Here is a 54,439-nt window from a genome sequence, read left to right as displayed (position 1 = left end):
CCGAGGGCCTCACCGACCGGAGGCGGGGATGCATGGCCGATCTGTCGGTATCGCTTTGTCTTCCCGCCCGCGAATGCCCAATCGTCGGGGAAGGACTGCAGGACGGCCGTCTGCGGCACGGTGAGCTTCTTCAGAGGGGACCCGGAGCTGTCCGATTCCTGGATGCCGTTCGGTCCGGGCACCTCGTCACTCAGAGCCCCGCCGTTGATTCCCATACGGGCCCAGGCCCTCTTGGTGCCTGTCAGTCCGAGGTCCGCGCCCCCGCGATTGTCCGAGCCGCCCACAAGGGTCGGCGCGACGTGGTCTGCCTGTGCCGCCCATGCGTCGGCCCCCGTCCAGCCGCGCTGCGACATGGAGGCATGCAGGGCCTCGCCTGCCGTGATGTGTCGGGAAACGGTCGGTGTCGGTTGGTTGAAGGCGTCGAAGAAACGGTCCTTCATGGCGACGAGCACGCCTTGTTTCCGGTCCTGGGGAACGCCGAAATCAGCTGCATTGAGGATGAACCAATGGAATCGATAACCGAGGTGCTCGAGTTCCTTCCGGATGAAGTCTCGTACCCCTGCGAATTCTGGTCCGTCCACGAGCCCGGGAACATTCTCGATGAGCAGGGCTCGTGGACGCACGGCATGGGCCAGGAGAACTGTGGCTTCGAGGAGCCGCAGCTCGAGGCCTGTTTCCAATCTGTTCGCGGTTGCTGAGGACGTCACCCGAGGCAGTCCTGCGGAGAGCAGGTCCACGTCGTAGCTTTCCTGGTGTTCTACCGGATCGAAGTCCAGGAGATCCATCTCGAGGACGTTCCATGTCGGTCTGTTGTGACGCAAGGTCTCGCAGGCGACGGCTTTGTTGTCCAGCAGCAGTACCGGGTCGAACCCGGCGCGCTCCAGGCCCAGTGCCAGACCGCCCGCGCCCGAGCACACGTCGACCGACCTCAATCTCCCCATGGGAGCCCCCTGCCGCATCAAGATCAATAAATGGTGACGACGACGATAGGTGGGCCGGTCACGCATGTCGATGAAGAGTGGAACACCCGGACGATCCTGTTACGTCGTTTCTCTCCCGGGCCGATGCTGAAGAACGGTGTCCATGACATCGGCTGCCACTTCTCGCGTCCCCTCGTGCTCCCAGTAGCGCAGGACCGTCCACCCCCGCTCTTCGAGGTGTTTCGTCGTTTCCCGGTCTCGGGCCATGTTCTTGTCGAGTTTGGTCCGCCACCATTCGGCGTTGGACTTCGGCTGCGTCGCGTGCTGCGGGCAGCCGTGCCAGAAGCAGCCGTCCAGGAAGACCGCGATCTTGGCCGGCCCGAAGGCGATGTCGATCGTTCGGCGGGGCATCCCGGGGACGGGGACGTTCACGCGGTAGCGCAGGCCGGCGGCGTGGAGGAGTTTGCGTACGGCGATCTCGGCGGCTGTGTCGCGGGAGCCCTGGCGGCTCATGCGGGCCGAAACGGCGGCGGAGGAAGGGATGGGATCGGGCACCCGCGCATTGTGCCGGCGGACCTGTGGCGGGTGGGTTTCCCGGCTCTCGCGACGGGGGCCGCGGCCCCCGTCGCCTTGGTGCGGATGCCTCGTATGCCCAGGAGGCGCAGGCCCCTCGGGCCGTGCAGCGCGGAGCGGGTCGTGATGATGCCGTACGCGAGCCATCGGTAATAGGGAGGATCAGGGGAGGTCGGGGGTGCCGTGGCAGTCGCGGTAGGGGGTGTCCGAGCCGCACCAGCACGGGGCGTTGCGGGCCGGGGGCCAGGAGGTTGCCCGGCCGCGGGCCGCCAGGGTCGTGGCGTACTGGGGGAGGAGGGACGCGTCTTCGGGGGATGCTGACTCCGACGCGGCGAACGCCTCGTAGGAGGGGACCGTTCCGCGCACGATGCCCAGGTTCTGGGTGCCAGTCGAGGACAGGTCGCGCAGGGACGCCTCGACCGCGGACAGGTGGGCGGCGTGGGTGGGGTAGTCCGCCGTCAGGGCCGGGTACGCCGCCAGGAGTTCGCGCAGCTCCTCCTCGGGCCAGTGCAGCATCGCCACCGGGAACGGGCGGGACAGCGCGGTGCGGTACGTGCCCAGCTCGGCACGCAGGCGGGCGATCTCGGCCCGGAGCTCCGCCGGGTTGTCCGAGCCCAGCGACCACAGCCGGTTCGGGTCGTGCAGCTCGTCCAGGGCGATGGGGCCGGCGTTGACGGTGTCCGCCCGCGCGTCCCACTCGTCGTGCGGCAGGCCCAGCATGCGGCGTACGCGGTGGCGGCCGGTGAGGAGCGGCCCGGCCGCGTACGGGATCTCCTCCGACGGGTCGACGAGGAGGGTCACGGCGGCGGTGAAGGCGTCGTGGGAGGCGTGGAGTTCGTCGTGGGATTCGAGGGCCTCCGCGATGATCACCCACGGCGCCGCCTCGCGCGGGGCCGCGGCGCGGATGCCGTCGATGATCGCGCGGGCCTCCGCCTCGTGGCCGTACTCCCACAGGTTGGCCGCCTTGAGGGCCTTCACGAGGGGCGGGTTGTCCGGGTCCTTCGCCAGGAGCTGGTCGTACAGCGTGGCCGCGCGGGCGCGGTCGCCGGAGAGCTCCAGGTGGGCCGCGGCCTGGAGGTACAGCGGTTCCTGGTCCTCGGGATACTGCGTCGCGGTGCGCAGCAGGCGCTCGGCTTCGGCGGTGTGATCGGCGTGATCGGCAGGCGTGTCGGGGCGCATGGTCCATACCGTACTGCTGTGCGGCCGGTCGGCGAGAGAGCTCGGAGGGGTGGAGACCGGAAGCGGTCCGGGGCGGGGCCGCCGGCGCCGTGCCCGGCCCGGAGAGCCGCTCGTACTCACCCGACCGCAACGGTGGACGCGGGGATCGTGGCGCTCGTGGGGAACCTGGTGGCCGCGTTGTGCGTCAGTCAGTACGGGCCGTGTGAGGCGAGGCGCCCGGCAGGGTCCGTTGTCGGTGCCGGGCATTAGCATCGTCGATGAGCCAGTGAAGTGGGAGGAGGGGGAACGTGATCAGTTGTTCGGCGCGGTTGGCGCGCACGGTCGGCCTTGTCCTCTTCCTCCTCATCGAAGTCCTCCTCGTCGAGAACGGCAGCTTCTCCGCCGCCGTCGCGGTCGCCGCCACCGCCGCGGCCGGTTCCGCGCTCATCGCCTGCGCTCTCGTCGCGGCGCGCTCCGTTCCCGCGGTGCCACGCACCCGGGTGCGTACGGCGATACGGGACCGGGAGCAGCGCACCGCGTTCCTGCCCCAGCGTGATCCCGACGCGCGCGGGCGGACCAGGCCCCGGGCGCCGGGTCGTCGTCCTTCGACGACCACCGCGTAGGGACGCGAGCCGCCCCACCTCTCCTCCTGCCTCTCGCCTCGCGTGCTCCGCGTGGGCCGTCGATGCCGATCTGTCTCTCTTCCGGCACGACGAGACCCTTCGGAGGGCTCACCATGTCCGTCTTCATGTCCGCTTTCGCCAGTCTGGTCGCACGCCTCGCGGATCTGCTCGAACCGTTCTTCCACGCCTCCGCCGCAGCCGCCGCGATCATCCTGTTCACCGCCTGCGTACGACTCGCCGTCCACCCCCTGTCACGGGCGGCGGCCCGCGGCCAGAAGGCCCGCACCAGGCTCGCGCCGCAGATCGCCGAGTTGCGCAGGAGGCACGGCAGGAACCCGGAGCGCCTCCAGGAGGCGATCATGGAACTGCACGCCAGGGAGAAGGTCTCGCCGCTGTCGGGCTGCCTGCCCAGCCTCTTCCAGCTGCCGGCGTTCTTCCTGATGTACCACCTCTTCTCGAACCGGAAGATCGCCGGCGAGCCGAACGAACTCCTCGGCCACGCCCTCTTTGCCAGCCCGCTCGGCGACCGCTGGACCGACGCGCTGGCGGACGGCGGGCTCTTCGGGGCGCAGGGGCTGCTGTACGTCGTGCTGTTCGCGGTCGTCGCGGCGGTGGCGACGTTCAATTACCGGAGTACCAAGCGGCAGATGGCGGCCGCACCGGGCATGGGTGTGCCGGGGGCGCAGGACGGGCCGCAGCTGCCGGGCGCCGGGGCGATGAGCGCGATGACCAAGGTGATGCCGCTGATGTCCTTCGCGACGCTCTTCACCGTGGCCGTGGTGCCGCTGGCCGCCGCGCTGTACCTCGTCACCAGCATGACCTGGAGCGCGGTCGAGCGGGCCTGTCTCCACCGGGATGTTCCCGCTGGTGGAGGCGCGGTCGCTACTGCCGCGTAACAGTCCAGTACGTGAACGGGGTCTTGCAGAGCGGACTCCGACCTTGGAGGATCGACCAATCCTCCGATGGCCGCATCCATCGGCCGGGGCCGGGCGCGACACTCGACCAAGGAGACTGACCATGAAGCTGCTGCGTGTGGGAACGCCGGGAGCCGAACGTCCGGCGCTGCTCGACCAGGACGGGACGCTCCGGGATCTGTCGGGTCTCGTCCCGGACATCGACGGTGACCTGCTCGCCGACGAGGCGGCGCTGGGCCGGATCCGCGCGGCCGCGGCCGGCGGTGAACTGCCGGTGGTCGACGGCGCGGCCGGGACGCGGGTCGGCCCGCCGCTCGCCCGTATCGGCAAGATCGTGTGCATCGGGCTGAACTACCACGACCACGCGGCCGAGACGGGCGCGGCGATACCCGCCGAGCCGATCATCTTCTTCAAGGCCCCGGACACGGTCGTCGGCCCCGACGACACCGTTCTCGTACCGCGCGGCAGCACGAAGACCGACTGGGAGGTCGAGCTGGCCGTCGTCATCGGCCGCACCGCCCGCTACCTGGACTCGGCCGAGGCCGGACTCGCGCACGTCGCGGGGTACGCGGTCGCGCACGACGTCTCCGAGCGCGAGTTCCAGATCGAGCGCGGCGGGACCTGGGACAAGGGGAAGAACTGCGAGACGTTCAACCCGCTGGGCCCGTGGCTGGTGACGGCGGACGAGGTGCCGGACCCGCAGGCGCTGGACCTGAAGCTGTGGGTGAACGGCGAGCTGAAGCAGGACGGCACGACGGCCGAGCAGATCTTCCCGGTGGGCGAAGTGGTGCGGTACGTGAGCCAGTTCATGACGCTGTACCCGGGTGACGTGATCAACACGGGTACGCCGGCGGGCGTGGCGATGGGACAGCCCGAGCCGAAGCCGTACCTGCGGTCGGGGGACGTGGTGGAGCTCGAGGTGTCGGGGCTGGGGCGCCAGCGGCAGGAGCTCAAAGAGGCGTAACCGCCTCCCGGCGAAGGGCCCGGCGCAGGGCCCGGCGAAGGGGCGGCGAAGGGCCCGGCGAAGGACTGGCGAGGGGCCGAGGAAGGGCCGTCGAGGCGGTGGCCGCAGCGCGCCGGGGCCGTTGCGCCGCGGGGATGCCGGGGTGCCGGGGTGAGTTCCCGGCGCCCCGGCACCCTGGCACCCCGGGCGCCTTGTGATCGGGAAGCGGGACCGGGACTCAGCCCTTGAAGCGGGTCAGAGCCTCCACCACCATCGCGTGGTCCTCCGCCTGCGGGAGGCCGGAGACCGTGACCGTGCCGATCACGCCCGCGCCCTCCACCGCGACCGGAAACGCGCCGCCATGTGCGGCGTACACGTCCGGGTCCAGGCGCGAGGAGTCCTCGAAGGTCGTGCCCTTCGCGCGAAAGCGCGTGCCGACCAGGTACGAGCTCTCCGCGTACCGCTCCACGACGCGTCGCTTGCGGTCGATCCACGCGTCGTTGTCCGCGCTCGACCCCGGCAGCGCGCAGTGGAAGAGCTGCTGCGCGCCGCGCCGGATGTCGATCGCCACCGGGGCGTCGCGCTCGCGGGCCAACTCGACCAGGAGGCCGCCGAGCGCCCAGGCGTCCTCGTGGGTGAAGCGGGGGAGGACCAGGCGGCGTTCCTGGGCGGTCAGTTCGGCGATCAGCTCGGTGGCCCGTTCGGCGGCCGTGGGGCTTGTGGGGCTCGCGGGGTTGTTCGTCGTGCTCATGCGGGGATCTCCACGGTCACGCCCTCGCGGGCCGAGCGGCGCGCCGCCTCCAGTACGTCGAGTGCCGCGGCCGCCTGCGCCGCGGTGACCGGGGGCGCGGTCCGCGCGCGCACGGCGGTGGCGACGGCCGCGTAGTACGCCGGATAGTCGCCCGGCCGCGTCGGGACCGGGCTGCCGCCGCCCGTCGCCGGGGACTCGCCGGCGCCGATGCGGCCCCAGGCCGCCTCCGGCTCCTCGCCCCAGTTGCCGTCCGCCGCAGGCCGCCTGCCCTCGCGCAGTGCGGTCTCCTGCGGGTCCAGGCCGTACTTCACATAGCCCGCGCGCGAGCCGAGCACGCGAAAGCGCGGGCCGAGCTGGGCGGTGGTGGCGCTCACGTAGAGGTGCGAGCGGACGCCGTTCGCGTGCGTGATCGCGATGAACGTGTCGTCGTCGGCCTCGGCGCCGGGGCGGCGTACGTCGGACTCGGCGTACACCCGGACCGCCGGGCCGAAGAGCACCAGCGCCTGGTCGACGACGTGGCTGCCCAGGTCGTACAGCAGCCCGCCGATCTCCGCCGGGTCGCCCGACTCGCGCCAGCCGCCCTTGAGCTGCGGGCGCCACCGCTCGAAGCGGGACTCGAAGCGCTGTACGTCGCCGAGCTCGCCGGAGGCGATCAGCTGCTGGAGGGTGAGGAAGTCGTTGTCCCAGCGGCGGTTCTGGAAGACGGAGAGCAGCAGGCCGCGTTCCTCGGCGAGAGCGGCCAGTTCGCGCGCCTCGGCGGCGGTGCCGGCGACCGGCTTGTCCACGACGACCGGCAGGCCCGCCTTGAGGGCGGCGGTCGCGAGCGGGACGTGGGTCTTGTTGGGGGACGCGACCACGATCAGGTCGAGCTTGTCCGCGCGCGTCCACAGTTCGTCCGACGAGGCCGCGACGCGGACGTCGGGGAACTCGGCGCGGGCCTGTTCCCGCCGCTCCGGGTTGGAGGTGACGACCGTGTCGAGGACGAGGTCGTCGGTGGCGGCGATGAGCGGGGCGTGGAAGACGGAACCCGCGAGGCCGTAGCCCACGAGTCCGACGCGCAGGGGCGCGTGGGTGTCGGTACCGGTGCCAGTCATGGCATCCACTTAAACAACGCTGTTGCCAAAGTGCAAGCGCGGTGGACAATGGGCTCGTGAACAGGAGCAATACGGGCGCGAACCTGCCGGCGCTGCGCAGCCACAACGCGGCGCTGATCCTCGATCTGCTGCGCACGGCGGGCGAGGCGGGCATCAGCCGCCTGGAGCTCGCCGAGCGCACCGGGCTCACGCCGCAGGCCGTCAGCAAGATCACCGCGCGGCTGCGGGCGGAGGGGCTCGCGGCGGAGGCCGGCCGGCGCGCGTCGACGGGCGGCAAGCCGCGGACGGTGCTGCGGCTGGTACCGGACGCGGGGTACGCGGTCGGGCTGCACCTCGACCGCGACGAGCTGACGGCGGTCCTGGTGGACCTGGCGGGTGCGACGGTCTCGGTGCGGAGAGCGCCGCTGGACTTCGGGGCGGGGGCGCAGGCGGTGATCGAGGCGGCGTCCCGCGAGATCGACGCCCTGGTCCTTCCCCCGCCCCGGGCGCTCCCTCTCGCCCCCCGGGGGCTGCTCGGGGTCGGGGTCGCCGTGCCGGGGCCGCTCGATCACGGCCGGGGGGTGCTGCACCGCGTCACCGGGTTTCCGCAGTGGGACGGCTTCGCCCTGCGGGACGTGCTGGGCGAGCGGCTCGGGCTGCCTGTCGTGGTGGACAAGGACACCAACGCCGCCGCTCTCGGTCTCGCCCTCCGGGCCCGGCCCGCCGGCGGGTCCTTCGCGTACCTCCACCTCGGTACGGGGCTCGGCGCCGGGCTGGTGCTCGGCGGGGCGCTCTACCGCGGGGCGCGCACCGGAGCGGGCGAGTTCGGGCACCAGACGCTCCAGCTGGACGGCGTCCGCTGCTCCTGCGGCGGTCGCGGCTGCATCGAAGCGCTCTGCCTCGCCGCCGTCGCCCGCGGCGACCTCGCGGAGGCCGCACGGGTCCTGGGGACCGGTGCGGCCAACCTCGTCGGGCTGCTCGACATCGACCGGGTGCTGCTCGGGGGGCGGGTCGTCGCCGCGCAGGAGGACGTGTTCGTACGGGGCGTGGGGGCGGTGCTCGCCGGACTCGCCCGGCGCGAGGGCAGCGGACCCGCCGTGCCGGTCGCCGCGGCGGTGGGCGACGGGCGCGCCGTCGCCGACGGGGCCGCGCAGCTCGTTCTCGCCCCGGTCTTCGGTCATGCGAACGTCGCGTTCCCGGGCGCCGGGGGCGCGGGGGAGTAACAGGGAGGGAGCGCGGCGAGCGGCCGGCGGCTGGCCCGTCGGAGGGATTTCATTCAGTCGTACAAGCGCACCGGGGTGTGGCGTCCGAGGCCCGCCGCGCACGCATGGCAGGGTCACGGACCATGACCGGGCGATCCCGACCTGCGAAGGCTTGGCTTCTCATCCTCATGCGACTGCGCGGTGTTCTCGCCCTCGGAGCCGCAGTAGCCGCGGCAGCCACTGTGGCTTCTCCCGCGGCCGTCACCGCCCATGCCGACGACGACGCGGCGGACGACGCCGCGCCCCTGGGCGCCGTCGCGGGCCGGCAGCCCTCCTGCGGTGACCCCGTCTCCCCCGACTTCCCCCTCACCACCCGCCTGCGCGGCGGCCCCGGCACCTACAGGGCGGGCGGCGCGGCGGGCGAGTGGCTCCTGGAGCTCACCAACACCACCGGGCGGAGCTGCCGCAACATCCACCCGGTCGTCGTCCTCACCGACAGGGACCGGAAGCTCGACGCCGGGCAAGTGGAGCTGGAGTTCGACGACGGCGCGGGGCGGTGGATCGACGTCCCCTTCGACACCACCGACGAGGACGAGCACATCGGCGTCTTCGACGGCGGCTTCCCGGGCTTCACCGTCGCCGCCGACCGTACCGTCGCCGTGAAGGTGCGGCTCGCCTTCGACTCCGGCACGGCTCCCACCGAAGCCGTCGCCAGCGCCGCCGTCGTCCAGCGGCAGCCCGACGACGGCGAGTGGGTCGGCGAGTCGAACGACTACCGCTTCGCCATTGTCGAGGCGAAGGCGAAGTCGAAGGCGGATGCGGATACGGATGCCGACACGGATACGGACACGGATGCCGACACGGATACGGACACGGATACGGACACGGGCACGGACTCGGATCCGGAAACCGGCACCCCCGTCGCCCCGGAGCCGGACGCCCCCACCAGCGCCCCCGACGGCGATCGCCTCGGCGACCACCCGAGGGGCGGTCTCCGCGAACCTCCCGCCCTCGCCCGGACCGGCCAGGACCACCTGCCCGCGCTCGGGGCCGCCGCCGGCGCCTGCGTCCTCGGCGGCGCGGTTCTCGTGGTGGTGGCCCGGCGCCTCCGCGCGCCCCGGCGCTGAACCGGCCGTCCCCGCCACCGCCGCTGCCGCTGCCGCGCCCACCCTCCCCAACGGCACCAGCCCCGACAAGGTGCTCGTCATCGGCATGGACGGCCTGCGCCACGACCGGATCGACGCCGCCAGGGCCCCGCACCTCAAGTCCCTGATGGCGAACGGCACGTACGGCACGTCGCTCCTGTACGCCGGCCCGATGGCCGCCACCTCCTCGGGCCCCGGCATCGCGGCCGGCGCGCGGCGCGTCGACACCCGTCTCGTCGACGTCGCCGCCACCGTCTTCAAGCAGCTCGGCATCATCGCCGACCCCTCCTGGGGCCCGGACGGCAAGCCGGTCCAGGAGCGTTCGGCCGACCCCTTCGACGCCCTGCGCCCCTCGCTCTCCGGACGGGTCGACGAGACCGGCATCCCGGCCGGAGTCCTCGGTTTCACGCACACCGCGCCCAGCGGCTGGTCCGTCATCAACAACACGATGGGCACGGGCGGTGTGACGGAGTGGCGCGGCTGGTCCTTCGCCACCGACGAGTTCCGGAGCCGCACCCAGCGCGACCAGTCCCGCGAGCTCAACGTCCGCGCGCGGGGCGTCTTCGCGGTCGCCGACTCCGACGAGCGGGCGGACGAGACCAGGCCACCGTGAAGCTGGACTTCACCACCTTCTACCGCCAGGAGGGCGGCCAGAGCGCCCGGATCCTCGCCTCCTGGAACGGCGCGAACCCGGTCCCGGTCACCTCGTACACGGCGGACGTCGTCTCGCAGCCCCGGTCGCTGACCCTGAACGTCCCGTCCGGGGCCACCAGCGTCAGCTTCCGCTTCCACCGCACCGGCAGCAAGAACTGGTACTGGATGATCGACGGGGTCAAGATCACGGCTGTCTGATTAGGCTGGGGGCGCCCGGACGGTGTGGTCCGGGCGCCCCCAGCGTTTATTGCGTACGGCAGGAGTCCGGCACATGGCAGAGCGCAAGCCGATCGAATCATGGCTCACCGACATGGACGGCGTTCTCATCCACGAGGGCACGCCCATCCCCGGCGCGGATGCCTTCATCAAGCGGCTGCGCGAATCGGGCAGGCCGTTCCTGGTGCTCACGAACAACTCGATCTACACCGCCCGCGACCTGCACGCGCGCCTCTTCCGCATGGGCCTGGACGTGCCCGTGGAGAACATCTGGACCTCGGCGCTCGCCACCGCCCGCTTCCTCGACGACCAGCGGCCCGGCGGCACGGCGTACGTCATCGGCGAGGCGGGACTGACCACCGCGCTGCACGACATCGGTTACGTCCTGACCGACCACGACCCGGACTACGTCGTCCTGGGCGAGACCCGTACGTACAGTTTCGAGGCACTCACCAAGGCGATCCGGCTGATCAACGCCGGTGCGCGCTTCATCTGCACCAACCCCGACGAGACCGGCCCGAGCCGCGAGGGTCCGCTGCCCGCCACCGGAGCCGTCGCCGCGCTGATCACCAAGGCGACCGGCAAGGACCCGTACTTCGCGGGCAAGCCCAACCCGCTGATGATGCGGACCGGACTCAACGCGATCGGCGCGCACTCCGAGACCAGCGCGATGATCGGCGACCGGATGGACACGGACGTCCTGGCGGGGCTGGAAGCGGGCATGGAGACGTTTCTCGTACTGACCGGTCTGACGGGACCGGCGGACATCGACCGCTACCCGTTCCGGCCGTCGACGATCGTCGATTCGATCGCGGACCTCGTCGACCGCGTCTGACCCGGCCGGACGGCGTCTGACCCGGCCGCCCGCCCGGCCCGGCCGCCCCGCGGCGCGCTCCAGGGGCCCGTACGGCGCACTGGCGCGCCCCTGGAGATGCGGAAACGGCCCGTACCGGTGAATCTTCGTAATACCAGGAGGTTCACTATGCGCTCATTGCAGATTGCTCTGTGTGCCGGCGTGGCGGCCGCGGTGGTCGTCACGCCGGCGGCGACAGCCCACGCCGGCGACGGGGCCGAGGGCCGGATCGCCGTCACGCCGTCCACCATCACGCCGGGCGGGGAGGTGGATCTGCAGGTCGACGTGTGCAAGGGCGGGCAGGCCACCGGCACGTCCGACGCCTTCTCGACGGCCGTCCACTTCAGCCCGGCCGCGGACCGCGGTGCCCTCTTCACCGAGGCCCACATCCGGTCGGACGCCCAGCCCAAGGACTACGAGATCCGGGTGAAGTGCAAGGACGGCGGCCAGGCCACCGGGACCGTCACCGTCGTCCCTCAGGACAAACCCGACCGCCGCCCGGACCGCCGCCCGGACCAGGGTTCCGAGCAGCGTCCCGATCAGTACGCGGACCAGGGTTCCGAGCAGCGTCCCGACCGCCGTCCGGACCAGGGTTCCGAGCAGCGCCCGGATCAGTACGCGGACCAGGGTTCCGAGCAGCGCCCCGATCAGTACGCGGACCAGGGTTCCGAGCAGCGTCCCGATCACCGTCCGGACCAGGATTCCGGCCAGCGTCCCGACCACCGTCCGGACCAGGGCTCCGATCACCGTCCGGACCAGCGTCCCGACCACCGCCCGGACCATCACCCGACTCCTCACGCCCCCGTGCACGCGGGCGGCGGCGGTACGGCGCAGCTCGCCGCGGCCGAGGAGGACGGGCCCGGGACGCCGCACACCGTGATCGGCCTCGTGCTGGCGGGTGTGGCGGCCGTGGCCGTGGCGTACCGGAGTGCGCGCCGCCGTCGTACGGACACGGACTGACATGTCCGGCGAGGACAGGCCGTCCGGCGGCGGACGGCTGCTGACCGGTATCGCCTGGGCGGTGCTGCTGCTCGGACTGTCGCTGTGGGGCCGCCAGACGACCGACGGCCCCGGCGGCAGCTCGGCACCGACCACCGGAGACGTGGCCGCGGTCGGCCGTCCGCTGGGGGCGGTGCTGCCTCCGCCGCATCCCCCCGTCGAGGGCGTGGCGCCGCAGCGCGTCGAGGTGCCGTCCACAGGCGTCGCGGCACCCGTCGTGCCGCGCGGGCTCGACACGACGGGCGCCGTCGATCCGCCGCCGTACGACCAGCCGTCGAAGGTCGGCTGGTACGGGGACGGGACCAGGCCGGGCGAGGCGGGGGCCGCCCTGCTCGTCGGCCATGTCGACACCGAGAGCAGACCGGCCGTCTTCTACCACCTGAGCGCGACCCGCCCCGGCGCTGAGGTCCGGGTGACGGGGGCCGGCGGCGAGAGCCTGGAGTTCACCGTCGACGACGTCCAGGTCTTCACCCGCGAACGCTTCGACCCGCAGAAGGTGTACGGCCCCCGCCAGAGCGGCCGGGCGGAACTGCGCCTGATCACCTGCGGGGGCACGTACGACAAGAAGGCCCGCACCTACACGGCGAACGTCGTGGTGTCGGCCTACCTGACGGGCGCCTCCAGACCGTCCGGCGTCTGAGGAGCGGGACCCGGGGCCAAGCCCCGCGCGCGCCCCGCGGCCCGCAGTCCGAGCCCGCCGAACACCGCCGCGAACACCGCCCACAGCAGCGCGTGCGAGGCCAGCGACAGCATCCGGAAGTCCCACAGCAGCGTCGCCGCCACCGGCACCTCGTCCGGGTTGCCCGGCAGCGCGAAGAGCACCGCCAGCGTCGCCACCGCCGTCGCGGCCACCGCGACCTGGCGGACCGGGACCGGCCGGCCGGCGAGGCGTACGTACACCTGCCACGCCAGGACCATGCCGAGGACGCCGATCACGACGGCGGCCAGCCACAGGGCCTGGCGGTCGGCCACGGTGCCGGAGTCCCCGACACCCGGCGGGCTGGCGGGGTAGCGGAGCCCCGGCAGCAGCGAGACGGCCAGGAACGCGGCCGCGCCGAAGGCCAGGGCGCGGGGCCACGGCCGTTCACCGATCCCCGTACGGCGGTGCACCAGGGCGTACGCGAGGGCGGACAGGACGCCCAGCGCGAGACCCGCGACGACCGCCGTGACGACCAGGCCGGCGTGCTGGGTGGAGCGGGAGAAGAGTTCCTCGTGGTGCTGGACGGCCGTGGCGGCCGCCCCGTGCGCATGCTCCGCGGCGGCGGAACGTGCCTCTTCGAGGCGGATCGCGCGGTCCATCAGGGGCTCGGCGAGGAGCAGCGAGAAGAGGCCGGCGGCAAGGCCGGCCACCCCGCCCGCCGCCAGCCCGCGCCCGAGCAGGGGCAGTACGGGTGTGACAGGTGCGGACATGGTGCGTACGGCCCCGATCAGTGGCAGGGGGCACCGAAGAGGTGCCGGCCGTCGTGCGAGAACTCGTGCAGGTAGTCGCCGGTCGCGGAGACGACCGTGCCGTTGTCCATGAAGACCGCGTAGAGCGCGATCAGTGCGACGATCGCCGCGGCGGCCATGATCAGCCAGTCGCGGGTGCTGGTCGCGGCGGACGCGACCGCCGCGGTGTCGGTGTGCTGCGCGGTGTGCAGTGACATACCGGTGAGCCTCCTTCTGGGGTTTCCACGCCCCATGGCAGGAGAACGACGGGTCAGTTCCTGACTTCCGTACGAGGGCGCCCCGGCCGGGGCGCCCGGGCTCTCGTACGGTCACAGTGGCGGGACCGCCCCGGAATCGCACCGGGTTCCTGTCCACCGTCGTCTCGATGTGTGCAGTTGTCCCCCGGAGGGTTCCAGCCTGTCTGGACACTGTCAACAGGCCGCCGCGCGCGCCCGCCCCGCGCGCGCCCGCCCCGCCCCTGTCTCCCATGTCCCGTCACGGACCCGTGTGTCAGGATGGTTTCGACCGGATGTGTCCGGGAGGGGCCGGGGGGCTCTCATCTATGTCGGTGCGGTCAAGGGGGAGTGGATGTACGGCAGTTACAGCGGCCGTAGGCGCAGGGGTGTCCGGGTGGCCGGGGTGGGGGTCGTGGGGGCCGCGCTGCTGCTGACGGGCTGTTCCTCGTCCGACGGCGACGGGGGCGACGAGACGAAGCAGCCGTCGGTGAAGCAGCAGCCGAAGGGCAGCGACCCGTACTGGGTCAATCCGGAAGGGAAGGCCGCCCGGCAGGTCGCGGAGTACGCCGAGAAGGGCGACGACGAGAAGGCCGGGCTGATCAGGAGGATCGCCGAGCAGCCGGCCGCCGAGTGGATCCTCCCGGAGAACGCCGAGGCGCAGGCCAAGGGCTTCACCGAGGCGGCCGAGAAGGCCGACCGTGACGCGCTGCTCGTCCTCTACAACATCCCGCACCGCGACTGCGGACAGTTCTCGAAGGGCGGCGCGGCCGACGGTGACGCCTACCGCGCGTGGGTCGACGGGATCGCCAAGGGCATCGGCGAGCGCCCGGCCACTGTGATCCTGGAGCCGGACGCGCTGCTGCACCTGGTCGACGGCTGTACGCCGGAGGAGTTCCACGAGGAGCGGTACGACCTCCTCGAGGGCGCCGTCACGCGGCTCAAGCGGCAGCCGAAGGCCAAGGTGTACCTGGACGCGGGCAACGCGGGCTGGAAGTCGCCCGACGCGCTGTTCGAGCCGCTCCAGCGGGCGGGTATCGCGGAAGCCGACGGCTTCTCGGTGAACGTCTCCAACTTCCAGACCACCGAGGTGAGCAAGGACTTCGGCAAGAGGCTCTCGGCGAAGGTCGGCAACAAGCCCTTCGTGATCGACACCAGCCGCAACGGCAACGGCCCGTACACCGGGGGCGACCCCGCGGAGAACTGGTGCAACCCGCCGGGCCGCGCGCTCGGTGAGAAGCCGACCACCAAGACCGGCGACGACCTGGTCGACGCCTACCTGTGGATCAAGCGCCCCGGCGAGTCGGACGGCGACTGCAAGGGCGGCCCGAAGGCGGGCGAGTGGTACGAGGAGTACGCGCTCGAACTGGCCCGCAACGCGAAGACGTAACCACGGCTCACGCGCGGAGGGGGCCGCCCCGACGAGGCGGCCCCCTCCGCGCCGTTGCCACCTGCGCGCGCTCACGCCCGCGCCCAGCTACGGGACCTCGACCCAGACGCCCTCCGAGGGAGTGCCCTGGCCGTCCGTCACGAACAGCATGTAGTAGCCGGACGGGACCAGCGCCCGGTTCTTCGGCACGGTGACGGAGATGCCGTCCGCCGTCTTCTCCGTCTTCAGTGCGACCGTGCGCTGGTCGACGTCGGTGACATGGGTGACGGCGCTGGGCCGCATCAGCTTCGCGTCCCTGACGGACGCGGCGTGCGCCGACCTGAAGGCCGCCGTGGCGCCCCGCGCGATCTTCTTCGGTCCGCCGGTGAGCTTCGGCCGCGTGTCCCTGAAGAGGTACGGCGGCGTGTAGATCTCGATGCGCTGCTCGAAGGTGCCGGGCCTGGTGTTGGCCTTGTCGGCGTAGAGCGAGTCGGACCCGAAGATCATGACGCGTCCGTCGGGGAGCAGCAGCGACCCCGAGTGGTAGTTGCGGCCCACGGCCGGGTCGGCCACCCGGCGGTACGTGCCGGTCTCGGCGTCGTACAGCCGCGCCTGGAGGATGTCCGAGCCGCCGCGCCCGCGGTAGTCGTGGGAACCGCCGGTGATCAGGACGGTGTCGTCGGGCAACAGGGACGCGCTGGGGTAGCGGGTGCCCTGGTCGAGCGAGGCGCCGTCCCTGAAGCGGGGATTGGACTCCTTGAGGTCGACGAGGCGCGACTTCTCGCTGGACTTCTCCGACTCGCCGACGCCGCCGCCGCCGATGACCAGGTACTTCTCGTCCTGGGCGGGAGGCAGCCGCACGGTCGCGGAGGTCTCCATCAGGTGCGGGTCGCTCAGGCCGGGGATCTTCTTGAACGTGTTGGTCTCCAGATCCCAGATGCCGGGATCGCGGCCCTCGTCGGCGGGCCCGTACCCGGCGTTGGAGCCCGAGTAGAAGAGCCTGCCGTTGTTCGTCAGGAAGACCGCCGGGTACGTCGGGAACTTCCGGACGACTCCGGTGTACTTCCACTTCTTCGTGACCGGGTCGTAGATCTCGTCCTTGCCGGGGACGATCTGGCCGATCTCGTCCAGGCCGGACAGGGACAGGACCTTCCCGTCCTCCAGCGTGGTCAGCGTCGGGTACCAGCGGGCCTCGTTCATCGGGTCGACGGTGATGTACCTCTCCGCCACCGGATCGAACTCGTAGGCATCCTTGATGCCCTGGAAGTCCTTCTTGTCGAGGGCGAGTTTCTGCGCGATGCCGTACACGTTCCTGGTGTCGGTGCCCGACAGGCCGTGGATCCGGTAGTTGTCCTCCGTGCCGGACTCGTACTTCTTGCCGGACGCCTCGGCCTCGACGTAGATCCGGCCGAGCCCCGCCTCGGTGCGCAGGAACCGGCCGGTCTTCTTGTCGAAGACCTTCTTGGCCTTCTCCACGAGGACGGGGTCCTTGGAGACGTACGTCCTGCCGTTCTTCTTACCGGTGAAGATCGTGCCCGCGGGCAGCGTCTTGGGGGCGTCCGGGTCCTCGTTGTGGACGATCATCAGGCCGCCGGCCCTGGTGACGTCACCTTCGAGCTTCTCGTACCGCTTGGTGCCGCCCGCCACGAGCAGCTTCCCGTCGGGCAGCTGGGTGTGCCCGGCGCAGAACATGTCCTTGGGCGTGGGGATCATCCTGTACGTGCCGGCCTTCGGGTCCCACAGCACCGACTCGAACTTCTCGGCGTCGAAGTTCTTCTGGCTGTTGCCCGAGCCCGCGATCAGCAGCACCTTGCCGGTGTGCAGCAGGGCGGCGTGGATCGTGTTGATCCGGAACTCGGACGGGACGTCCAGGAAGTCCCAGTGGCCGTTGGCGGCCTTGTACTCGGGCCGGTTGATCTTGTAGTCGTGGTACTGCTCCGAGCCGAAGCGGTAGAGCGCGGGCCCGTTCATCCCCGCCAGAGCCAGCACCGCCGCACCCGTTATCGCCAGACGGCGGGTGCGGCGGCTCGGACGGTAGCTCATTTCTTACGTCCCCCCAGAGCGGTCTGCATGGTCTGGTCGGCCGGGGCCCAGGTGGGCTTGGGCCGCGGCGCGTGGGTCTCGGCCGGGGGACCGGCCGGCGGTCCGGTCCGGTCCGGCGGCGCCCCGCGCCCGTTCCTCTTCTCCTGGCGCACGGTCCAGCGCCAGGCGAGGACCGGCGCCGCCGTGATCAGCAGGGCGAGTGCGGCCCAGGTGATCATCGCGGGGTGGTCGTGGCCGAAGAAGAAGGAGGAGACGAGGGAGCCGCCGAAGACCAGGAGGAAGAACAGGTGGATGCGGAAGGTGCCGAAGAGCGTGTCGGGGCTGGAGGAGTCGCCCTTGGGCGTCACCACGAAGCCGGACTTGCGGCGCAGCACGGCGTCCATCAGCGAGCGCGCGTAGATCGGCGCCGAGAGCGCGGACATCACCATGCCGGCCAGGCCGCCGGAGCCCTCGGGCTCGTGCGGCGAGACGTTGTGGCGGCGGTTCCAGATGTAGAGGCCGATCTGGAGCGCGGAGGCGTTGCCGTACAGCATCATCCAGATCGCCGGGTCGATCTGCACACCCGATGCGCCCATGCCCAGGAAGAGCGCGCAGCTGAGCGCCGCGAGGATCCAGTTCATGGCGGACATCGGGTAGAAGATGATCATCATCGTGTAGTTGAAGAGCTTGCCCGCGGGCAGTGTGCCGAAGCCCCGCCAGTACTGCTTGAGGATCGTCTCGTAGGTCCCGCGCGACCAGCGCAGCTGCTGCGTGAAGAAGTCGGTCCAGGCGGTCGGGCCCTCGCCGACGGCCAGCACGTCGGGCGTGTAGACGGACCGCCACTTCCTGCCGGTGGCCGGGTTCGTGGCGCGGTGGATCTCGAAACCGGTGGCCATGTCCTCGGTGATCGAGTCGTACAGGCCGCCGATCTGCTTCAGCGCCCCGATGCGCACGGCGTTGGAGGTGCCGACGAACATCGGGGCGCCGTAGCGGTTGCCCGCGCGCTGGATCAGGGCGTGGAACAGGAACTGCTGGGACTCCGCGGCCTTGGTGACGAAGGTGTCGTAATTGCCGTACACCTGCGGGCCGATGACGAAGCCGATGTCCGGGTCGCGGAAGTAGCCGAGCATCCGCTCCAGGTAGTTGGGGAGCGGGACGTGGTCGGTGTCGACGGAGGCGAAGAAGTCGTAGGCGTCGCCGTGCGCGTCGAGCCAGGCGTTGTAGTTGCCGTGCTTGGTCTTGGCGCGGTGCGGGCCCTTGGCCTGGTTCCACTTCGCGACGCCCTTGCGGGAGAAGTGGCGCACGCCGAGGCGCTCGCACACCTCCTTGACCGCCGGGTCGTCGCCCTCGTCCAGCAGCCAGACGTGCATCAGGCCGCGGTGGCGGATCCTGACCGCGGCCTCCAGCGTCTTCGTCACCATCTCCAGCGGCTCCTTGCCGGGCACGAAGGAGGTGAGGAAGGCGACCCGGGTGCCGGTCTCGGGCACCACGGGGACGGGGTCGCGGGCGACCAGCGTCGCGTGCGCGTTCGACAGGACGTTCATCGTGCGGAAGAGCTCGATCAGTCCGATCGAGACCAGCATGACGATGTCGAGGACCAGCAGCGTGTCGTTCTCGAGGTTCGGGTCGCGCTCGGTCCAGTGCGCCGGCTGCATCAGCCAGACGAACAGGCCCAGCGACAGCAGCGGCGCGGCGCACAGCAGCAGGGCGGCCCGCACGCGGTGCGTCTCCTGCGAGAGCAGCGAGCGGTACCGCACGGTGTACGGCCTGGCCGGGTCGGGCTGGGTCAGCGGCCCGGCGAGCCGGCTGTAGTGCTCGTAGTCGTATCGCGGCAGCGGTTTCCCGGTCCGCGGGCGGGACCCGCCGGGCCGCAGCTGCGGGGGTAACCGAAGCTGCGCCGTCCGGGAAGGGTCGTTGTTGTGCCGGGCGCCGGTCGGCGTCGACGTCATGAGTCATCCCCCCGCACGCATACTGGCTGCGTGTTTCGTCGGTCTCTTCGCCCGGAGCCGGTCCCCCGCCGGCCATCGCGCCGGACGCGCGAACGGTCTGCTGTCGTCCCTTCAGACAGGGGACGACGACTTCCCGGTTTCCTGATGGGCGCTCCGTAATGTGTTCGGAAACGGGCCCCCGCCCGTGTGCTCCGTCAGCTCCCCCCGGATGGCCGACTCCGCCCCAACTCGCCGGACGACCCGCCCCCTTGGGGCCGTCGGCTCCAGACAGAGTCCACGACCCCCTGTCTTGATCGCAAGGGTGTAAACGAGGCGTTTACCGGTCATACGCGGGCTTTGGGGGCCGCTCGGGACACGGGTTCGGCAAGGGAGAGATGTCCGGAAACCAACGAAGCCCCCTCACGGTGAGTGAGGGGGCTTCGACGTTGCGTGCGCCGCCAGGGACTCGAACCCCGGACCCGCTGATTAAGAGTCAGCTGCTCTAACCAACTGAGCTAGCGGCGCCTGCTGACTCGGAGAACTTTACCCGACCGGTGCGGATGCTCGGAACCGGCCACGCCAAGCGATGTCCGATTAGTAATAATTTGCACCGTCAATATGTATGATGTCCAGGTATTTGAAGCACTGTCATCTGTGTACACGCGTCACAGGAACCCACGGGAGGGGAACCGCATGACGATGCCGGTGTTCGAGGAGTACGAACCCGCGGCCGACTGCGGCTGCCCGGGCTGTGCCCGGCGGCGCCGGGCCGCCGCCCTCGGTCTGACGGTCGCGGCCGGCGGCCACCCGGCCGCCCACGGAGCCCGCCGCGCGCTGGTCCTCGCCACCGCGGCGGGCGTGGTGCTCGGCGGGGGGACCGGTGCGGCGGACGTCGCGGCCTCCGGGCACGCGCCCGCCAGGACGGGCGCCGACAGCGACCCCGAGTCCCCGCAGGGCGGGAGCGGCCCGTTGCACGGCGAGCGGCCGGGCGGGGCGCCCGGCCGGCCCGGACGTCCCGCGCAGGCCGTGAGCGCGTCCCCGGTCCAGGCCGTCGCGCCCGCCCCGCGCCGCACCACCAGGGCCGAGATCCTCGAACGCGCCCGGCGCTGGGTGGACGCCAAGGTCCCGTACAGCATGGAGAAGTACTGGTCGGACGGGTACCGGCAGGACTGCTCGGGCTACGTCTCGATGGCCTGGAACCTCGGCGGCAACGAATGGACGGGGAGCCTCGCCGAGTACGGCACGCGGATCACGCGGGAGCAGCTCGAACCCGGCGACATCCTGCTCTTCCACAATCCGGCCGATCCCGCCAAGGGCTCGCACGTCACGATCTTCGGCGGCTGGACCGAGGACTCCCGCACCCGCTACATGGCCTACGAGCTGGCCCGCCCGCACGCCCGCCACAAGGCCACCCCGTACGCCTACTGGAACAACTCGTCGCGCTACATCCCCTACCGCTACAAGGGCGTCACCGGCGGCGACAGCGGTGACGCTCCCACCGGGACGGCCTACCCCGGCGGGGAACTCTTCGGGCGCGGCGCGGACAACGCGTACGTCACCCAGCTGGGGCGGATGCTCGTCGGCCGGGGCGGCGGGCGGTTCTACAGCGAGGGCCCCGGGCCGCGCTGGAGCGAGGCCGACCGGCGCGCCACCCAGGCGTTCCAGCGGGCCCAGGGCTGGCGCGGGGCGGAGGCCGACGGGCTGCCGGGCCCGCACACCTGGCGGCTGCTGGTCCAGAACGCGGGCAAGGACATCCCGGGTGCGGGCAGCGGCGACGGGACGGGCGCCACGGCGTTCCCCGGACGGGAGTACTTCAGGCCCGGCCAGTCGAACGAGTACGTCGAGAAGCTCGGCCGGCAGCTGGTGGGCAAGGGCTACGGCAAGCACTACGCGTGGGGGCCGGGGCCGCGCTGGAGCGAGGCGGACCGGCGCAACGTCGAGGCGTTCCAGCGGGCCCAGGGCTGGCGCGGCGCGGCGGCCGACGGCTACCCCGGCCCGCGGACCTGGCGGCGGCTCTTCGCATGACGGAGGCAACGATGAGCACCACGGTTTCAGAGACATCAGGGACACCGGAGGCGTTCGAGCCGTCCGGGGCGGCCGGGAACTCCGGGGCGTCCGAGCCGTCCGGGATCTTCGGGGCCTCCGGGGCCTCCGGGGCCTCCGGGCCGGACGGCTTCGCACCGGCCGCTCCGAGGCGGCCGGACGCACCGGCCGCCCGGCGGGCCCCGGTCGTCAGGAACGAGTCCACCGCCGAGATCCCGGTGCACCTGCTGTTCCGCGACGACACCGGACCGGCCGCGCTGACGCTGCCGCCCGGCGCCACGGTGATCAGACGCAGGAGGGGCGCCGCGGAACGGCCGCGCGCCGAACGCCGGGCCGCGGCCCCGCGGCCGCCCGCGACCGCATCGCCCGCCTCCGCGCCGGTGCCCGGGCGGGTGCGGTCCCTCCGGCCCGCCACGCCCGCCGACCCCGGTCTGTCGGAGCGGCCCGGTCCCTCGCTGTCCGGCTGGAGCGCGGTCGTCGTGGGGACGGGCGCGCTCGCGGCGGGCGCGGCGGCGCTGTGGTGGAGGGGGGTGGTGCCCGTGCGGGCCGCCGAACTGCTCGGGCTGCCCCTTCGCCCGTACCACGGCATCGGGCTCGGGACCTGGGCGGCGCTGGCCGTGCTGGTGCTGGTCGTGCTGTTCGCGTTCGGCGGTCTGGGGCGCGGGCGGACCGGATACGCGTGGGTGCTCTCGCTGTTCGGCGACTACCGGGGGACGGTGCGGCGCAGCGGCCTGGTGTGGGTGAGCCCGCTGCTGCTGCGCCGCCGCATCGACGTACGGCTGCGGCACTGGCGCAGCGAGCCGATGGGCGCCGTGGACGCGAACGGGGTGGCGCTGCGGGTCGTGGTGCTCGTGGTGTGGCAGATCAGGGACACGGCGCGGGCGATGCTCGCGGCCGAGGACCACACGCGGTACCTGCGCGAGCAGGTCGAGGCGGCGATGGCGCGGGTGCTGTCCCAGCTGCCGGCCGACGCCTTCCACGACACCGCGCCGACGCTGCGCGACGCGGAGGCGGTCGGTGACGCGCTGACCCGGATGCTGGCGGCGGAGGCGGCGCCGGTGGGCATCGACGTCTTCTCGGCGCAGCCGACGCGGATCGAGTACGCGCCCGAGATCGCGGCGGTGATGCGGCGCAGGCAGGTCGCCGCGCTCGACGCGCGGCAACGGGACAGTGTGCTGTCGTCGGTGGTGGACGCGGTGGACGACACGGTGACGCGGCTGACCGCGCGCGGCCTCGTGGAGCTGGACGACTACGAGCGCAAGGCGCTCGTGAAGGATCTGACGGTGGCCTTCTGCACGGGGCGTGGGGAGGGTCTGTGAACGCGTTCGTTATTGGTCTGGACATGTTCATGACCCGTCAATACATTGGGACTTGGTCTAGACCGCACAACATGCGCGCGCGGCACAGCTCACAGAACTGCCCCCACGTTCAGGAGCCAGCATGCGAAACAAGATAGGTGCGGCCGTGGTCGGCCTCGCGGTAGCCGGTGTGTCCTTCCTCGCCACCGGCAGCGCGAGCAGTCACGGCTACACCGACTCACCCATCAGCCGGCAGAAACTCTGTGCCAACGGCACGGTGACCGGCTGCGGAAACATCCAGTGGGAACCGCAGAGCGTCGAAGGGCCGAAGGGATTCCCCGCCTCCGGCCCGGCCGACGGCAAGATCTGTTCCGGCGGCAACAGCCAGTTCGCCCAGCTCGACGACCCCCGTGGAGGAGCCTGGCCCGCCACCAAGCTGACCGCCGGTCAGGGCTACGGCTTCCGCTGGCAGTTCACCGCCCGGCACGCGACCAGCGACTTCAGGTACTACATCACCAAGAACGGCTGGGACTCCAGCAAGCCCCTCACCCGGGCGGCCCTCGAATCGCAGCCGTTCATGACGGTCCCGTACGGCGGTCAGCAGCCGCCCGCGACCCTGACCCACCAGGGCACGGTCCCGACCCAGAAGACCGGGCGGCACATCATCCTGGCCGTCTGGAACGTCGCGGACACGACCAACGCCTTCTACGCCTGCTCCGACGTCCAGTTCTGACCGTCGGTTCTGAAAGCAGGTTCTGACGGCCAGTTCTGACGGCCGGTCGTGAGGGGCGGGGCCCGCCCCGCCCCTCACGCACCCCGGGCCCGGACGGCGGCCGCCCGGACGCCTCCGCATACCGTTGCCGCCATGACGCGCGCCCGCACCCTCCGGCAAGCCCTGACCAGGGCCGACTACCTCCGCACCGGCTGGCCCTGGCGTGCGGTCGCGTACCTGGTGAGCGGCGCGCTCACCGGGGTGCCCGCCCTGCTCGCGCTGCTGCTTCTCGTGGTGTTCTCGTTCGGCCTGGTGGGACTGCCGCTGCTGCTGCTGGCCGGGGTGCCGCTCGCGGCCGCCGAGCGCCGCCGGCTCGCCCTCGTCGACACGGAGGCCGCCGACAACCCGCACCGCGCGCCCGCCGAACCCGGACTCGCGGCCTGGGCCAAGCTGCGCCTCACGGAGCAGGCGACCTGGCGCGAGCTGGCGTACGCCGTGCTCCACGCCTTCGTCCTGTGGCCGCTCGACCTGCTGGCCGTGACGGTCGGCGTCGGCCTGCCGGCGGGGCTGATGGCCGCCCCCGTGCAGCTCGCCGTCGACGGGGAGGAGGCACGGGTGGTCAAGGGGCCCCTGATCACCACCTATCCGGAGGCATTCGCGTCGGCGCTCCTCGGGCTCGTACTCCTCGCCGTACTCCTCTATCCCCTCGGGGCGGTCGCCGGCGCGCGCGCCCTGCTGACCCGGCTGGTGCTCGCGCCCCGCGAAGGCGAACTGCGCGACCGGCTGGTCGAGGTGACCCGCTCGCGGGCCCGGCTCGTCGACGCCTTCGAAGCCGAACGGCGGCGTATCGAAAGGGATCTGCACGACGGCGCCCAGCAGCGGCTCGTCGCCCTGGCCATGGCGCTCGGCCTGGCCCGGCTCGACGCACCGCCGGGCCCTCTCGCCGACCGGCTCGCCCGCGCCCACGAGGAGGCGGGCAACGTCCTCACCGAGCTGCGCGCGCTCATCCACGGCATCCACCCGCAGGTGCTCGCCGACTACGGCCTCGGGGAGGCCCTGGCCGACGCCGCCGACCGGTCGGTCGTTCCCGTGGACACCGACGTCGACCTGCCCCGGCTGCCCGCGTCCGTCGAGGCGGCCGGGTACTTCGCGGTCTGCGAGGGCCTCGCCAATGTCGCCAAGCACAGCGGCGCGGCCCGCGCGTCGGTCGTCGCCCGGCACGAGGGCGGTCTGCTCCGGATAGAGGTACGGGACGACGGCGCGGGCGGCGCGGACGCGTCCGCCGGCACCGGGCTGACCGGACTGGCCGACCGGATCGCCGTGTTCGACGGCACGCTGGCGGTCAGCAGTCCGCCGGGCGGGCCGACCGTGCTGCGGGTGCGGATCCCGTGCGAACCGGCCGCCGGCCGCAGGGAGCCCTGACCTCTCCACGCCCCGGTCTCTCCACACCCTGGCCCCGCACGTCCCGCTCCCCGGCCGGCGCGCCTTCGGGCGCGCCCTGCGCCGCGACGGCTGACGCCGAGGCGGCGGGACACGAAAAGACCCCCGCTTTCGCGAGGGTCTTTTCCGTCTGTGCGCCGCCAGGGACTCGAACCCCGGACCCGCTGATTAAGAGTCAGCTGCTCTAACCAACTGAGCTAGCGGCGCTTGACTCGTAAATAGTACCTGGTCCGCAGGGGTGCCGCGAACCACCCGGGACCGCCCCGGCCCGGGGTGGCCCCGGTCACAGCGCCAGCGACAGCACCACCGGCGCGGCCCTGCGGTTCAGGGTGTCCGCCGCCGAGCGCAGGCGGTGGGCGTGCTCCAGCGGCAGGGACAGGGCCAGGCAGCCCACCGAGGAGCCGGCCGTGAGCGGCACGGCCGCGCAGACCGTGCCCACCGCGTACTCCTGGAGGTCCAGGACCGGCACCGTGGGCGGCTGGCTGTCCAGCTGCGAGAAGAGGACCCGCTCACTGGTGATCGTCCTGGAGGTGAGCCGGGCGGTCTTGTGGCGGGAGACGTGGTCCCGGCGCCCGTTCTGGTCGAGCTGGGTCAGCAGGCACTTGCCGATCGCGCTCGCGTGGGCCGCGGACCTGAAGTCGAACCACTCGTTGACCTTGGGGGTGCGCGGCCCCTCGGCGACCTGCACGATCTTGATCTCGCCGTCGATGTAGCGGCTTATGTAGATCGCCGCGCCCACCGAGTCGCGCAGCTGGTCGAGGTGGTGCCGCAGCTTGGCCTGGAGCGCCTCGCGCCGGGTGGTCCCGGATCCGAGGAGCACGAGCGAGTCGCCGACGGCATAGGCGCCGTCCGCCACCTGTTCGACGTACCCCTCGCGGCGCAGCATCAGCAGCAGGGAGGCCAGGTGGGCGGTCGGAAGCCCGGTCTCGCGGGCGATCTGCACATCGGTCACACCGCTCCCGTGCCTGGAGATCGTCTCCAGTACACGCAGGGCGTACTGCACCGAGTGGAACGGTGCGGTCGGCTCCGGCTTCAGCGCCACGGTTTCCCCCTACCAGGTTGTGACCGCTTGCATCCGTTCCACGATAGCCGTCAAGAACCGTTTGCGGGGGAGGGGTTGACAAGACGGGTGGCGCGCACCAGGCCCGTAAGCTGGGACGCGCCACCATGGCATATGCCGGAGTCAAGGTTTTCGGACGGACCGCGAGGTCAGAGCACCGCGCCGAGGAATTCGCGCGTACGTTCGTGCTCCGGATCGCTGAAGATCTTCTCCGGGGGACCGGACTCGATCACCCGGCCCGCGTCGAACATCAGGACGTCGTCGGAGATGTCCCGCGCGAAGTTCATCTCGTGCGTGACGCAGAGCATGGTGATGTCGGTCGTACGGGCGATGTCGCGCAGTACGTCGAGCACGCCCGCCACCAGCTCCGGGTCGAGCGCCGACGTCACCTCGTCCAGCAGCAGCACCTGCGGGCGCATGGCGAGGGCGCGCGCGATGGCGACCCGCTGCTGCTGGCCGCCGGAGAGCTGGGCCGGCTTGGCGTCCTGCTTGTCACCGAGCCCGACCAGGTCGAGCAGGCCCTTGGCGCGCTCGGCGGCCTCGTCCTTCGACATGCCCAGGACCCGGACGGGGGCCTCGGTGACATTGCGCAGGACGTTCATGTTGGGGAAGAGGTTGAACTGCTGGAAGACCATGCCGATGTTCTTGCGCACCTCCCGGACCTCCTTCTCGCCCGCCGGGAAGAGCTGCCCGCCGTTCACCCGGATCACGCCCTCGTCGGGCTTCACCAGGGTCATCAGCAGCCGCAGGATCGTGGTCTTGCCGGAGCCGGAGGGGCCGATCAGGGTCACGTGCTTTCCGGACTGCACCGAGAAGCAGAGGTTGTCCAGGACGGTGTTGTCGCCGAACCGCTTGGTGACGTTGTCGAAGCGGATCAGCTCGTTGGGGATCGGGTCAGCGGACAAGACGGCGCTCCAGGGCTCGCATGAGAAGAGAAGCCGGGTAGGCGATGAGGATGAAGGCGACGCCGACGACGGTCAGCGGCTCGGCGTACTGGAAGGTCTGCGCGCCGGCCAGCCGCCACTGCTGGAGCATCTCCATGACGCCGATGGCGGCGAGCAGCGGGGTGTCCTTCAGCATGGAGATCACGTAGTTGCCGAGCGCGGGCACGATCCGGCGGATCGCCTGCGGCAGGATCACCGCGAACCAGGTGCGGGAGACCGGCAGACTCAGTGCCGTGGCCGCCTCCCACTGCCCGGCCGGTACGGCGTCGATGCCGGCCCGGTAGACCTGCGCGGTGTACGTCGAGTAGTGCAGCCCGATCGCGAGCGTGCCGGTGACCAGCGCCGAGGCCTGCACGCCCCACTCCGGCAGGACGAAGAAGAAAAAGAAGAGCTGCACCAGCAGCGGGGTGTTGCGGATGAACTCGGTGACGGTGTTCACCGGCCAGCGGACCCAGCGCGGCCCCCGGTAGCCGATCGCCCAGACCAGGCCGAGCGTGAACGAGATCAGCGAGCCGAACGCCAGGACCTGGAGCGTGACGAGCACGCCGTCCCGGAACGCCGGCATGAAGTCCGCGACCGCGGACCAGTCCCAGGTGTTCATCGCGCACCTCCGGCGGGGGCGGTGATGCCGATGCCGGCCTTGGCCCTGCGCTCCAGCACGCGCATGCCCCGGGTGAGGGCGAAGGCGAGCACGAAGTAGATCACCAGGGTCACCGAGTAGATCTCGGCGCTCTCCTGGGTGGCCAGGCGCACCAGATAGGCGGAGAACGACGTGTCGGCCACACCGAGCAGCGACACCAGCGCCGTGCCCTTGAGCAGCTCGATCAGCAGGTTGTTGAAGGGCGGGATCATCTCGGGCACCGCCTGCGGCAGCATGATCAGCCGCATCCGCTGCCAGGGGGTGAAGCTGAGCGCGATCCCCGCCTCGCGCTGGGCCGGGGTCACCGAGTTCAGCGCGCCGCGCACGACCTCGGCGCCGTACGCCCCGTACGAGAGTCCCAGCGCCAGGACGGCCGACCACATCGGGACGAGCGCCCAGCCGAAGAGGATCGGCATCACGAAGAACAGCCAGAACATCAGCACCAGCGCGGACGTGCCGCGGAAGACCTCGGTGTAGAAGCCCGCCAGGAAGCGGACGAAGCGCGAGTGGTGGGTGCGGGCCATGCCGATGCCGAACGCCACGACGGCGGCCAGGGCGGCGCTGTACACCGTGAGCTGGAGGGTGATCCAGATGCCAGGGATGACCCAGTTGGTCCACAGTCCGGCTGTCATGCGCACAGCTCCTCTGCGGTCATCGTGGTCATCTCCGACTCGGTGAAGCCGAACGGCCGCAGGATCCGGAAGAGCTCGCCGCTCTTCTTCATCCGGTGGATCTCCCCGTTGAAGGCGTCGCGGAGCCCGGTGTCGGTCGGCCGGAAGGCGAAGCCGCCGCCGTCGATCTTCTTCTTGCCGTCCACGACGGGCGCGAAGGGCTTCGTCGCCTCGGCCTTCGTGCTCTTCTTCACCACGTTCCGGCTGGTGAGGGCGGTGCCCGCGAAGACGTCGACGCGGCCGGACTCGACGGCGTTCAGGCCCGCGACCGGGTCCTGGAGGATGACGATCTCCTTGCGCGGGATGCCCGCCGCGACCGCGTAGTCGATCTCGGCGTAACCGGTGCCGGTGGCGAGTCTCGCCTTGGCCGCCACCACGTCCTCGTAGGAGCGGAGGTTCTTCGGGTTGCCCTTGCGGACGATGAAGGAGTCGAGCATCTGGTACTCGGGATCGGCGAAGACGACCTGTGCGCAGCGTTCCTTGTTGATGTACATCCCGGCGGAGACCACGTCGAACTGCTGCGAGTTGAGACCGGGTATCAGTGAGGAGAAGTCGGTCGGCGAGGGCTGCACGTCGGGCACACCGAGCCGCTTGAAGATCACCTTCGCCAGCTCCACCGCCTCGCCGGTGAACGCGCCCTGCTCGTCGATGTATCCGTACGGGGCCTCGCCCGCGATCCCGAGCCGGACGGTGCCCTGGGACCTGAGCCGGGCGAGCGTGTCGCCGGACGGGACCTTGCTGCACCCTGCCGCGCCGAGCGCCCCTGCGGCGCCCAGCGCGGCCGTGCCGAACAGGAGCGAACGCCTGCGTATCGAGGGTCTTGCCGTACTGCCTGAGTCTTTCCCCGGTGGTGAAGCCATGGGCGCGCGGCTACCCCACTCCAGACAAGGTATGCCGGTCAATTCCGGCCGCCGGCGCCCCTGGTGGGGCGGGGGCGCCCTTGACCCGCCGGGGACGAGGGGGTCATGACCGACCGGTTCGTGGACGTGTCGCTCGACAGGCGCGGTGTGCGCTGCACCGCGAAACTCCTGGACGACCGGGCGCCGGTCACCTGCGAGGCGGTGTGGCAGGCGCTTCCGCTGAGCGGGGACGTCTACCACGCGAAGTACGCCCGCGACGAGATCTACGCCCTGGTCCCTCCCTTCGCCGCGCAGGAGCCACCGCTGGAGAACCCGACCGTCACCCCCGTTCCCGGCGACCTCTGCTACTTCTCCTTCTCCGGCACCCAGTTGGGCACGGCGTCCCACGGTTACGGCCCGCGGCCCGCGCTCCGGGCCGAGGCCAGTGATCCCGCTCCCGTACAGCGCGTGCGCCGCGCAGCACCAGGTCGTCCCGGTGGCGCGCGGCCACCAGCTGCGACCCGGCCGGCAATCCGTCCGCGTCCGTCCCGCACGGCACGCTCGCGGCGGGCTGCTGGTGCCGGGCAGGTCCTTGGTCATGGCGACGACCAGGCCCGCCACGTATTCGGCGATGGGCAGGTCGAAGGTCCCGCGGGCGTTGGTCACCACCGTGCCGGACGCGACGAGTTCGGTGAGCCGGGGGCGCGGCGGGTCGCGCTGGTCACCCCGTACACCGAATCGGTGACGAGTTCCCTGGGGGAATATCTCGCCGAAGCCGGGATAGCGGTCACGGGACGCGCTTTCCTCGGACTGACCCGGCACATCTGGAAGGTCCCCTACCGGGATGTGGTGGACATGGCCAGACAAGCGGTGGTGGGGGCGGCCGACTGCCTCTTCATCAGCTGCGCCAACCTGCCGGCGTACGACGTGATCCCGCAGCTGGAGGCCGGGCTGCGGATGCCGGTGCTCTCCGCCAACCAGGTCACGATGTGGTCCGCGCCGCGGCGGATCGGGGAGCGCGCCGTCGGCCCGTACCAGCAGCTGCTCACCGACGGGACGGCACAGGTGCCCGAGCCCGCGCCGGCACCGGCGACCGGGCAGCCCCGGCAACAGCGACAAGAGGGATGGTCATGACAGCGGTCGGTTTTCTCTACCCCGGACACTCCGCGGAGGACGACTACCCGCGGATGGAGATGCTCCTCGACAGCGATGTGCGGCTGGCCGTCGTGCACACCGACGTCGGCGAGGACGCGCACCGCGTCGACGCCCTCCTGGAGATGGGTTCGCCCGCGCGCCTCGCGGCCGGGGTGGAGGAGCTGCGGCTCGCGGGGGCGGAGGCGGTGGTGTGGGCGTGCACGAGCGGCAGCTTCGTCTTCGGTCCGGACGGCGCGCGGGACCAGGTCGGCCTGCTGGCGCAGGCGGCCGGCCTGCCCGCCTCCAGCACGTCGTTCGCCTTCATCCACGCGGTACGGGACCTGGGCGCCGCCCGGGTCGCGGTCGCGGCGACGTACCCGGACGACGTGACGGCGCACTTCACCGGCTTCCTCGAAGCGGCGGGCACCGAGGTCGTCGCGGCGCGCGGCAGCGGTGTCGTCACCGCTGCCGAGGCCGGCACGTGGGGCCGGGACGAGGTGCTGGCGCTGGCCCGCGCGGGCGACCGTCCGGACGCGGAGGCGGTGCTGCTGCCGGACACGGCGCTGCACACGGCGGCGTACCTGACGGAGCTGGAGGAGGCGCTGGGCAAGCCGGTCCTCACCGCGAACCAGGTCACGGTGTGGGAGGGACTGCGGCTGGCGGGGCGGCGGGTGCGGGCGAAGGGGCTCGGAACGCTCTTCGCCCGCGAGGACCGGGACGCGCCTCTTTGATCCGCTTCGATCCGCACGGCCCGGTGGGGTGACCGCCGCGGCGCGCGCCGGCCGCCTCCCGCTCCGCGGCTGCCGCTCGCGGCACAGTGGAGGCATGGACACGGACGACAGGGACCTTCTCGCCCGGGCGCGGGTGGCGACCAGGCTTCCCGCTCAGGACCTGGACCGGGCGCGGCGTTTCTACGCCGAGCGGCTCGGCCTGCGGCCCGTCGACGAACGGCCCGGCGGGCTGCTGTACCGGTGCGAAGGCGCGGATTTCGTGCTGTTCCGGTCGACGGGGGCCTCGCCCGGCACCTTCACGCAGATGGCCTTCGAGGTCGACGACATCGAGGCCGTCGTCTCGGAGCTCAAGCGGCGCGGCGTGGTGTTCGAGGAGGTCGACGTGGACGGGTTCCGGACCAGGGACGGGATCGCCGAGATCGACGGGAACTACCCGGGCAAGGGTGCCCGGGGCGAGCGGGGCGCCTGGTTCCGTGACAGCGAGGGGAACATGCTCGGCATCGGCGAGCCGGTCGTCTGAGCGGCCGCCACGGTTTGGCCGGCGGAGCGACCGGGCTCCCGGGCCGGGGTGCGCTCCGCGGACCCCGGCCCGGGGAATAAGCGGAGCCCCCCTCCTGTTGTCGCCTCCGTCGTACGTACCGCACTCAGGAGGACACACCGGTGGACGCGATTCGAGGCACGGCGAGCGCAGGCGCGCCGGTACCCCTTTCCGTACTCGACCTGGCGACGGTGGGCAGCGGAACCACCGCCACCGAGGCCCTGCGCACCAGCGTCGCCATCGCGCGCCAGGCCGAGAAGCGCGGCTTCCACCGCTACTGGGTCGCCGAGCACCACTCCATGCCCGGCGTCGCCAGCTCCTCCCCGGCCGTGATCCTCGCCCACATCGCCGCCCACACCGACCGCATCCGCCTCGGCTCCGGCGGCGTCATGCTGCCCAACCACGCGCCGCTGGTCATCGCCGAACAGTTCGGCACGCTCGAAGCCTTCGCCCCCGGCCGCGTCGACCTGGGCCTGGGCCGCGCACCCGGCACCGACGGCGCCACCGCGGCCGCGCTGCGCCGCACCGACCGCCTGAACGAAGGCGCCGACGACTTCCCGCAGCAGCTCGCCGAGCTGACCCGGTTCCTCGACGACGACTTCCCCGACGGCCACCCGTACGCCCGCATCCACGCGGTCCCGGGCCCGGTCCAGGGACCGTCGGCCCGCCCGCCGATCTGGCTGCTCGGCTCCTCCGGCTTCAGCGCCCGCCTCGCGGCCACGCTCGGCCTGCCCTTCGCCTTCGCCCACCACTTCTCGGCGCAGAACACCATCCCGGCGCTCGACCTCTACCGCGAGTCGTTCCGCCCCTCGGCCGTCCTCGACGCCCCGTACGCCCTGATCGGCGTGTCGGCCCTCGCGGCGGACGACGAGAAGGAGGCCCGCCGCCAGGTCCTCACCGGCGCCCTGTCGATGATCCGCCTGCGCACCGGCCGCCCGGGTCTGATCCCGACGCCGGAGGAGGCCGCGGCGTACCCCTTCAGCTCCATGGAGCGCGAGTTCGTCGACAGCTGGCTCGGCAACGTCGTCCACGGCACCCCGGACGAGGTCCGCACCGGCCTCGACGACCTGGCCAAGCGCACCGGCGCCGACGAGCTGATGATCACGGCCAACGCCCACGGCGGCGACGCCCGCCTGCGCTCGTACGAACTCATCGCGGACGCGTACGGCCTGCCCCGCGCGTGACCTCCCCGGCGGTCGCCGTCAGACCCGCTGCGGGCTGACGGCGATCATCGCGGCGATCCGCTCGGGGCGCACCGCCCGCGAGTACAGCCACCCCTGCCCCGTGTCGCAGCCGATCCTGCGCAGCCGCGCGGCCTGCCCGGTCGTCTCCACGCACTCGGCCGTGACGGTGAGCCCCAGCCGGTGCGCGAGCTGCACCATGGCCTCGACGATCGTCTCGTCGGCCGGGTTCGCGTGCGCCTCGTCCTGGAAGCCGCGGACGAAGGACCCGTCCAGCTTGAGCACCGAGACCGGCAGCCGGCTCAGATACGCGAGGTTCGAGTAGCCGGTCCCGAAGTCGTCGATCGCGATGTGCACCCCCATGTCGCTCAGCGCCTGCAACGCCTGGAGCGGCCGTCCCGCCGAGCCCATCACCGCGGACTCGGTCAGCTCCAGCTGCAGCAGGTCCGGCGCGAGGCCCGTCTCGGCGAGGATCCCGGCGACATCGGCCACCAGGTCGGAGTCCCACACCTGGCGGACGGCGACGTTGACGCTGACGAAGATCGGCGGCGTGCCGGGGTGCTCGATCTGCCACTGCCTGGCCTGCCGGCAGGCCGTCCGCAGCACCCAGCGGCCGAGCTGGACGATCGAGCCGTCCTCCTCCGCGATGGAGATGAACCGATTCGGCGCCAGCGTGCCGAACTGCGGATGCTCCCAGCGGACCAGCGCCTCCACCCCCCGTACGCCGCCGCCCTCCAGGTCCACCAGCGGCTGGTACTCCAGCGTGAACTCGCCGCGCTCGACGGCCGGACGCAGCGTGCTGGACAGGGCCTGGCGGGTCATCCGGTGGGCGTTGCGCTCGGGGTCGAAGAGCGTCCAGCGGGCCTTGCCGTCCGCCTTCGCCCAGTACAGCGTCGTGTCCGCGGCCTGCATCAGGGCGGTCGCCGTGGTCCCGGCCGCGGCCCGCTCCACGACCCCGATGGACGCGGACACCGCCAGCCGCTGCCCGGCCAGGTCGAAGGGGAGCTGAAGGGCGGTCAGCACGGCCTGGGCCAGGTCGGCGAGCTGCTCCGTGCCGGTGGAGTCCTCGACGAGCAGCGCGAACTCGTCACCGCCGAGCCGCGCGACCAGATGGCCGCCGGTCCGGGCGTAGCCGTACTGCTCGGCGCACCGGGTCAGCCGCGAGGCCACGGCGGTCAGCAGCCGGTCGCCGATGCGGTGGCCGAGGGTGTCGTTGACGGCCTTGAACCCGTCGAGGTCGAGGTAGCAGACGCCGATCCGGCCCGTGCTCCCGTCCTCGTACGCCGCGTTCTCCAGCGCGGACGTGAGCCGCTCGAAGAACAGCGTGCGGTTGGGGAGCCGGGTCACCGGGTCGTGCATCTGGAGGTGGCGCAGCCTGGCCTGGAGCTCACGCCGGTCGCTGACGTCCGCGACCGAGAGCAACGCCGTTCCGCTGCCCGGTACGGGCGTCATGGTGACCTCGGCCCACAGGGACCGCCCGTCGGGGTGCTTGAGCCGGCGGGTGCAGCGGAAGCGGGCGCGCCGGCCGGCGAGGACCTCGCGGTAGGCGTGCAGGTGGCGGGCGTCGGCGGCGAGGTCCAGGAGGTCCGCCGCGGACCGCTCGTGCAGCCGGCCGGCGTCCGTGCCGAGGAGCCCGGCGAGGGAGGGGTTGGCGGTGACGACGCGCCCCTCGCGGTCCACGACGGCCATGGCGAGGTGCGCGACGTGGAAGGCCGCCCGGTAGTCGCGCGGCTCGGTCGCGGAACGACCGGATTCATTACACTGTGTGACTGTCGGCCGAATGGTGTGGGGGGCCGAACCGGGTCCTTCGAAGGTTCCGCTCACCGCTCGCTCCCGCAGGGCATTGATCGCTTCCAGGTGTCGTCGGGGTCGGCGGCGGGGTGGGGAACCACCGCCCGGGGCGGATTCCATGCAGGAAAGTGTGCCGATCATAGAGGCTGCCGGGACGGCCGATCCAGCTACGCCACCGTGACGCGGCGCACCTGACGTCCGCGGACGATCGTTTCTGCACATGCGCGCCTTGTGGTGTTCCTCCGCGACCGTTTGTGACTTTCCGTGATGTCTCCCGGGGTGTCGGGCTACGGATGAGGTGTCGGAGACCCTGTCACCCATGTGGGGTAGTGGAACAGGGCATACCTCATAAAAACGCAACAATGTGGGTGGGGCGTCCCGTACTTACGCACCCGGAGGTCGACGTGGTCCGTCAGCAGGCACCCGGGGGAGCCGACCGGTCCCGCCGGTGCCGGCGCGAACGCCTGCGCAGCACAGCCGCGGTGTTCACCTCCCTCACGGCGCTCGCCGCCACCTCCCTCGTCGCGGGCCCCGCCGTGGCGGCGCGGAGCGAGGGGCCCTGCGTGCTGGCGCGCACCACGGCGCACCACTCGCTGGGCCTCGACAGCTGGAACCCGGCCTACCCGCGCCCCCTGCGCACCCTCGACGCGGTCATGATCTTCCTGGCCTTCCCCGACTCGGCGCCCACGCTCACCCCGGACGAGATCGCCGCCGACTACTTCCCGGCCACCAGCGACTTCTTCCGGCACGCCTCGTACGGGAGGTTCACCCTGCGGCCGCACCCGCAGAGCGAGTGGGTCGAGATGCCGCGGGACTCCACGGCGTACGGCATAGAGCGCGACTGGGACGCCGGGCACCGCACGGCCTATCTGAGCGACGCGGTGGCCGCTGCCGACGACCGGGTCGACTTCGCGCGGTACGACATCGTCTATCTCGTCGCCGACCCGAACGCGCCCGGCGTGGACTCCGACGCGACCAAGGTCGTCAACTTCGACAGACCGCTGCGGGCCGACGGCCGGGACATCAAGCGCATCGTCACCGTCTTCGAGCAGCACCCGCCGGACCGCAATGTGCTGGCCCACGAGACCGGCCACGTCTTCGACCTGCCCGATCTCTACCACCGGCCGGTGGACGGCAAGGGCGACTGGGACACGTACGTGGGGGACTGGGACGTCATGGGCAGCCAGTTCGGGCTCGCGCCGGAACTCTTCGGCTGGCACAAGTGGAAGCTGGGCTGGCTGGACCCGCGGCAGGTGGCCTGCGTGCCGGGGACCGGCGAGACCCGCCTCACCCTGGAGCCGCTGGCGGCCGACCCGGCCCGGAGCGGGGAGGGCGGCACGCGGCTCGCGGTCGTACGCACCGGGGAGGACAGCGCGCTGGCCATCGAGGCGCGGAGCGGGTCCGGCAACGACCGGGCGCTGTGCACGGAGGGCGTACTGATCTACCGGGTGCGCAACGGGCCCGCCTCGGGCGGCGGGCCGATCGAGGTGGTGGACGCCCACCCGGACAGCGAAGCGTGCTGGGACCGGTCGGTGTACCCGCCACTGGCGGACGCGCCGGTGCAGGAGGGGGAGACGTTCACGGTGCCGGGGGAGGGGACGAGGGTGGAGGTGGCGGACCGCGCACGGTCGGGGGCGTGGACGGTGCAGATCACACCGGACGCCTGACCACCCGGCGGCCCGGCACGGGCAACGAAAAGGCCCCTCGCTTCCGCGAGGGGCCTTTCCCGTCTGTGCGCCGCCAGGGACTCGAACCCCGGACCCGCTGATTAAGAGTCAGCTGCTCTAACCAACTGAGCTAGCGGCGCCTGCTGACGTCGTAGACCTTAGCACCCTGATCGGGGGGAGGAAAAATCGATATCCGGGCCTCCGTGCCCCGGTCGGGGCGGGCCGCCCGTACGCACGCCCAGAGCATCGCCTCGGCGCCCGGCAGCCACGGACGGCGGACGTCGGGGGCGACCAGCCAGCGCGGTCCCGCGCCGGCCGGGGCGGTGGCCGGGGCGCTGAGCGGGGGGACGGTCACCGCGTCGCCCGGGCCGTGGCACAGGACCGACGGCACGGCGCCCTTCCCGCTCTCCTCGGCGGTACTCCCCGTCTGGCCCCACTCCTCCCAGGTGAGCAGCGACGGGAGCCGCTGGGCGGTGCCGGGGGAGGTGAAGAGCAGCATGCGGCCGCGGTGGACGGCGACCGGACCCGAACCCGGCCCGTCCGCCCATAACCGGTCCAGCATCCGGCGGCCGAAGACCGCCGGGACGCTCACGACGTCGAACACGGAGCCGCAGGGCAGGACGCCGGGATCGGTGGGGCGGGCCTCCCACAGCGAGAGGGTGCTGCGCGGGTACGCGGCGGCGGAGGCGAGCCAGGCGGCGCCGGCGGAGGTGACGTGGGCGGGGGTGCTGGAGTGCGCGTACGGGGAGACGTCGTTTCGCTTGCGGGCGGTCATGTCATCTACGTCTACCGACAGGAACTGCTCCGCCCCCGCGGGTTCGCGGAAACCGGGACAGGGAGGAGCGGCGGGCGGTATCTTGCGGCCCGGCATATGCCATGAGTCTGTGACGGCCCGAAGAGCGAGACCGCCGCGTCCGCTGCGGCTCCACGGAAGCTCCGGTTCTACGGAAGCTCCGGTTCTACGGCAGTTTCGGGCCGCGGAGCAGGTCGAGGCCGAACTCCACCATCTTCTTGGCGTAGTCCTCGGTCCAGTCCGCGCGCCGTGCGATGTCGGCCGCCGTCAGCCGGTCGAAGCGCTTGGGGTCGGCGAGCTGAGCCGCGGCGATCGCCTGGAACTCGACGGCCCGGTCGGTCGCGGTCCGGAACGCCAGCGTCAGTTCCGTGGCACGTTCCAGCAGCTCGCCGGGGTCCTCCATCGACTCCAGGTCGAAGAAGTGCTCGGGGTCGGCGGCTGCCTCCGAAGGCTCGAAAAGCAGCGGCGCGGGGCGCAGCCGCCGCTCGGTGCGCTCGGGTTCCGCCATGGGTTTTCCTTCCCTCTTCGGCCACGTGTGCTCGATGGCCACCGTCCATTGTCCCGGACCGCGCAAGTACGCCTCGGGCCCCGGCCCGCGGCCCTGGTCTACGGCTGCGGCCGGTACCGGACCCGGTGCTCCGCCAGGTGCGCCAGGACCGCGTGGTTCGCCTCCCAGCCGTCCGGGAACTTGACCGTGACGCCCAGCTGGACCGGCTCCGTCGAAGGGTGCTCGTCGAGCAGGTCCGCGACGCCCTCCCGGCACACCACGACACACGCGTGCCGGTGGCGCGACGCCAGGACGCACAGGCGGCCCGTCTCCAGGTGGAACGCCGTCGCGTCGGGCCGCCCCGACAGCGGGTGCAGCACCACCGTCACGTCGAACTCACGGCCCTGGAGGCGGTTCGCCGTGTCGACCGCGACGCCCGTGACGCCGAGGCCGGCCAGTGCCGCCCGGACCGCCGCCGCCTGGTCGCGGTGGGCCGTGCCGACCGCGACCCGGTCCGCCGTCAGCGGGGCCGGGTCGGGGGAGCGCTCGCTGACCGCCGCGCCGCCCCGGTCCAGGAGGCGGCGTACGACCTGGGCCACCGCCCCCACGGCCTCGGGGTCCGTGCGCGGGGTGTGCCGGGCCGGGAGTTCCAGCAGGCCCCAGCCCGAGGCGGCCGCCTCGTCCAGCACCCGGTCGGGGCCCGAGCCGTCGGACGGGACGCCGAAGGTGAGGCGCCGGTCGCCGTGGCCCGTACCGCTGCGGAAGGGCGTGTACGGGTAGAACGCGTCGGAGACCAGCGGCGCGGCCGAGGCCGGAAGCCGCCAGGACACGGGCAGGCGGTGCTGGGGCAGCTCGGGGTTGTGGGCGAGCAGGGTCGAGACCGCGCTGGCGGACGGGTCGTAGGAGAGCCCCGCCCACTGGTCGGCGCCGACGATGGAGAACGGGTCCAGCTGGCCCGGGTCGCCGACGAACAGCGCCCGCTCGAAGAGCCCGGCCACGGCGAGCAGCGCGTCCGAACGCATCTGGTACGCCTCGTCGACGATCGCGTGCGTCCACGGATCCACGGTCTTCACGTGCGCCCACTTCGCGGCCGTCGAGATGACGACGTCCAGACCCGCGAGGTCGGCGGCCTTCGCCGACTTCCGTACGTTCGCGAGGTCGTCGAGGGCCTTGTCGTACGGGTCGGTGTCGTTGCTGTGGAGACGGCCGACCGGGAGGTCCGGCTCCTTCTCCGCGAGCCGCAGGACCAGGTCGTCGACCTGGGCGTTGGTCTGCGCGATCACCATCAACGGCCGCCCCGCGGCAGCCAGTTCGAGCGCTGCCCGCACCACGAGCGTCGACTTGCCCGCACCGGGCGGCGAGTCCACGACAACGCCGCGGTCCGCACCGTGCAGCGTGTCGTGGAGGATCGCCGCGGTCGCGCGGGCGGCCTCGGCGCCGGGGTCGAAGCGCGGCGCCCCGGCGGAGGGGGGACGGGTCACAGGAGGTCCTCCGGGGTCACGGGGTCGGGGTGCTCGGCGCTCGCGCCCGGCGGGCCGCCGTGGGTCCAGGGCGTCGCCTCCGGGTCGGGCAGTTGGGGGCCGCCGCGCTGGTCGTGCTCGAAGAGCGTCCAGCAGACGTGCTCGCCCTTCTCCGGCACGGACCCGGGGGCCGGCTCCTTGCCGCGGCCCATCTTGTCGGTCACCCGCAGCACCAGGACGCCTTCCTCCTCCTCGTACCGCACGAACTCCGCGGTCTGCGGCCTGCCGTCCAGCGAGCGGTAGACCTTGGTGCGCCCGCCCAGGTGCGGGGCGTCGTCCGTGCGGACGGTGACCAGGGGGCGGGGGCCCGGCCGCCTGCCCTCGCTCATGGTCATCACCACGTCCAGGACCTCGCTGGTGAACGCCTCGCCCGCGAGCCGCCGCCCGGCCATCACCAGCGGATCGTCGAGCGCCTCCTGCGCCTCCAGCTGCGCCTGCGCGGTCTCGCGGGAGGCGAGCTTCTGCGCGGCGGTCACCGCGTCGTCGCGCCGGGGCTGCGGCGGCTCCCCGGCCCGCACGCGGTCGCGGTGGCCGGTGTACGACCAGCGGTCGCGCGTCCAGCGGTCCGCCGCCCGCGTTCCCTCCGGCAACTCCCGCAGCAGGTCGAGCCCGCGCCACACGGCCTTCCAGGTGGGCAGCATCTGCCCGGCGAGCAGCTCGCGGATGTGCCGCTCGGCGGCGGCCAGTTCACCGAGGCGCGCGTCCGCCGCGAGGCCGTCCTCGGCGGCGGCGAGCGCCTTGCGGGCCCGGTCGTAGCGGTCGATCGCGGGCGCCAGCAGTGTGTTGTCGAACGCCGGGTCGGTCGCGGGCCCGGCCGGCGGGCACACCAGCTGCCCCTGCCCGTCCCGCTCCAGCTCCGCGCGCAGGGCGGCCTCGGCGCCGGATCCGTCCGGACGTCCCGCGGAGCCCGGATCGATCCAGGCGAGCAGCGCGCCCAGGTGCTGGTCCTCCAGGCCGGACTGCCCGGTCGCCCAGTGGCGGCCCAGCAGATCGGTCGCCGCGAGGAGGAGCGAGGACCCCGGCACCCGGGCCCGCTCGCCGTAGTGCGTCAGCCAGCGGCCGAGCAGCGGGATGTGCGGGGGCGCGGGGTAGGGCGTGTCCGGGTCCTGCTCGGCCGTGCGCCGGAAACGCGTCGAACGCCCGAGCAGCCGTACGTACTCGATGCCCGCCCGGCTCGGCACGATCAGCTGTGGCGCGTCCCTGCACAGCTCGACCTCGACCTTGACCCGCTTGCCGGTCGCCGGGTCGGTCTCGCCCCGCTCGGCCGGTTCGACGTCGTCGGCGTACCCGTCGATGTACGGCAGGACGGCCTCGGCGAGCTCCGCGAGGAACGCGAACCGCAGATCGCGGTCGCGCGGCTGTGTCACCGCGAGGAGCCGCGGCGCGTCCCGGTCGGTCCCGACGAGCGCCCCGAGCGGCGCACCGGCCTCGCCCGCGGTCGTCAGCGGTACGAACACCAGGGGCCGTTCGGACAGATGCCGGTGCCGGACGGTGGCCAGCGCCTGGGCCCGCCCCGTCCGTACGGCGTCCAGCCGCGCGAGTGTGCTGATCAGTGACATGCCGCCCCCTCCGGCGCCGCGGACACGGCCAGCGCCTGTGACCGCAGCGCCGCCGCCCGGCGCAGGGCCGCCACCGTCGGATCGGCCGGATCCCCCGCCGTCCCCTCCGCCGCGGCCAGGACCTCGCCGATCGTCGTCAGGCCGCCGAGCTCGCCGCGCACACTGCGGCCCAGTGTCTCCACCGTGCCCGCCGCCCGCGCCTTCTCACGGCAGTGGAAGGCCAGCTCGCACGTGGCCAGGCACTCCGGGGCGTACGCCGCGCCGACCGATTCGACGGCCGCCGCCAGCTTCTCCGCCGGCTGGTCCACGTCGAAGGTCGTGCCCTCGGGGAGCGCGGCGGCGAGGTCTTCGACGCGGGTCAGGCGCTCCAGCTGGCGCCGGGTCACCGACCGCTGCTTGCGTACGTCGACGGCCGACGCCGCCGGCAGGTTGGAGAAGTCCTTGGGGCAGACCAGCAGCACCGAGTGGCGCACCCGCGCGTCCGCCACCTTCGCCGCGACCCGCTCCAGCGCCAGGACGTACACCGCGGCCTGGCGGGCGGCCGCGCCCACCTTCGCCGCGTCCGCCGAGCCGTCGATCATCGGGAAGGACTTGATCTCCACGACGGTCCAGTGCCCGTCGGGGTGGACCACCACCGCGTCCGGTTCCAGGTACGCGGGCGAACCCGCCACCTCCAGGGCCAGCAGCGGGTGGTCGAGCAGCGTCCAGGCCGCTGCCGCCGTGGCCTCGCGCAGGGCCAGCGCCGTCCGCGCGGCCCGGCCCTCGGGACCGGCCGCCGCCAGGTCGGGCACACGCGTCCCGCCGGGGGCGGGGGGCTCGCAGCCGGTGCCCATGCGCTCGTACAGCAGCCGCATCAGCTCCGTGCCGCCGTCGGCCTTGACCCGGGCCTCGAACGCGTTGCCGCGCATGAAGGCGAACTGCGACTGTCCGAATCCCGAGGGGGAGCCGAGCGCCGCGGCGAGCGCGGTCTTGTTCACCCCCGCGCCGTCGAGCAGCGCGCGCCGCTCGCAGCCCGGGTTGGCGGCGAGCGCCGCCAACGCGCGCGCGTCCAGGGGCAGTGGCGCGACGGACGGGCCGCGCAGTTCAGCGAGCCGCTGCCGCAGTGCCGTCGCCGGTTTCGGCGCCGTGCTCTGCGGCGGTACGTGCGGATGCACCTGCGGAGGTGTCAGTTCGTGTCCGCTGCCCAGGAATTCGCTCACCCGCGGAAGTCTCGCATCCGGCACTGACAACGCCACCGGAAACGGTGGACTCCACGGCGCCCGCCACCGGGGCGAACCGGTCCCGCACCCGGTCGGCCAGTCGTACGAACGGCCTGGTCAGAGCCAGTCCGAGGCTCATCACGGCAGCGCCGGCGACCGCGTCGAGAAAGTAGTGGTTGGCCGTCCCCATCACCACGAAAGTGGTCAGCAGCGGATACGCGGCGCCGAGGAACTTCATCAGCGGCGTACGCCCGTGCCGCCACAGCATCACCCCGCACCACAGCGACCATCCGACATGCAGGCTCGGCATCGCCGCGTACTGGTTGGTCATCGAGCCGAGCCCGCGCGGCGCGCTCGCCGCGTCGCCCCACCAGCCGTACGCGCTGTACTGCGCCATCGTGTCGACGAAGCCGTGCCCCGCGTCGAGGAGGCGGGGCGGGCAGGTCGGCATCAGCGTGAAGCCGGCCAGGCCGAGCACGGTCGAGAGCATCAGCCAGGTGCGCGCGGCCCGGTAGCGGGCGGTGCGCCGTCTGAAGAGCCAGACGAGGATCGCCGGGGTGACGAGGTAGTGCAGCGACGCGTAGGCGAAGTCGGCGGGTATCCCGAGCCAGGCGTGCTCGGTGAAGAGCCGGTTGAGGGGGTGCTCGGCGTTGAGGCGCAGGAGCTTCTCGACGCGCAGGATCGCCAGACCGTGTGTGACGGCCGTCGCCTCGTCACCGCGTACGAACAGCCGGCCGCCGGCGTAAGCCGAGTAGACGACCACGATCAGCAGCAGCTCGGTCCACCAGCGTGGCTTTCCGCGGGGCGCGGTGTCCTGCATCCGAACGCTCTCCATTTGTCTGATGTGCGGCCTACGGGCTGTCTGGCCACCCTTTCAACCGTACGGCGTACGAGAACACGTGTGCGCACCGGGTGCGCGAGTACAGGGACGTCGGGATCGCCCGGCAGGTTGCCCCTCGAAGACGTGCGCGATGATGGTGCGGGCGGCCCTTTCCGCCCGTATCACGCCGTTCCTCGCACCGTCAGGGAGACATCGTCATGGCACCGCGCATCCTGCTGGCCCGGCACGGACAGACCGAATGGTCGCTGTCCGGCAAGCACACCGGCAGGACGGACATCCCTCTGCTCGACGAGGGCCGCCGCGGCGCGAAGCTGCTCGGCGAGCGTCTGGACCGGGCGCCGTTCGGCGGCCTCCCGGACGCCGAGGTGCGCACCAGTCCGCTCCTGCGGGCCAGCGAGACCTGCGCGATCGCCGGGTTCGGCGACCGCGCGCAGGAGTGGGACGCGCTGATGGAGTGGGACTACGGGGCGTACGAGGGCATGACGACCCCCGAGATCCAGAAGGAGCGGCCCGACTGGGTCATCTGGCGCGACGGGGTGCCGGACGGCGAGACGCTCGCGGAGCTCTCCGGCCGCGTGGACGAGGTCGTCGCCTGGGCGCGCTCGGCCGACCGCGACGTGCTGGTCTTCGCGCACGGCCACATCCTGCGCGCGCTGGGCGCCCGCTGGCTCGGCCTGGACGTCTCGTTCGGCGCCCGCATCCGGCTGGACCCGACGTCCCTGTCGGTCCTCGGCTGGGCGTACGGCGACCCGGCGATCGAGCGCTGGAACGAGACCGGCCACCTGACCGCCTGACCGCGCACCGGGGCCGCGGCGGCCGGGACCGCACGGTTCAGGCGCCGCGCGACGTCCTCGCGTTCGCGTGCCGGGTCAGGAACGGAGCCACCGACGGCGAGCGGCGGTGCGGCAGCAGGACGCGCGTCGTCGCGGTGAGCATGGTCTGGATACGGGACGACTGGACCTCTTCCAGGAGATCCAGCACGTCCTGCCCCACCGCGGCCGCCTCGTCCGGCGCCCCGGCGCGGGCCAGGTCGTCGGCGAGTTCGGCGCTGTAGAGGGCCAGGTTCCGGGTGAAGTGGGGGTCCTGGAGCGCCGCCGCGCGCCGGGCGTGCCGGGCGGCGCGCGACCAGTCGCCCAGGGCCGACCAGCACTGGGCCTCCAGCCCCTCCAGCTCCGCCTCGCCGAAGAAGCTCATCCACTCGGGATCGGCCTGTGCCGTGCCGCGTTCGAAGAGGGACTTGGCGCGGCCGAGCGCCTGTTCGCAGCCCGTACGGTCACCGAGCCCCGCCCAGCCGCCCGCCTCGCGCAGGGTGAGCAGCGAGAGCAGCCGCGGCGAGGCCACGTGCCGCGCCGCGCGCTGTCCCGCCTGGGCCGCCCGGACCGCCTCGCGCGGCCGGCCCGTGTCCCGTGCGAGGAACGCCGAGTTGCTGAACGCGTGGGCCTCCAGCGCGGGGTCACCGGCCACCCGGGCCGTCGCGAGCGCTTCCGCGTAGTGCGAGCGGGCGTCGTCGAAGCGGCCCGAGTCGTGCGCGAGCCAGCCCACGGAGAGGGCGAGCTCACCGGCGCCGGCGTGCAGCCGGTCGGCCATCGACCTGCGGGACGTCGTGCTCGCCTCGAGCAGGGCGTAGGCGGTCCGGAGCGGCTGCGCGGCCCGCTTGTACAGGCCGTCGGCGCCGTGCCGGTCGTCGAGCAGCCGGATCTGCCGCACCGCGTCCTCCACCGCCTTGACCTCGGCCTCGCCGAGCCGGCGGTGCGCGGCGGCCGGCGCACCGGAAGCGCCGGACACACCGGAGGCACCGGAGGCACCGGGGGTGCTCGGCGCGGTGCCGAATCCCAGGGATACGGCCGCCACGGTGGTGGTGCCGCTCGTCATGAACGCGCGACGCAGCACGTCGCTCTCCTCGTCGCTGTCGCTGTGGGTCGTGGTGGTGCGCGCCCCCCTGCCGCGTACCGTTTCGCGGGCCGAGAAGCCCAGGTCCGCCAGCGTCAGGCCGGGGAACATGTACAGGAAGACGCGTTCGTACGCATAGTTGGGACAACGGATCTCGCCGGCTTCGACGCGCCCGATGTAGCGCGCGTCGCACGCGACCTGTTCACCGATCTCACGTGCCGCCCTGCGGACTGCGGCGGCGAATTCGGCCGGTGAACGGGACCCTCGCAGGCGGCGGAAGTCGTTGTTCGGCATGGCCAGGACCTCCCGCAAGGTTCGCGTGCTTCAGCGGAGCAAAAACGTACCCGCTGTGACGACTTGAACACACGCTGTTCCGCTACAAACGGGATATCTCACCCACGATCTGCCATGAACTGCCATCCTTTGCGGCGGCGCGGCGCCGTAGCCGTTGACGCTTTCGCGCGTTGGAGAATGAGGAGCGGGAGCGCGGTTCCCGTTCGAGCGAGGAGGGTTCCCTTGTTGGAGGCCGGCGTGGAGATCAACGGCTCAAGGACAACGGCTCGGCACAGGCCCACCCAGGACTTCAGCGCCGGCCCACCGGCGGCGGGAGGAACTCCCGTTGTTCCTGGTGCCGAACCGTGCGACCTGGTGACGGTCCCGGTGCGTCAGGGCCTCGAAGCGGTGGACATCATCCGCCGCGCCTCCGCCCCCGCCGTCGGCCCCGTGCTGCACGACGGCTCCTGCGCCACCCTCGGCTTCCTGGTACCCCCCGGCACCGCCGACGGCTGGGACATGCCGGGCAGCGCCTGTACGCAGACGGCCGGACGCGGCCTGCGCCTCCCGGCGGACCTGACCGGCGGCATCGGGGCCGACGCGCGGCCCGTGGTTCCCGAGCCGCCCGTCAGCGGCACCGGCTGGCTGCTGCCGCCCACGGACACGGGACCGGTCACCGACCCGGCGGTGCTCAGGGCCGCACTCGGCGAGGCGGCCCGGCTGATCGAGGCGGCCGACCGGGTCCGCTGAGCGGATCGAACCGATACTGGCTGTGTGGCAAAGAACAGCAGACGGCGCGAGCGCGCCGCCCCCGGGCCGGTCGTCGAGCACGTCGACGGCGGACTCGCCGAACTGATACCCGACCGGGACCGGCCGCGCGGCTGGACCCTCCTCATCGACGGCGCCCCGCAGTCCCACGTGGACCTCGACGACCCGTCCCACCTCGACTTCGCGTACCAGCGCAGGCTCGGCCACATCGCCGATCTCACCGCCCCGCCGGGACAGCCCGTCCACGTCCTGCACCTGGGCGGCGGCGCCTTCACCCTGGCCCGTTACGTCGCCGCCACCCGGCCCCGCTCCACCCAGCAGATCGTCGAGGTGGACGCGGCGCTCGTCCAACTGGTGCGCAGGGTGGTGCCGCTGGACGCCCAGGCCCGTATCCGCGTCCGCTCCCTCGACGCCCGCGCCGGGCTCGGCAAGGTCGCGGACGGCTGGGCGGACCTGGTGATCGCGGACGTGTTCAGCGGAGCCCGCACGCCCGGGCACCTCACCAGCACCGAATTCCTCGCCGACGTACGCAGAGTGCTGAGGCCCGGGGGCTTCTACGCCGCCAACCTCGCCGACGGCCCGCCCCTCGCGTACCTGCGCGGCCAGATCGCCACCGCCGCCGCCGTCTGGCCCGAACTCGCCCTCGCCGCCGATCCGGCCGTGCTGCGCGGGCGGCGCTTCGGCAACGCGGTGCTGCTGGCGTCGGACCGTACGCTGCCCGTCGCCGAGTGGACCCGCCGCGTCGCGACCGACCCGCACCCGGGGCGGGTGGAACACGGCCGGGAACTGGCCGGCTTCACGGGGGGCGCGGCCGCCGTCACCGACGCGAGCGCGCGGCCCTCACCGGAGCCGCCGGCGTCCGCCTTCACCTGACCGGGGCCGGACGGTCGGGAGCGGACGACCCGGGAGCGGATGACCCGGATCGAACGGCCGGGAGCGGACGACCCGGATCAGGACTTCACGATCTCGACCGTCGGCTCGTGGTCGTGCCAGGTGCAGAAGACCGAGACCGCGGCCGCGCCCGCGGTGAACTCCACCCGGATCCACGACGGGTCCTTCCAGACCTGCATCGACCAGCCCGTCGCCGGCGTCGCGGAAACCAGCTTGGCGGAGGTCTTCCCCAGATCGAAGGTCACCCGGCCGCCCTCGGTGGTGTAGCTCTTCACCCGGCTGTCCGCGGCCGCCGGCGGCCGCGACGACGGCTGCGACGGGGAGCCGGCGCCGGACCGGCCGGCGGAACCGCCCGGTGTGCGGCTCGGGGCCGGGGCGGAGCGGTCCGCCGGGGTGGCCGGCGGCGAAGCGGAACGTTCCGGCTGCCCGGCGGGCCCCCCGTCGTCCTCGGGGCGCCGCGTCGAGGACGAGGACGACTGCGCTTTCACGCTCTGCGCGGCGGCGCTCTGCGCCGGCGGGCCGGTGGGGACCGGGAGGGCCTGCGGAGGGTCGTACGCGGTACCGGCCATCACCGTGTGCACGCCCCACCACGACAGCGTGACCGCCGCGCCGGTGGCGAGCGACCACGCCACGGCGTGTACGAATCCTCGTTGCATCCGGGCCATACTGCCCCACCCGTCCCGCCCCTGCCCAGAAGGAACTTCCGTCCCCCGCATGGCGTACGGTGCCGCCCATGGCAAGTGTGCTCGTGGTCGAGGACGACCAGTTCGTACGTTCCGCCCTCATCCGGCACCTGACCGAAGCCACCCACACGGTGCGCAGCGTCGGTACGGCACTGGAGGCGTTGCGCGAGGTCGCCCATTTCGGCTTCGACGTGGTCGTCCTCGACCTCGGTCTGCCCGATCTCGACGGGGCGGAAGCGCTGAAGATGCTGCGCGGCATCACCGACGTACCCGTGATCATCGCCACAGCGCGCGACGACGAGGCGGAGATCGTACGGCTGCTCAACGACGGCGCCGACGACTACCTCGTCAAGCCCTTCTCGGTCGAGCACCTGTCGGCCCGCATGGCCGCCGTGCTGCGCCGCGCCCGCGCCGTCGCGGGCGCCGAGCCGCCGTCCCGGGTGCTCCGGGTCGGCGGGCTCTCCGTCGACCCGCTGCGCCGGCAGGCCGAGCTGGACGGTGTGCGGCTGGACCTGACGCGCCGGGAGTTCGACCTGCTGACGTTCCTGGCGGGGCGGCCCGGAGTCGTCGTACCGCGCAAGGAACTGCTCGCCGAGGTCTGGCAGCAGAGCTACGGCGACGACCAGACCATCGACGTCCACCTGTCCTGGCTGCGCCGCAAGCTCGGCGAGACCGCGGCGAGCCCCCGCTATCTGCACACCCTGCGCGGGGTCGGTGTGAAGCTGGAGCCACCGAGGTGAGGTGGGCCCTGGTCAAGGTGTGCCTGGCGGTGACCGTGATGGTCGTGGTGGCCTTCGCCGTACCGCTCGGACTCGTCGTCAAGGAGATGGCCAGGGACCGGGCCTTCTCCAACGCCGAACGCTGGGCCGCCACCATCGGCCCCACCCTCTCCATCGCCACCGACCGCGACTCGCTGGACCGGGCCGTCCAGACCACCGAGGTCGGCATCGCGGGCCGGATGGCCGTGCACGTCCCGGCCGCCGACGAGGCGGGCGGCGGGCCGCTGGTGATCGGCGAGCGCCGGGCGGCGCAGCAGGACCTGGAGACCACGCGGCGGATCGGCCGCGCCTCCATCTCGGAGGTGCCGGGCGGCTACGCGCTGCTCCAGCCGACCGCGATCGCCAGCGGACGGATCGCCGTCGTCGAGGTCTTCGTGCCCGAGGACGACGTCAGCAACGGCGTGGCCACCGCCTGGCTCGTCCTGGCCGGCGTGGGAACCGCCCTGGTCGTCGGCTCGGTGGCGGTCGCGGACCGGCTCGGCGTACGCATGGTCCAGCCCGCCCGGCGGCTCGCGGGCGCGGCGCACGACCTGGGGGAGGGCAGGCTCGGCGTACGCGTCCCCGAGGAGGGGCCGCCGGAACTGCGCTCCGCCGCCGCCGCGTTCAACTCCATGGCCGACCAGGTGGTCCAGCTCCTCGCCAACGAGCGGGAACTGGCCGCCGATCTGTCACATCGGCTGCGGACCCCGCTGACGGTGCTGCGCCTCAACGCGGCCTCGCTCGGCGAAGGGCCGGCCGCCGAACAGACCAGGGCCGCGGTCGAGCAGCTGGAACGCGAGGTCGACACGATCATCCGTACGGCGCGCGAACAGCGGTCGCAGGGGCTGGGAAACGGGCTGGGACACGGGCTGCCGGGGTCCGGCGCGGGCTGCGACGTGTCCGAAGTCGTGCGCGAACGCATGGACTTCTGGTCGGCGCTGGCGGAGGACGAGGGCAGGGAGGTGCGTCTCGCGGGTGTCGACCGTACGGTACGCATCCCGGTCGCCCGGCCCGAACTGGCCGCAGCCCTCGACGCGTTGCTCGGCAACGTCTTCCGCCACACCCCCGTGGGAACGGCCTTCTCGGTGGACGTGCACAACGGCGACGACGCCGTCATCGTCCTCGTCTCGGACGCGGGGCCCGGCATCTCCGACCCGGAGGCGGCGCTGGTGCGCGGCAACAGCGGGGGCGGGGACGGGTCCACGGGCCTCGGCCTGGACATCGTGCGGCGGGTCGCGGAGTCGACGGGCGGCGACGTGCGCGTCGGGCATTCGGTGCTCGGCGGTACGGAGGTCCGCATCTGGATCGGCCTCGACGGCCGGCGCACGGCGGGCGGGCAGAACGGACACCGGCTGGGGCGGCGCAAGCGGGGGACGGGGACGGGGGCGGGGAAGAGGTCTGCGGGCGTCAAGCTCTGACCGGCTTCCCGGCTCCTCGGATGCCCCACTCGGCCGGGGTACGCGTGCGCTCGAACGGTCGATGAGATGTTGCCGCTCCGATCGCCCGAAACGAGGCTGGGCGGAACAACGCCACCGGGCTTCAGCGTGCGCGGCTGGGACTGCGCCGGCCGTGGTGTGCCGAGTGAGGAGCGAGTGCGATGAGGGTCATGCTGCGAGCCGTGATGGACACCAAGATGTCGACGGAAGCGCTCAAGAACGGCACGCTTCCGCAGCTCCTGGAAGCGACGATGGACCGGCTCAAGCCCGAGGCGGCCTACTTCACCGGCACTGAGGGCAAGCGGTCCTGCGTCATGGTCTTCGACATGCAGGACAGCTCGCAGCTCCCCTCCGTCGCGGAGCCGTTCTTCGAGCTGGGCGCGGAGGTGACGGTGCAGCCGGCGATGAACCGTGAGGACCTTCAGAAGGGCCTGGCGGCTCTTCGGCCGCACGGCTGACCCGGGCCCGGCCTCGCGCGGCCCCGGCCCCGGCACGGCGGTGCCCGGGGCGGCTGGGGAACGGCCGGCCCCGGGGAGTGTGCGGACTGCTCAGCCGGCGGCGGCGTACACCCGCGACGCGAACTCCGCGATCTGTTCGTCGCTGAGGTTCTTGGCGAGGTTGGCCTCTGTGATCATGCCGACCAGCTGGTGGCCTCCCGCGACGTCGATGACCGGGAGACGCTTGATCTGGTGCGTTTCCATGGTCTCCAGGGCCTCGCCGGCGTCCGCGTCGGCGTCGATCCAGTGCACGTGCCCGTTCAGTGTGCCGGCCTGCACCGTCGCCGGGTCGACGCCTTCGGCGCAGCACTTCACGACGATGTCGCGATCGGTGATCAGGCCGGTGATCCTGTTGTCGTCGCCGCAGATGGGCAGACAGCCGACATTCAGATCGCGCATCATCTGCGACGCCTCGAACAACGACTGGTGCGCACCGACGCACTGCACGCCGCCGGTCATGATGTCGCGAGCCTTGAGCTGCTTGTTCATAGCCATGATGTCGGGGTTCCTCCCGCGCTCGGGACCTGGTTTCCTCCTCCATCGATGACAACACGGATGGCGTACAGCCGCCCCTCGGCGGGGTCGCGGCGGTTCACGGAACGAGTTCAGCCACTGGCTGCGGGCGTGGGGACGGCGTAGTCGCCGAAACCGACCCAGTCGAGGAACACGCACGGCTCGTCGCCGAGGACCCAGGCGTCATGACCGGGTGCGACGGAGACGAAGTCGCCGGGTCCGACCTCGATGCTCTCGCCGTCGTCCATGACGACCTTCATCCGGCCGTTCACGACGTAGCCGACGTGGGCGGCCTGGCAGCTGTCGGTTCCGGCGATGGGCCCGACGTGCTTGGTCCACTGCCAGCCCGGCTCGAAGACGGCGCGGCCGACCGGTCCCCGGTCTGTGGTGAGCAGGTCGAGCCTGCCCTTGTCGTCCTCGAAGGGACGGGTCTCGTCTGAGGAGTCGAAGTTCTTGCATACGAGTGATGCCATGGCCATCCGCCTCCGGCGGGCGATTGAACGGCCCCCGAGTCCGCTTTCCAGGCTACGCCGGGAGGGGAGGGGCGCGGGTGGGCCCGGCCGGGTCAAAGCCGCCTGATTCGGCCCCGGGCCCCGGTCGGACCCGCCGCTGCGCTCCCCGGTTCCATGCGCAAGCGGAGTGGCCGGCGGAGGGCTCGGCTCCGTATAAATCCTGCTTAATGGGCCCGGCTGAGGGAACCCGCGATGAGGTCATCCACTGAACCGAATGACCATCACGAGAGGTGGGGCCGCATGTTCGAGTTACGGGCGGGACTGAAGGCCGGAGCCATCGGTGTGGCGGGTGCGGTCGCGTGTACCGCACTGGTGGCGTGCGGGAGCGACGGCCCGGACGCGGGCGGCAAGACCGGGAAGAAGGGCCCCGGCGCACAGGAAGAGGGCACGGCGGCGGTGCGTACCGCCTACGACAGGACCGCCGAGGCGGAGACCGCGCGCATGACGCTGAGGACGCGGACGTCGGCGGAGGGCAAGACCGCCTCCGTCAGCGGTGAGGGGGTCATCGACCTCGCCGGCGGCGACAGCGAGATGACGCTCACCGCCGAAGGCCAGAAGATCGAGCAGCGCGTGGTCGACGGCACGGTCTACCAGAAGGTGCCCGAGGCGCAACAGGCGAACGTGCCGGGCGACAAGCCCTGGATCAAGATCGACCTGAAGAAGGCCGCGCAGCGCAACGGCGGCGGTGGCGCGGCGCAGGTGAACGACCCCGCCGAGGCGGCCGGCTTCGCCAAGGGCGTCACCGACAAGGACGTCAAGAAGATCGGCACGGAGAAGGCCGGCGGTACGAACACGACCCGCTACCGGGTCACGATCGACGTCGACAAGCTCGCCGGACCGGGCGACCGGGCCAAGGCCGAGCAGCTGAAGAAGCAGCTCGGCCCGACCCTGCCGATGGACGTCTGGCTGGACGACGACGGCCGTATCCGCCGCCAGCAGATGGACATGAACATGAAGGCACCGGCCGGCCCGGGGGCCGGCGGCCCGCAGAAGGTGGACGTCCGGACCGTCATCGAGTACAGCGACTTCGGCACCGAACTGGAGGTCGAGCCCCCGGCGGCCGGCCAGACCGCCGACATGACGGGCAGGGCGCAGCGGTAGTCCGGGGGCCGGGGGCTCCGGGGCGCGGGTGCGGCGGGGCCGGGTCACTCGTCCTGCATCGGGTACGGCAGTACGCCCGTCCTCGCCACCCGCCCGTACCACCGCGCACTCGACTTCGGCGTACGCTCCTGCGTCTCGTAGTCGACGTACACCGCGCCGAACCGCTTGCTGTAGCCGTACGCCCACTCGAAGTTGTCCATCAGCGACCAGAGGAAGTAGCCGCGCACGTCCGCCCCGTCCAGCATCGCCCGGCGCACCGCCGCCAAATGGCCGTGCAGGTAGCGGATGCGGTCCGGGTCGTGGACCGTGCCGTCGGCGGCCGGCTTGTCGTCGTACGCCGCGCCGTTCTCCGTGACCATCAGCTCCACGTCCGGTGCCTCGCGGGCGTACCGCATCAGCAGGTCGTACAGGCCGGTCGGGTCGACGGACCAGTCCATCGCGGTCAGCTCGCCCGGCGGCTGGTGGAAGACGACGGACTCCGAGCCGGGCCAGGGGGAGTGGTCTCCGCCGCCGTGGCCGTCGCGGCTCGCACCCGTCGCGGTGTCGCCGGGCGCGGAAACCACCGCCGGGGCGTAGTAGTTGATGCCCAGCGTGTCCAGCGGCCCGCCGGCCGTCGCCTCGTCCCCGTCCCGCACGAACGACCAGTCCGTCAGGTGCGCGGTGTCGGCGAAGAGGTCGGAGGGGTACGCGCCCGCCAGCATCGGGCCCGTGAAGATCCGGTTCGCGAGGGCGTCGATGCGACGCTGGGCGTCCAGGTCCCCCGGCGACGGTGTGAGCGGCCTGACCGCGCTCGGATTGAGGCTCACGCCGATCCGTGCCCGGGCCGGAAGCGCGGCGCGCAGCGCCTGGACGGCCAGGCCGTGCGCCAGGTTCAGGTGGTGGGCGGCGCGCAGGGCGGCCACCGGGTCGGTGCGGCCGGGGGCGTGCACCCCGGAGGCATGCCCCAGGAAGGCGCTGCACCACGGCTCGTTGAGGGTGGTCCACAGCTCGACACGGTCGCCCAGCGCCTCGGCGACCAGCCCCGCGTACTCCGCGAAGCGGTACGCCGTGTCCCGCTCCGGCCAGCCGCCCCCCGCGGCGGAGCCGCCGACGGAGGGAGTCTCCAGCTCCTGCGGCAGGTCCCAGTGGTAGAGGGTGAGGCTGGGAGTGATCCCGGCCGCCAGCAGCTCGTCGGTCAGCGCGCGGTAGAAGTCCAGGCCGCGCCCGCACGCCGGGCCCCGGCCGCCCGGCTGCACGCGCGGCCAGGACACCGAGAAGCGGTAGGCGCTCAGGCCCAGGTCCGCCATCATCCGCACGTCACCGGGCATGCGGTGGTAGTGGTCGGCGGCCACGTCCCCGGTGTCGCCGCCGAGCACTTTGCCCGGCGTACGGCTGAAGGTGTCCCAGATCGACGGGGTGCGGCCGTCCTCCCGCGCCGCGCCCTCGATCTGGTACGCGGCGGTCGCGGTGCCCCACAGGAAGCCGGGCGGGAAGTTCGCGGTGCTCTCGGCGCTCGCAGCGCTCTCGGTGCTCTCGGTCATGGAAGCGCTCCTGGTAGGAGGGGGTAGGAGGGGAGAGGAGGCAATGGAAGTCAGCCCTTGACCGCGCCCTGCATGATCCCGCCCACGATCTGCCTCCCGAAGAGCGTGAAGGCCAGCAGCAGCGGCAGTGTGCCGAGCAGGGCGCCGGCCATGACGACCGACTGGTCGGGGACGAACCCCTGGCCGAGGTTGGCGAGCGCCACCTGCACGGTCGGGTTGTCCTGGGTCAGCGCGATGATCGGCCAGAAGAAGTCGTTCCAGGCGGCCACGAAGGTGAGCATGCCCAGCACCGCCATCGCGGGCCTGGCGGCCGGGAAGACGATGTGCCAGACAATCCGCAGACTGCTCGCGCCGTCCATCCGCGCCGCCTCGATCAGTTCGCCCGGCAGCGCCTGCACCAGGTACTGGCGCATGAAGAAGACCCCGAAGGCGCTGACGAGAGTCGGCAGGATGACGGCCTGGAGCTGGTCGGTCCACTCCAGCTCGGCGATGGTCATGAAGAGGGGTACGACGCTGAGCTGCGGCGGCACCATCATCGTGGCGATGACCAGCAGCATCAGCAGGTTCTTGAAACGGAAGCGCAGCTTGGCGAAGGCGAAGCCGGCCAGGGTCGAGAAGAGGACGGTCCCCAGGGCGATGCTCCCGGCCACCACCGCCGTATTGAGCAGGGCGAGCCCCATGTTGGCGTCGGTCCAGGCGGTCTGGAGGTTCTTGAAGAGGTTCCCGCCGAACCAGAACGGCGGCGGCGTCTGGGACAGCCGGGTGCTGTTGCGGGAGGCCGCGATCGCCGTCCAGACGAGGGGGAACAGCGAGCCTGCCGTGAAGAGGATCAGCACGGCGTAGGTGAGGGGGCCACCGTGCAGATGGCGGCCGGCGCGTACACGCGTCAGTTTCGTCATTGGCTCTTCCTCAGGCGGCGGGCGACCAGCAGGTGGATGCCCGCGACGATCAGCAGGATCAGGAACATCGCCCAGGCGATCGCGGAGGCCCGGCCGAGGTGGAAGTTGAACCAGCCCTGCTCGTACAGGTAGAGGCCGAGCGTCTGGAACTGGTGCGACGCCCCGCCCTTCTGTCCGCCCGCCCCGCCGAACAGCAGCGGCTCACCGAACAGCTGCGTCGCGCCGATCGTCGAGACGACGACCGTGAAGAGGATCGTCGGCCGCAGGGAGGGGATGGTGACGTGGAGGAACTGCTGCCAGCGCGTCGCCCCGTCCAGCGCCGCCGACTCGTACAGATCGTTCGGCACGGCCTGCATCGCGGCCAGGTAGATCAGCGCGTTGTAACCCGTCCACCGCCAGATCACGATCGAGGAGACCGCCACCTGCGACGACAGGGTCCCGCTCTGCCAGTCGACCTTCCCGAGCCCCACCGCGTCCAGCACCCAGTTGATCATCCCGTAGTCGCGCCCGAAGAGGAGTACGAAGACGAGCGTCGCGGCGGCCACCGAAGTGGCGTACGGAGTGAGGATCGCGACCCGGAAGAAGCCCGAGGCGCGCAGCCGGTAG

Annotated in this window: 51 protein-coding genes, 3 tRNA genes, 3 pseudogenes and 1 riboswitch (2 of these 58 only partly in view); of the genes and pseudogenes, 26 read left to right on the top strand and 31 right to left on the bottom strand. The window is 72.2% G+C overall.

All coding sequences use genetic code 11. From position 1 onward, the window contains the following. The 3 genes from ACWD0Y_RS01660 to ACWD0Y_RS01650 form a co-directional block, all read right to left on the bottom strand. A protein-coding gene (locus ACWD0Y_RS01660) for a DNA cytosine methyltransferase (protein ID WP_450258492.1) crosses the window boundary here: on the bottom strand, nucleotides 1-941 show its 5' portion. Its footprint begins 31 nt before the window's first position; only the first 941 of its 972 coding nucleotides appear in the window; its start codon is at nucleotides 939-941; its stop codon lies beyond the left edge, outside the window. Nucleotides 942-1,040: 99 nt separating this feature from the next. Continuing rightward, complete coding sequence (locus tag ACWD0Y_RS01655) at nucleotides 1,041-1,433, bottom strand: very short patch repair endonuclease (RefSeq protein ID WP_450258491.1); 393 nt, start codon at nucleotides 1,431-1,433, stop codon at nucleotides 1,041-1,043. 222 nt (nucleotides 1,434-1,655) lie between these two features. Beyond that, the gene (locus ACWD0Y_RS01650; RefSeq protein WP_450258469.1) at nucleotides 1,656-2,672 is read right to left on the bottom strand and encodes a tetratricopeptide repeat protein; all 1,017 of its coding nucleotides are present in this window, start codon (nucleotides 2,670-2,672) and stop codon (nucleotides 1,656-1,658) included. Between the two features lie 287 nt (nucleotides 2,673-2,959). Between ACWD0Y_RS01650 and ACWD0Y_RS01645 the strand changes: the two genes are divergently transcribed. The 3 genes from ACWD0Y_RS01645 (at nucleotide 2,960) to ACWD0Y_RS01635 (ending at nucleotide 5,152) form a co-directional block, all read left to right on the top strand. Continuing rightward, nucleotides 2,960-3,274: a DUF6412 domain-containing protein gene (locus tag ACWD0Y_RS01645; protein ID WP_450258468.1), complete on the top strand. Its 315-nt coding sequence runs from the start codon at nucleotides 2,960-2,962 to the stop codon at nucleotides 3,272-3,274. 113 nt (nucleotides 3,275-3,387) lie between these two features. Further along, nucleotides 3,388-4,170, top strand: coding sequence for a YidC/Oxa1 family membrane protein insertase (locus ACWD0Y_RS01640; protein WP_450258467.1), 783 nt, complete (start codon nucleotides 3,388-3,390; stop codon nucleotides 4,168-4,170). Between the two features lie 121 nt (nucleotides 4,171-4,291). Then, complete coding sequence (locus tag ACWD0Y_RS01635; RefSeq protein WP_450258466.1) at nucleotides 4,292-5,152, top strand: fumarylacetoacetate hydrolase family protein; 861 nt, start codon at nucleotides 4,292-4,294, stop codon at nucleotides 5,150-5,152. Between the two features lie 217 nt (nucleotides 5,153-5,369). Here the strand turns inward: ACWD0Y_RS01635 and ACWD0Y_RS01630 are convergent, their stop codons facing one another. Both ACWD0Y_RS01630 and ACWD0Y_RS01625 read right to left on the bottom strand, forming a co-directional pair. Further along, nucleotides 5,370-5,882, bottom strand: coding sequence for a heme-degrading domain-containing protein (locus ACWD0Y_RS01630; protein ID WP_450258465.1), 513 nt, complete (start codon nucleotides 5,880-5,882; stop codon nucleotides 5,370-5,372). Then, entirely contained in the window at nucleotides 5,879-6,976 is a 1,098-nt protein-coding gene (locus ACWD0Y_RS01625; protein ID WP_450258464.1) for a Gfo/Idh/MocA family oxidoreductase, read from the bottom strand. The genes ACWD0Y_RS01630 and ACWD0Y_RS01625 overlap by 4 nt, the downstream gene beginning before the upstream one ends. Nucleotides 6,977-7,032: 56 nt before the next feature. Here ACWD0Y_RS01625 and ACWD0Y_RS01620 point away from each other — a divergent pair, with 56 nt between their 5' ends. From ACWD0Y_RS01620 to ACWD0Y_RS01595, 6 genes and pseudogenes are all read left to right on the top strand, one after another. Then, a complete protein-coding gene (locus ACWD0Y_RS01620) occupies nucleotides 7,033-8,178 on the top strand; it encodes an ROK family transcriptional regulator (RefSeq protein WP_450258463.1) in 1,146 nt (381 codons plus the stop codon). A gap of 167 nt (nucleotides 8,179-8,345) precedes the next feature. Beyond that, a complete protein-coding gene (locus ACWD0Y_RS01615) occupies nucleotides 8,346-9,284 on the top strand; it encodes a hypothetical protein (protein ID WP_450258462.1) in 939 nt (312 codons plus the stop codon). Then, nucleotides 9,262-10,154, top strand: a pseudogene (locus ACWD0Y_RS01610) (hypothetical protein); the annotation flags it as partial. The gene ACWD0Y_RS01615 and the pseudogene ACWD0Y_RS01610, both read left to right, overlap by 23 nt. A gap of 73 nt (nucleotides 10,155-10,227) precedes the next feature. Then, the gene (locus ACWD0Y_RS01605; protein WP_450258461.1) at nucleotides 10,228-11,007 is read left to right on the top strand and encodes an HAD-IIA family hydrolase; all 780 of its coding nucleotides are present in this window, start codon (nucleotides 10,228-10,230) and stop codon (nucleotides 11,005-11,007) included. Between the two features lie 798 nt (nucleotides 11,008-11,805). Continuing rightward, a pseudogene (locus tag ACWD0Y_RS01600) lies at nucleotides 11,806-11,985 on the top strand (hypothetical protein); the annotation flags it as partial. Nucleotide 11,986: 1 nt separating this feature from the next. Further along, on the top strand, nucleotides 11,987-12,664 hold the full coding sequence (locus ACWD0Y_RS01595) for a class F sortase (RefSeq protein ID WP_450258460.1): 678 nt from the start codon (nucleotides 11,987-11,989) through the stop codon (nucleotides 12,662-12,664). Here the strand turns inward: ACWD0Y_RS01595 and ACWD0Y_RS01590 are convergent. Then, nucleotides 12,628-13,434: a CbtA family protein gene (locus ACWD0Y_RS01590; RefSeq protein ID WP_450258459.1), complete on the bottom strand. Its 807-nt coding sequence runs from the start codon at nucleotides 13,432-13,434 to the stop codon at nucleotides 12,628-12,630. The two genes, ACWD0Y_RS01595 and ACWD0Y_RS01590, sit on opposite strands and share 37 nt — an antisense overlap. 17 nt (nucleotides 13,435-13,451) lie before the next feature. Continuing rightward, a complete protein-coding gene (locus ACWD0Y_RS01585; RefSeq protein WP_450258458.1) occupies nucleotides 13,452-13,670 on the bottom strand; it encodes a CbtB domain-containing protein in 219 nt (72 codons plus the stop codon). Between the two features lie 34 nt (nucleotides 13,671-13,704). After that, a riboswitch (cobalamin riboswitch) is annotated at nucleotides 13,705-13,884 on the bottom strand. Nucleotides 13,885-14,040: 156 nt separating this feature from the next. Here ACWD0Y_RS01585 and ACWD0Y_RS01580 point away from each other — a divergent pair. Next, on the top strand, nucleotides 14,041-15,075 hold the full coding sequence (locus ACWD0Y_RS01580; protein WP_450258457.1) for a glycoside hydrolase family 6 protein: 1,035 nt from the start codon (nucleotides 14,041-14,043) through the stop codon (nucleotides 15,073-15,075). 87 nt (nucleotides 15,076-15,162) lie between these two features. Here the strand turns inward: ACWD0Y_RS01580 and ACWD0Y_RS01575 are convergent, their stop codons facing one another. From ACWD0Y_RS01575 to ACWD0Y_RS01565, 3 genes are all read right to left on the bottom strand, one after another. Next, nucleotides 15,163-17,097 (bottom strand): galactose oxidase-like domain-containing protein, encoded by a 1,935-nt coding sequence (locus ACWD0Y_RS01575; RefSeq protein WP_450258456.1) that lies wholly within the window; start codon nucleotides 17,095-17,097, stop codon nucleotides 15,163-15,165. Continuing rightward, nucleotides 17,094-19,025: a glycosyltransferase family 2 protein gene (locus ACWD0Y_RS01570; protein WP_450258455.1), complete on the bottom strand. Its 1,932-nt coding sequence runs from the start codon at nucleotides 19,023-19,025 to the stop codon at nucleotides 17,094-17,096. Before ACWD0Y_RS01570 ends, ACWD0Y_RS01575 begins: the two co-directional genes overlap by 4 nt. 430 nt (nucleotides 19,026-19,455) lie before the next feature. After that, nucleotides 19,456-19,529: transfer RNA gene (locus tag ACWD0Y_RS01565), tRNA-Lys, on the bottom strand. 168 nt (nucleotides 19,530-19,697) lie between these two features. Here ACWD0Y_RS01565 and ACWD0Y_RS01560 point away from each other — a divergent pair. The 4 genes and pseudogenes from ACWD0Y_RS01560 to ACWD0Y_RS01545 all read left to right on the top strand — a co-directional run bounded on the left by ACWD0Y_RS01560 (nucleotide 19,698) and on the right by ACWD0Y_RS01545 (nucleotide 24,479). Beyond that, complete coding sequence (locus ACWD0Y_RS01560) at nucleotides 19,698-21,029, top strand: peptidoglycan-binding protein (RefSeq protein WP_450258454.1); 1,332 nt, start codon at nucleotides 19,698-19,700, stop codon at nucleotides 21,027-21,029. An 8-nt stretch (nucleotides 21,030-21,037) separates the two neighbouring features. Next, nucleotides 21,038-22,366 (top strand): annotated as a pseudogene (locus ACWD0Y_RS01555) (SPFH domain-containing protein); the annotation flags it as partial. A 121-nt stretch (nucleotides 22,367-22,487) separates the two neighbouring features. Then, on the top strand, nucleotides 22,488-23,078 hold the full coding sequence (locus ACWD0Y_RS01550; RefSeq protein WP_450258453.1) for a lytic polysaccharide monooxygenase auxiliary activity family 9 protein: 591 nt from the start codon (nucleotides 22,488-22,490) through the stop codon (nucleotides 23,076-23,078). Nucleotides 23,079-23,210: 132 nt separating this feature from the next. Continuing rightward, complete coding sequence (locus ACWD0Y_RS01545) at nucleotides 23,211-24,479, top strand: sensor histidine kinase (protein ID WP_450258452.1); 1,269 nt, start codon at nucleotides 23,211-23,213, stop codon at nucleotides 24,477-24,479. 151 nt (nucleotides 24,480-24,630) lie between these two features. On the opposite strand, the gene ACWD0Y_RS01540 is transcribed toward ACWD0Y_RS01545, so the two are convergent. The 6 genes from ACWD0Y_RS01540 to ehuB form a co-directional block, all read right to left on the bottom strand. Beyond that, nucleotides 24,631-24,704: transfer RNA gene (locus tag ACWD0Y_RS01540), tRNA-Lys, on the bottom strand. A gap of 76 nt (nucleotides 24,705-24,780) precedes the next feature. Then, entirely contained in the window at nucleotides 24,781-25,539 is a 759-nt protein-coding gene (locus ACWD0Y_RS01535) for an IclR family transcriptional regulator (RefSeq protein ID WP_450258451.1), read from the bottom strand. A 167-nt stretch (nucleotides 25,540-25,706) separates the two neighbouring features. Then, a complete protein-coding gene (gene ehuA / locus ACWD0Y_RS01530; RefSeq protein ID WP_450258450.1) occupies nucleotides 25,707-26,462 on the bottom strand; it encodes an ectoine/hydroxyectoine ABC transporter ATP-binding protein EhuA in 756 nt (251 codons plus the stop codon). Next, nucleotides 26,452-27,102, bottom strand: a complete 651-nt coding sequence (gene ehuD / locus ACWD0Y_RS01525) for an ectoine/hydroxyectoine ABC transporter permease subunit EhuD (protein WP_093800713.1) — start codon at nucleotides 27,100-27,102, stop codon at nucleotides 26,452-26,454. Before ehuD ends, ehuA begins: the two co-directional genes overlap by 11 nt. Then, entirely contained in the window at nucleotides 27,099-27,773 is a 675-nt protein-coding gene (gene ehuC / locus ACWD0Y_RS01520; protein ID WP_450258449.1) for an ectoine/hydroxyectoine ABC transporter permease subunit EhuC, read from the bottom strand. Before ehuC ends, ehuD begins: the two co-directional genes overlap by 4 nt. Further along, a complete protein-coding gene (gene ehuB, locus ACWD0Y_RS01515; RefSeq protein ID WP_450258448.1) occupies nucleotides 27,770-28,672 on the bottom strand; it encodes an ectoine/hydroxyectoine ABC transporter substrate-binding protein EhuB in 903 nt (300 codons plus the stop codon). Before ehuB ends, ehuC begins: the two co-directional genes overlap by 4 nt. A 105-nt stretch (nucleotides 28,673-28,777) precedes the next feature. Between ehuB and ACWD0Y_RS01510 the strand changes: the two genes are divergently transcribed. The 4 genes from ACWD0Y_RS01510 to ACWD0Y_RS01495 all read left to right on the top strand — a co-directional run bounded on the left by ACWD0Y_RS01510 (nucleotide 28,778) and on the right by ACWD0Y_RS01495 (nucleotide 32,238). Continuing rightward, on the top strand, nucleotides 28,778-29,785 hold the full coding sequence (locus tag ACWD0Y_RS01510) for a DUF3830 family protein (protein WP_450258447.1): 1,008 nt from the start codon (nucleotides 28,778-28,780) through the stop codon (nucleotides 29,783-29,785). Beyond that, nucleotides 29,782-30,516, top strand: coding sequence for a maleate cis-trans isomerase family protein (locus ACWD0Y_RS01505; protein WP_450258446.1), 735 nt, complete (start codon nucleotides 29,782-29,784; stop codon nucleotides 30,514-30,516). Before ACWD0Y_RS01510 ends, ACWD0Y_RS01505 begins: the two co-directional genes overlap by 4 nt. A gap of 94 nt (nucleotides 30,517-30,610) precedes the next feature. Next, nucleotides 30,611-31,036: a VOC family protein gene (locus ACWD0Y_RS01500; protein WP_450258445.1), complete on the top strand. Its 426-nt coding sequence runs from the start codon at nucleotides 30,611-30,613 to the stop codon at nucleotides 31,034-31,036. Between the two features lie 140 nt (nucleotides 31,037-31,176). Then, on the top strand, nucleotides 31,177-32,238 hold the full coding sequence (locus ACWD0Y_RS01495; protein ID WP_450258444.1) for an LLM class flavin-dependent oxidoreductase: 1,062 nt from the start codon (nucleotides 31,177-31,179) through the stop codon (nucleotides 32,236-32,238). Between the two features lie 18 nt (nucleotides 32,239-32,256). Here ACWD0Y_RS01495 and ACWD0Y_RS01490 read toward each other — a convergent pair whose 3' ends face one another. Beyond that, nucleotides 32,257-34,146 (bottom strand): putative bifunctional diguanylate cyclase/phosphodiesterase, encoded by a 1,890-nt coding sequence (locus ACWD0Y_RS01490; protein ID WP_450258443.1) that lies wholly within the window; start codon nucleotides 34,144-34,146, stop codon nucleotides 32,257-32,259. A gap of 242 nt (nucleotides 34,147-34,388) precedes the next feature. Between ACWD0Y_RS01490 and ACWD0Y_RS01485 the strand changes: the two genes are divergently transcribed. Further along, complete coding sequence (locus tag ACWD0Y_RS01485) at nucleotides 34,389-35,693, top strand: M6 family metalloprotease domain-containing protein (RefSeq protein WP_450258442.1); 1,305 nt, start codon at nucleotides 34,389-34,391, stop codon at nucleotides 35,691-35,693. A 66-nt stretch (nucleotides 35,694-35,759) separates the two neighbouring features. Here ACWD0Y_RS01485 and ACWD0Y_RS01480 read toward each other — a convergent pair. The 7 genes from ACWD0Y_RS01480 to ACWD0Y_RS01450 form a co-directional block, all read right to left on the bottom strand. Next, a tRNA-Lys gene (locus tag ACWD0Y_RS01480) sits at nucleotides 35,760-35,833 on the bottom strand. Continuing rightward, nucleotides 35,824-36,468, bottom strand: a complete 645-nt coding sequence (locus ACWD0Y_RS01475; protein WP_450258441.1) for a hypothetical protein — start codon at nucleotides 36,466-36,468, stop codon at nucleotides 35,824-35,826. Before ACWD0Y_RS01475 ends, ACWD0Y_RS01480 begins: the two co-directional genes overlap by 10 nt. 184 nt (nucleotides 36,469-36,652) lie before the next feature. After that, entirely contained in the window at nucleotides 36,653-36,994 is a 342-nt protein-coding gene (locus ACWD0Y_RS01470; protein ID WP_450258440.1) for a hypothetical protein, read from the bottom strand. 98 nt (nucleotides 36,995-37,092) lie between these two features. After that, a complete protein-coding gene (locus ACWD0Y_RS01465) occupies nucleotides 37,093-38,454 on the bottom strand; it encodes an AAA family ATPase (protein WP_450258439.1) in 1,362 nt (453 codons plus the stop codon). Next, entirely contained in the window at nucleotides 38,451-40,052 is a 1,602-nt protein-coding gene (locus ACWD0Y_RS01460; protein WP_450258438.1) for a hypothetical protein, read from the bottom strand. Before ACWD0Y_RS01460 ends, ACWD0Y_RS01465 begins: the two co-directional genes overlap by 4 nt. Further along, nucleotides 40,043-41,251 carry a hypothetical protein gene (locus ACWD0Y_RS01455; protein ID WP_450258437.1) on the bottom strand — a complete coding sequence of 403 codons (1,209 nt, stop codon included), beginning with the start codon at nucleotides 41,249-41,251 and terminating at the stop codon, nucleotides 40,043-40,045. The genes ACWD0Y_RS01460 and ACWD0Y_RS01455 overlap by 10 nt, the downstream gene beginning before the upstream one ends. Beyond that, nucleotides 41,136-42,086 (bottom strand): phosphatase PAP2 family protein, encoded by a 951-nt coding sequence (locus tag ACWD0Y_RS01450; protein WP_450258436.1) that lies wholly within the window; start codon nucleotides 42,084-42,086, stop codon nucleotides 41,136-41,138. Before ACWD0Y_RS01450 ends, ACWD0Y_RS01455 begins: the two co-directional genes overlap by 116 nt. Before the next feature lie 203 nt (nucleotides 42,087-42,289). On the opposite strand from ACWD0Y_RS01450, the gene ACWD0Y_RS01445 reads away from it, so the two are divergent. Then, nucleotides 42,290-42,886 (top strand): histidine phosphatase family protein, encoded by a 597-nt coding sequence (locus ACWD0Y_RS01445; protein WP_450258435.1) that lies wholly within the window; start codon nucleotides 42,290-42,292, stop codon nucleotides 42,884-42,886. A gap of 37 nt (nucleotides 42,887-42,923) precedes the next feature. Here ACWD0Y_RS01445 and ACWD0Y_RS01440 read toward each other — a convergent pair whose 3' ends face one another. Then, nucleotides 42,924-44,276 carry a hypothetical protein gene (locus tag ACWD0Y_RS01440; RefSeq protein WP_450258434.1) on the bottom strand — a complete coding sequence of 451 codons (1,353 nt, stop codon included), beginning with the start codon at nucleotides 44,274-44,276 and terminating at the stop codon, nucleotides 42,924-42,926. Between the two features lie 225 nt (nucleotides 44,277-44,501). On the opposite strand from ACWD0Y_RS01440, the gene ACWD0Y_RS01435 reads away from it, so the two are divergent. Further along, complete coding sequence (locus ACWD0Y_RS01435; RefSeq protein WP_450258490.1) at nucleotides 44,502-45,005, top strand: hypothetical protein; 504 nt, start codon at nucleotides 44,502-44,504, stop codon at nucleotides 45,003-45,005. Between the two features lie 24 nt (nucleotides 45,006-45,029). Continuing rightward, entirely contained in the window at nucleotides 45,030-45,896 is an 867-nt protein-coding gene (locus tag ACWD0Y_RS01430) for a spermidine synthase (protein ID WP_450258433.1), read from the top strand. Nucleotides 45,897-45,973: 77 nt separating this feature from the next. Here the strand turns inward: ACWD0Y_RS01430 and ACWD0Y_RS01425 are convergent, their stop codons facing one another. Further along, nucleotides 45,974-46,570 carry a hypothetical protein gene (locus ACWD0Y_RS01425; protein WP_450258432.1) on the bottom strand — a complete coding sequence of 199 codons (597 nt, stop codon included), beginning with the start codon at nucleotides 46,568-46,570 and terminating at the stop codon, nucleotides 45,974-45,976. Between the two features lie 77 nt (nucleotides 46,571-46,647). On the opposite strand from ACWD0Y_RS01425, the gene ACWD0Y_RS01420 reads away from it, so the two are divergent. From ACWD0Y_RS01420 to ACWD0Y_RS01410, 3 genes are all read left to right on the top strand, one after another. Then, nucleotides 46,648-47,337, top strand: a complete 690-nt coding sequence (locus tag ACWD0Y_RS01420) for a response regulator transcription factor (RefSeq protein ID WP_450258431.1) — start codon at nucleotides 46,648-46,650, stop codon at nucleotides 47,335-47,337. Beyond that, nucleotides 47,334-48,773, top strand: a complete 1,440-nt coding sequence (locus ACWD0Y_RS01415) for a sensor histidine kinase (RefSeq protein ID WP_450258430.1) — start codon at nucleotides 47,334-47,336, stop codon at nucleotides 48,771-48,773. Before ACWD0Y_RS01420 ends, ACWD0Y_RS01415 begins: the two co-directional genes overlap by 4 nt. A gap of 179 nt (nucleotides 48,774-48,952) precedes the next feature. Next, a complete protein-coding gene (locus ACWD0Y_RS01410) occupies nucleotides 48,953-49,249 on the top strand; it encodes a DUF3303 family protein (protein ID WP_450258429.1) in 297 nt (98 codons plus the stop codon). A gap of 90 nt (nucleotides 49,250-49,339) precedes the next feature. Here ACWD0Y_RS01410 and ACWD0Y_RS01405 read toward each other — a convergent pair whose 3' ends face one another. Beyond that, complete coding sequence (locus tag ACWD0Y_RS01405; protein ID WP_450258489.1) at nucleotides 49,340-49,777, bottom strand: CBS domain-containing protein; 438 nt, start codon at nucleotides 49,775-49,777, stop codon at nucleotides 49,340-49,342. A 116-nt stretch (nucleotides 49,778-49,893) separates the two neighbouring features. Continuing rightward, nucleotides 49,894-50,274: a cupin domain-containing protein gene (locus tag ACWD0Y_RS01400; protein WP_450258428.1), complete on the bottom strand. Its 381-nt coding sequence runs from the start codon at nucleotides 50,272-50,274 to the stop codon at nucleotides 49,894-49,896. A 279-nt stretch (nucleotides 50,275-50,553) separates the two neighbouring features. Here ACWD0Y_RS01400 and ACWD0Y_RS01395 point away from each other — a divergent pair, with 279 nt between their 5' ends. Beyond that, nucleotides 50,554-51,414 carry a hypothetical protein gene (locus ACWD0Y_RS01395; protein ID WP_450258427.1) on the top strand — a complete coding sequence of 287 codons (861 nt, stop codon included), beginning with the start codon at nucleotides 50,554-50,556 and terminating at the stop codon, nucleotides 51,412-51,414. Nucleotides 51,415-51,458: 44 nt separating this feature from the next. Here the strand turns inward: ACWD0Y_RS01395 and ACWD0Y_RS01390 are convergent, their stop codons facing one another. The 3 genes in view from ACWD0Y_RS01390 to ACWD0Y_RS01380 are tightly spaced (at most 50 nt apart) and all read right to left on the bottom strand, a layout consistent with a single transcriptional unit that may run on beyond the window. After that, complete coding sequence (locus ACWD0Y_RS01390; protein WP_450258426.1) at nucleotides 51,459-52,934, bottom strand: GH1 family beta-glucosidase; 1,476 nt, start codon at nucleotides 52,932-52,934, stop codon at nucleotides 51,459-51,461. A gap of 50 nt (nucleotides 52,935-52,984) precedes the next feature. Then, nucleotides 52,985-53,833, bottom strand: coding sequence for a carbohydrate ABC transporter permease (locus tag ACWD0Y_RS01385; RefSeq protein WP_450258425.1), 849 nt, complete (start codon nucleotides 53,831-53,833; stop codon nucleotides 52,985-52,987). Next, nucleotides 53,830-54,439, bottom strand: the 3' portion of a protein-coding gene (locus ACWD0Y_RS01380; protein ID WP_450258424.1) for a carbohydrate ABC transporter permease. 413 nt of this gene lie beyond the right edge of the window; 610 of the gene's 1,023 nt are visible here — the last part of the coding sequence; the start codon falls outside the window, past its right edge; the stop codon is at nucleotides 53,830-53,832. The genes ACWD0Y_RS01385 and ACWD0Y_RS01380 overlap by 4 nt, the downstream gene beginning before the upstream one ends.

It is taken from the genome of Streptomyces altiplanensis (assembly GCF_053591575.1).
The sequence above is the reverse complement of the archived record's forward strand: the minus strand, read 5'-3'. Positions and strand labels throughout refer to the sequence as shown.

Excerpts from the sequence above, each read along its gene's own strand:
- ACWD0Y_RS01445 (WP_450258435.1), top strand. The coding sequence starts at position 42,290 with ATGGCACCGCGCATCCTGCTGGCCCGGCACGGACAGACCGAATGGTCG.
- ACWD0Y_RS01605 (WP_450258461.1), top strand. The coding sequence starts at position 10,228 with ATGGCAGAGCGCAAGCCGATCGAATCATGGCTCACCGACATGGACGGC.
- ACWD0Y_RS01395 (WP_450258427.1), top strand. The coding sequence starts at position 50,554 with ATGTTCGAGTTACGGGCGGGACTGAAGGCCGGAGCCATCGGTGTGGCG.
- ACWD0Y_RS01570 (WP_450258455.1), bottom strand. The coding sequence starts at position 19,025 with ATGACGTCGACGCCGACCGGCGCCCGGCACAACAACGACCCTTCCCGG.
- ACWD0Y_RS01505 (WP_450258446.1), top strand. The coding sequence starts at position 29,782 with ATGACAGCGGTCGGTTTTCTCTACCCCGGACACTCCGCGGAGGACGAC.
- ACWD0Y_RS01590 (WP_450258459.1), bottom strand. The coding sequence starts at position 13,434 with ATGTCCGCACCTGTCACACCCGTACTGCCCCTGCTCGGGCGCGGGCTG.
- ACWD0Y_RS01550 (WP_450258453.1), top strand. The coding sequence starts at position 22,488 with ATGCGAAACAAGATAGGTGCGGCCGTGGTCGGCCTCGCGGTAGCCGGT.
- ACWD0Y_RS01650 (WP_450258469.1), bottom strand. The coding sequence starts at position 2,672 with ATGCGCCCCGACACGCCTGCCGATCACGCCGATCACACCGCCGAAGCC.
- ACWD0Y_RS01615 (WP_450258462.1), top strand. The coding sequence starts at position 8,346 with ATGCGACTGCGCGGTGTTCTCGCCCTCGGAGCCGCAGTAGCCGCGGCA.
- ACWD0Y_RS01580 (WP_450258457.1), top strand. The coding sequence starts at position 14,041 with ATGTACGGCAGTTACAGCGGCCGTAGGCGCAGGGGTGTCCGGGTGGCC.
- ACWD0Y_RS01655 (WP_450258491.1), bottom strand. The coding sequence starts at position 1,433 with ATGAGCCGCCAGGGCTCCCGCGACACAGCCGCCGAGATCGCCGTACGC.
- ACWD0Y_RS01390 (WP_450258426.1), bottom strand. The coding sequence starts at position 52,934 with ATGACCGAGAGCACCGAGAGCGCTGCGAGCGCCGAGAGCACCGCGAAC.
- ACWD0Y_RS01420 (WP_450258431.1), top strand. The coding sequence starts at position 46,648 with ATGGCAAGTGTGCTCGTGGTCGAGGACGACCAGTTCGTACGTTCCGCC.
- ACWD0Y_RS01470 (WP_450258440.1), bottom strand. The coding sequence starts at position 36,994 with ATGGCGGAACCCGAGCGCACCGAGCGGCGGCTGCGCCCCGCGCCGCTG.
- ACWD0Y_RS01425 (WP_450258432.1), bottom strand. The coding sequence starts at position 46,570 with ATGCAACGAGGATTCGTACACGCCGTGGCGTGGTCGCTCGCCACCGGC.
- ACWD0Y_RS01475 (WP_450258441.1), bottom strand. The coding sequence starts at position 36,468 with ATGACCGCCCGCAAGCGAAACGACGTCTCCCCGTACGCGCACTCCAGC.
- ACWD0Y_RS01485 (WP_450258442.1), top strand. The coding sequence starts at position 34,389 with ATGTGGGTGGGGCGTCCCGTACTTACGCACCCGGAGGTCGACGTGGTC.
- ACWD0Y_RS01575 (WP_450258456.1), bottom strand. The coding sequence starts at position 17,097 with ATGAGCTACCGTCCGAGCCGCCGCACCCGCCGTCTGGCGATAACGGGT.
- ACWD0Y_RS01500 (WP_450258445.1), top strand. The coding sequence starts at position 30,611 with ATGGACACGGACGACAGGGACCTTCTCGCCCGGGCGCGGGTGGCGACC.
- ehuB (WP_450258448.1), bottom strand. The coding sequence starts at position 28,672 with ATGGCTTCACCACCGGGGAAAGACTCAGGCAGTACGGCAAGACCCTCG.
- ACWD0Y_RS01460 (WP_450258438.1), bottom strand. The coding sequence starts at position 40,052 with ATGTCACTGATCAGCACACTCGCGCGGCTGGACGCCGTACGGACGGGG.
- ACWD0Y_RS01400 (WP_450258428.1), bottom strand. The coding sequence starts at position 50,274 with ATGGCATCACTCGTATGCAAGAACTTCGACTCCTCAGACGAGACCCGT.
- ehuD (WP_093800713.1), bottom strand. The coding sequence starts at position 27,102 with ATGAACACCTGGGACTGGTCCGCGGTCGCGGACTTCATGCCGGCGTTC.
- ACWD0Y_RS01630 (WP_450258465.1), bottom strand. The coding sequence starts at position 5,882 with ATGAGCACGACGAACAACCCCGCGAGCCCCACAAGCCCCACGGCCGCC.
- ACWD0Y_RS01440 (WP_450258434.1), bottom strand. The coding sequence starts at position 44,276 with ATGCCGAACAACGACTTCCGCCGCCTGCGAGGGTCCCGTTCACCGGCC.
- ACWD0Y_RS01595 (WP_450258460.1), top strand. The coding sequence starts at position 11,987 with ATGTCCGGCGAGGACAGGCCGTCCGGCGGCGGACGGCTGCTGACCGGT.
- ehuC (WP_450258449.1), bottom strand. The coding sequence starts at position 27,773 with ATGACAGCCGGACTGTGGACCAACTGGGTCATCCCTGGCATCTGGATC.
- ACWD0Y_RS01450 (WP_450258436.1), bottom strand. The coding sequence starts at position 42,086 with ATGGAGAGCGTTCGGATGCAGGACACCGCGCCCCGCGGAAAGCCACGC.
- ACWD0Y_RS01385 (WP_450258425.1), bottom strand. The coding sequence starts at position 53,833 with ATGACGAAACTGACGCGTGTACGCGCCGGCCGCCATCTGCACGGTGGC.
- ACWD0Y_RS01410 (WP_450258429.1), top strand. The coding sequence starts at position 48,953 with ATGAGGGTCATGCTGCGAGCCGTGATGGACACCAAGATGTCGACGGAA.
- ACWD0Y_RS01640 (WP_450258467.1), top strand. The coding sequence starts at position 3,388 with ATGTCCGTCTTCATGTCCGCTTTCGCCAGTCTGGTCGCACGCCTCGCG.
- ACWD0Y_RS01405 (WP_450258489.1), bottom strand. The coding sequence starts at position 49,777 with ATGAACAAGCAGCTCAAGGCTCGCGACATCATGACCGGCGGCGTGCAG.
- ACWD0Y_RS01510 (WP_450258447.1), top strand. The coding sequence starts at position 28,778 with ATGACCGACCGGTTCGTGGACGTGTCGCTCGACAGGCGCGGTGTGCGC.
- ACWD0Y_RS01585 (WP_450258458.1), bottom strand. The coding sequence starts at position 13,670 with ATGTCACTGCACACCGCGCAGCACACCGACACCGCGGCGGTCGCGTCC.
- ACWD0Y_RS01490 (WP_450258443.1), bottom strand. The coding sequence starts at position 34,146 with ATGGAATCCGCCCCGGGCGGTGGTTCCCCACCCCGCCGCCGACCCCGA.
- ACWD0Y_RS01560 (WP_450258454.1), top strand. The coding sequence starts at position 19,698 with ATGACGATGCCGGTGTTCGAGGAGTACGAACCCGCGGCCGACTGCGGC.
- ACWD0Y_RS01625 (WP_450258464.1), bottom strand. The coding sequence starts at position 6,976 with ATGACTGGCACCGGTACCGACACCCACGCGCCCCTGCGCGTCGGACTC.
- ACWD0Y_RS01545 (WP_450258452.1), top strand. The coding sequence starts at position 23,211 with ATGACGCGCGCCCGCACCCTCCGGCAAGCCCTGACCAGGGCCGACTAC.
- ACWD0Y_RS01635 (WP_450258466.1), top strand. The coding sequence starts at position 4,292 with ATGAAGCTGCTGCGTGTGGGAACGCCGGGAGCCGAACGTCCGGCGCTG.